The 44,580-nt window shown below is 64.7% G+C and carries 36 protein-coding genes, 3 tRNA genes and 1 rRNA gene (1 of these 40 cut by a window edge); 22 read left to right on the forward strand and 18 right to left on the reverse strand.

Going from position 1 to position 44,580, the window contains the following annotated elements; all coding sequences use genetic code 11:
• Together DUGA2_RS23620 and DUGA2_RS23625 are read right to left on the reverse strand one after the other, a co-directional pair.
• On the reverse strand, positions 1-496 hold the 5' portion of the coding sequence (locus DUGA2_RS23620; protein WP_070271860.1) for a site-2 protease family protein. 218 nt of this gene lie to the left of the window's left edge; the window shows 496 of its 714 coding nt (coding positions 1-496); its start codon is at positions 494-496; its stop codon lies beyond the left edge, outside the window.
• Between the two features lie 4 nt (positions 497-500).
• Positions 501-1,478, reverse strand: a complete 978-nt coding sequence (locus tag DUGA2_RS23625) for a DUF2167 domain-containing protein (RefSeq protein WP_070271861.1) — start codon at positions 1,476-1,478, stop codon at positions 501-503.
• Positions 1,479-1,683: 205 nt separating this feature from the next.
• Between DUGA2_RS23625 and DUGA2_RS23630 the strand changes: the two genes are divergently transcribed.
• From DUGA2_RS23630 to DUGA2_RS23655, 6 genes are all read left to right on the forward strand, one after another.
• Positions 1,684-3,330: a M28 family metallopeptidase gene (locus DUGA2_RS23630; RefSeq protein ID WP_141753362.1), complete on the forward strand. Its 1,647-nt coding sequence runs from the start codon at positions 1,684-1,686 to the stop codon at positions 3,328-3,330.
• 99 nt (positions 3,331-3,429) lie between these two features.
• The gene (locus DUGA2_RS23635; protein ID WP_083296437.1) at positions 3,430-6,204 is read left to right on the forward strand and encodes a pitrilysin family protein; all 2,775 of its coding nucleotides are present in this window, start codon (positions 3,430-3,432) and stop codon (positions 6,202-6,204) included.
• Positions 6,205-6,396: 192 nt separating this feature from the next.
• Positions 6,397-7,029 carry an FxDxF family PEP-CTERM protein gene (locus tag DUGA2_RS23640; RefSeq protein WP_070271863.1) on the forward strand — a complete coding sequence of 211 codons (633 nt, stop codon included), beginning with the start codon at positions 6,397-6,399 and terminating at the stop codon, positions 7,027-7,029.
• A 137-nt stretch (positions 7,030-7,166) separates the two neighbouring features.
• Positions 7,167-8,036, forward strand: a complete 870-nt coding sequence (locus DUGA2_RS23645; protein WP_070271864.1) for a DUF3365 domain-containing protein — start codon at positions 7,167-7,169, stop codon at positions 8,034-8,036.
• A gap of 8 nt (positions 8,037-8,044) precedes the next feature.
• A complete protein-coding gene (locus DUGA2_RS23650; RefSeq protein WP_070271866.1) occupies positions 8,045-8,695 on the forward strand; it encodes a toll/interleukin-1 receptor domain-containing protein in 651 nt (216 codons plus the stop codon).
• On the forward strand, positions 8,682-10,745 hold the full coding sequence (locus DUGA2_RS23655) for a hypothetical protein (RefSeq protein ID WP_070271868.1): 2,064 nt from the start codon (positions 8,682-8,684) through the stop codon (positions 10,743-10,745). The genes DUGA2_RS23650 and DUGA2_RS23655 overlap by 14 nt, the downstream gene beginning before the upstream one ends.
• Positions 10,746-10,815: 70 nt before the next feature.
• Here DUGA2_RS23655 and yegQ read toward each other — a convergent pair whose 3' ends face one another.
• Positions 10,816-12,174, reverse strand: a complete 1,359-nt coding sequence (gene yegQ, locus DUGA2_RS23660) for a tRNA 5-hydroxyuridine modification protein YegQ (protein WP_070271869.1) — start codon at positions 12,172-12,174, stop codon at positions 10,816-10,818.
• Between the two features lie 85 nt (positions 12,175-12,259).
• Positions 12,260-14,938, reverse strand: a complete 2,679-nt coding sequence (locus DUGA2_RS23665; RefSeq protein WP_070271871.1) for a bifunctional acetate--CoA ligase family protein/GNAT family N-acetyltransferase — start codon at positions 14,936-14,938, stop codon at positions 12,260-12,262.
• Between the two features lie 209 nt (positions 14,939-15,147).
• Here DUGA2_RS23665 and DUGA2_RS23670 point away from each other — a divergent pair, with 209 nt between their 5' ends.
• Positions 15,148-16,263, forward strand: coding sequence for a sensor histidine kinase KdpD (locus DUGA2_RS23670; protein WP_229214762.1), 1,116 nt, complete (start codon positions 15,148-15,150; stop codon positions 16,261-16,263).
• Here the strand turns inward: DUGA2_RS23670 and DUGA2_RS23675 are convergent.
• Positions 16,260-16,970 (reverse strand): DUF4386 domain-containing protein, encoded by a 711-nt coding sequence (locus DUGA2_RS23675; RefSeq protein ID WP_070271873.1) that lies wholly within the window; start codon positions 16,968-16,970, stop codon positions 16,260-16,262. The two genes, DUGA2_RS23670 and DUGA2_RS23675, sit on opposite strands and share 4 nt — an antisense overlap.
• A 94-nt stretch (positions 16,971-17,064) precedes the next feature.
• Complete coding sequence (locus DUGA2_RS23680) at positions 17,065-17,700, reverse strand: TetR/AcrR family transcriptional regulator (protein WP_070271876.1); 636 nt, start codon at positions 17,698-17,700, stop codon at positions 17,065-17,067.
• A 122-nt stretch (positions 17,701-17,822) separates the two neighbouring features.
• Here DUGA2_RS23680 and DUGA2_RS23685 point away from each other — a divergent pair, with 122 nt between their 5' ends.
• Positions 17,823-19,022: a TCR/Tet family MFS transporter gene (locus DUGA2_RS23685; protein ID WP_070271878.1), complete on the forward strand. Its 1,200-nt coding sequence runs from the start codon at positions 17,823-17,825 to the stop codon at positions 19,020-19,022.
• Positions 19,023-19,312: 290 nt separating this feature from the next.
• Here DUGA2_RS23685 and DUGA2_RS23690 read toward each other — a convergent pair.
• The 3 genes from DUGA2_RS23690 to DUGA2_RS23700 form a co-directional block, all read right to left on the reverse strand.
• Positions 19,313-19,388, reverse strand: a tRNA-Phe gene (locus DUGA2_RS23690).
• A gap of 73 nt (positions 19,389-19,461) precedes the next feature.
• Positions 19,462-20,826 carry an ATP-binding protein gene (locus tag DUGA2_RS23695; RefSeq protein ID WP_070271880.1) on the reverse strand — a complete coding sequence of 455 codons (1,365 nt, stop codon included), beginning with the start codon at positions 20,824-20,826 and terminating at the stop codon, positions 19,462-19,464.
• Positions 20,823-21,476: a response regulator transcription factor gene (locus DUGA2_RS23700; RefSeq protein WP_070271882.1), complete on the reverse strand. Its 654-nt coding sequence runs from the start codon at positions 21,474-21,476 to the stop codon at positions 20,823-20,825. Before DUGA2_RS23700 ends, DUGA2_RS23695 begins: the two co-directional genes overlap by 4 nt.
• 104 nt (positions 21,477-21,580) lie before the next feature.
• Between DUGA2_RS23700 and DUGA2_RS23705 the strand changes: the two genes are divergently transcribed.
• From DUGA2_RS23705 to DUGA2_RS23740, 8 genes are all read left to right on the forward strand, one after another.
• Positions 21,581-22,828 carry a PQQ-binding-like beta-propeller repeat protein gene (locus DUGA2_RS23705; protein WP_070271884.1) on the forward strand — a complete coding sequence of 416 codons (1,248 nt, stop codon included), beginning with the start codon at positions 21,581-21,583 and terminating at the stop codon, positions 22,826-22,828.
• A 43-nt stretch (positions 22,829-22,871) separates the two neighbouring features.
• Complete coding sequence (locus DUGA2_RS23710) at positions 22,872-24,089, forward strand: FAD-dependent monooxygenase (protein ID WP_070271887.1); 1,218 nt, start codon at positions 22,872-22,874, stop codon at positions 24,087-24,089.
• A 38-nt stretch (positions 24,090-24,127) separates the two neighbouring features.
• Positions 24,128-24,856 (forward strand): DsbC family protein, encoded by a 729-nt coding sequence (locus DUGA2_RS23715; protein WP_070271890.1) that lies wholly within the window; start codon positions 24,128-24,130, stop codon positions 24,854-24,856.
• A 33-nt stretch (positions 24,857-24,889) separates the two neighbouring features.
• Positions 24,890-25,348 (forward strand): (2Fe-2S)-binding protein, encoded by a 459-nt coding sequence (locus DUGA2_RS23720; RefSeq protein WP_070271891.1) that lies wholly within the window; start codon positions 24,890-24,892, stop codon positions 25,346-25,348.
• An 11-nt stretch (positions 25,349-25,359) separates the two neighbouring features.
• On the forward strand, positions 25,360-27,582 hold the full coding sequence (locus tag DUGA2_RS23725) for a xanthine dehydrogenase family protein molybdopterin-binding subunit (RefSeq protein ID WP_070271893.1): 2,223 nt from the start codon (positions 25,360-25,362) through the stop codon (positions 27,580-27,582).
• A gap of 10 nt (positions 27,583-27,592) precedes the next feature.
• Positions 27,593-28,159: an NTP transferase domain-containing protein gene (locus DUGA2_RS23730; RefSeq protein WP_070271894.1), complete on the forward strand. Its 567-nt coding sequence runs from the start codon at positions 27,593-27,595 to the stop codon at positions 28,157-28,159.
• Between the two features lie 13 nt (positions 28,160-28,172).
• On the forward strand, positions 28,173-29,993 hold the full coding sequence (locus tag DUGA2_RS23735; RefSeq protein ID WP_070271896.1) for a M61 family metallopeptidase: 1,821 nt from the start codon (positions 28,173-28,175) through the stop codon (positions 29,991-29,993).
• 251 nt (positions 29,994-30,244) lie between these two features.
• Positions 30,245-31,396: a GGDEF domain-containing protein gene (locus DUGA2_RS23740; RefSeq protein WP_070271920.1), complete on the forward strand. Its 1,152-nt coding sequence runs from the start codon at positions 30,245-30,247 to the stop codon at positions 31,394-31,396.
• Here the strand turns inward: DUGA2_RS23740 and trpC are convergent.
• The 7 genes from trpC to rpe all read right to left on the reverse strand — a co-directional run bounded on the left by trpC (position 31,393) and on the right by rpe (position 37,606).
• Positions 31,393-32,193, reverse strand: coding sequence for an indole-3-glycerol phosphate synthase TrpC (trpC, locus tag DUGA2_RS23745; RefSeq protein WP_070271898.1), 801 nt, complete (start codon positions 32,191-32,193; stop codon positions 31,393-31,395). The two genes, DUGA2_RS23740 and trpC, sit on opposite strands and share 4 nt — an antisense overlap.
• A gap of 7 nt (positions 32,194-32,200) precedes the next feature.
• Positions 32,201-32,866, reverse strand: a complete 666-nt coding sequence (locus DUGA2_RS23750; RefSeq protein ID WP_070271900.1) for a LysE family translocator — start codon at positions 32,864-32,866, stop codon at positions 32,201-32,203.
• A gap of 11 nt (positions 32,867-32,877) precedes the next feature.
• On the reverse strand, positions 32,878-33,915 hold the full coding sequence (trpD, locus tag DUGA2_RS23755) for an anthranilate phosphoribosyltransferase (protein WP_070271904.1): 1,038 nt from the start codon (positions 33,913-33,915) through the stop codon (positions 32,878-32,880).
• Between the two features lie 64 nt (positions 33,916-33,979).
• On the reverse strand, positions 33,980-34,543 hold the full coding sequence (locus DUGA2_RS23760) for an aminodeoxychorismate/anthranilate synthase component II (protein WP_070271905.1): 564 nt from the start codon (positions 34,541-34,543) through the stop codon (positions 33,980-33,982).
• A 1-nt stretch (position 34,544) separates the two neighbouring features.
• On the reverse strand, positions 34,545-36,041 hold the full coding sequence (gene trpE / locus DUGA2_RS23765) for an anthranilate synthase component I (protein WP_070271906.1): 1,497 nt from the start codon (positions 36,039-36,041) through the stop codon (positions 34,545-34,547).
• 213 nt (positions 36,042-36,254) lie between these two features.
• Positions 36,255-36,938 (reverse strand): phosphoglycolate phosphatase, encoded by a 684-nt coding sequence (locus DUGA2_RS23770; RefSeq protein WP_070271907.1) that lies wholly within the window; start codon positions 36,936-36,938, stop codon positions 36,255-36,257.
• 2 nt (positions 36,939-36,940) lie between these two features.
• Positions 36,941-37,606 carry a ribulose-phosphate 3-epimerase gene (gene rpe / locus DUGA2_RS23775; protein WP_070271908.1) on the reverse strand — a complete coding sequence of 222 codons (666 nt, stop codon included), beginning with the start codon at positions 37,604-37,606 and terminating at the stop codon, positions 36,941-36,943.
• A 192-nt stretch (positions 37,607-37,798) separates the two neighbouring features.
• On the opposite strand from rpe, the gene apaG reads away from it, so the two are divergent.
• A complete protein-coding gene (gene apaG, locus DUGA2_RS23780) occupies positions 37,799-38,173 on the forward strand; it encodes a Co2+/Mg2+ efflux protein ApaG (RefSeq protein WP_008444834.1) in 375 nt (124 codons plus the stop codon).
• 196 nt (positions 38,174-38,369) lie between these two features.
• Positions 38,370-39,548 (forward strand): murein transglycosylase A, encoded by a 1,179-nt coding sequence (locus tag DUGA2_RS23790; protein ID WP_070271910.1) that lies wholly within the window; start codon positions 38,370-38,372, stop codon positions 39,546-39,548.
• Here DUGA2_RS23790 and DUGA2_RS23795 read toward each other — a convergent pair.
• Both DUGA2_RS23795 and DUGA2_RS23800 read right to left on the reverse strand, forming a co-directional pair.
• Complete coding sequence (locus DUGA2_RS23795; protein ID WP_070271911.1) at positions 39,545-39,982, reverse strand: universal stress protein; 438 nt, start codon at positions 39,980-39,982, stop codon at positions 39,545-39,547. The genes DUGA2_RS23790 and DUGA2_RS23795 overlap by 4 nt on opposite strands.
• A 64-nt stretch (positions 39,983-40,046) precedes the next feature.
• Positions 40,047-41,360, reverse strand: coding sequence for an MFS transporter (locus DUGA2_RS23800; protein WP_070271912.1), 1,314 nt, complete (start codon positions 41,358-41,360; stop codon positions 40,047-40,049).
• A 73-nt stretch (positions 41,361-41,433) separates the two neighbouring features.
• Between DUGA2_RS23800 and DUGA2_RS23805 the strand changes: the two genes are divergently transcribed.
• The 4 genes from DUGA2_RS23805 to DUGA2_RS23820 all read left to right on the forward strand — a co-directional run bounded on the left by DUGA2_RS23805 (position 41,434) and on the right by DUGA2_RS23820 (position 44,335).
• The gene (locus DUGA2_RS23805; protein ID WP_070271913.1) at positions 41,434-42,210 is read left to right on the forward strand and encodes an enoyl-CoA hydratase; all 777 of its coding nucleotides are present in this window, start codon (positions 41,434-41,436) and stop codon (positions 42,208-42,210) included.
• Between the two features lie 343 nt (positions 42,211-42,553).
• A 16S ribosomal RNA gene (locus tag DUGA2_RS23810) occupies positions 42,554-44,082 on the forward strand.
• 76 nt (positions 44,083-44,158) lie between these two features.
• A tRNA-Ile gene (locus DUGA2_RS23815) sits at positions 44,159-44,235 on the forward strand.
• A 24-nt stretch (positions 44,236-44,259) separates the two neighbouring features.
• Positions 44,260-44,335, forward strand: a tRNA-Ala gene (locus tag DUGA2_RS23820).
• The last annotated feature ends 245 nt before the right edge of the window (positions 44,336-44,580 follow it).

Genomic DNA, 44,580 nt, shown 5'->3' on the forward strand with positions numbered 1-44,580 from the left:
ACAGCGCCGCCAGCAGCGGCACGCCGGCCAGCCACACCTTGGGCGAGATGATGGCCGTGATGCGGCCGCCGTCCAGCGGCGAGATCGGGATCAGGTTGAACAGGTTCAGCATGCAGCCCGAGTACGCCAGGGCCAGCAGCAGGCGGCTGTCGTGCTCGCGCGCGAGGAAGTAGCAGGCCAGCGCGGCGGCGGTGCCGGCCAGCGGCCCGGCGAAGCCGATGTAGGCTTCGGTCTCGACATCGTGCGGCACTTCCTTCAGGGCGATCCAGGCGCCGACGAAGGGGATGAAGGTGGGCGCGCCGACATCGAGGCCGCGCTGCCGCGCCGCCACGTAGTGCCCCATCTCGTGGACGAAAATCAGCAGCACGAAACCGACCGCGTAGCGCCAGCCGAACACCCAGCTGTACACCACCATCGACACCAGCATGGTGCCGCAGGTGGTCAGCAGCTTGCCCATCTTGCCGGCGGCCAGCAGCCACAGGATCAGCTTGCCCATCGCGTCAGTCCCGCTTGCCCAGGTCGACGCCCGGCGCCTCGCCGGCGGCCGGTTCGGCTGCAGCTACGCTGGCCGCTTGCTCGCTGGCGGCCGCTTGCGCTTTCCTGCGGCCGAAGGCCTTGTACAGCCAGCTGCCGACGGCGGCGATGCCGATCAGGATGATTTTCTTGAACGCCAGCAGCAGCGCGAAGATCTTGCCGAAGAAGCCCAGCTTGGCCGCGATGCCGCCGGCCACCAGCGCCGCCAGGCCGTACTCGGCGACCTTGTCGGTCTTGCTGTCGAAGTCGCCGTAGCGGTTGCCCGGCGTGAAGTCGGTGAAGGCGGTGACGTTCTTCATCTCGCTCCTGACCTGGGCGATCTGCTCCATGCCGGCCACGGCGTTGAGCACCAGCACGCCCTCGCGGCCCAGCACGCGGATGTTGTAGTTCAAGCCGTTCTCCTTGCTGCCCTCGGTATGCAGCTCCTTGGCCCAGTACAGCTTGTGCTGCGCCTTGTTGTAGCTGGGCGGCTCGGCCCAGCCGATCAGCGTCATCGCCGCATAGCCCTGCTCCTTGCGCGCGGTGTTGTGGTCGGCGATGGCTTCCTTCATCTGCGTCAGCAGCTCGGCGTAGTTGATGCTGTCGGCGTCGTCGTCCTTGACGTGGCCATCCTTGTCGTAGGTGACGATCACGCCCCAGCCGGCCGCGCTCAGCGGGTTGACGTCGGCCGGCAAGATCATGCCCAGCGTCTGCGCGCCCGGCGGATTGCCCCAGCCGTCGACCAGCACCTTGCTGGCGTCGTCTGGCGCCAGGTAGCGGAAGCTGGGCGGCAGGTCCAGCGTGGCGATGTTGCCGGGCAGGGTGATCTTGCCGGTCTGGAAGCGCAGCCCGGCCAGGAATTGCTGGTCCGTCATTTGCGGCGCCGGCGCCGGGGCCGGCTCGGGCGCGGCCAGCAACGGCGCGCTCAGGGTCAGGCTCAACAGGGTGGCGAGGATCAGGCGCATCGTTACTCCTTGGAAGAAAAGTTGTATCTTACAGGAAACTATTGCGTATTTGGTAATTACTTCCAGTGGCGGCCAGTGTGGAAAAAAGGGTACAGACGGGGAGGCGCTGCGCACGACCGTGCGATTGCTGCCGAGTTGATTTCATGTCAGTATTGCCGCGCAGTCCAATCAAAAAATAATTACGGAGACAGATTTGAAAAACACCATGCTCATTTGTGCTCTGGCCGCCGCCGCTACCGCTCAGGCAGCCACCGGGCCGGAGTTCGATGCCAAGCATTTGTCGCAAGACGTCAAAGTGCTGGCGTCGGATGAATACGAAGGCCGCGGACCGAACACGGCCGGCGAAACCAAGACGGTCAACTACCTGATCGAACAATTCAAGGCCGCCGGCCTGCAGCCCGGCGGCGACCTGCTCAAGGGCCAGAAGACCCAGCGCAGCTGGACCCAGGATGTGCCGCTGGGCCGCTTTGAAATCAAGGGCCCGGTCAAGCTGGTCGTCAACGACGGCAAGGCCAGCCAGGAACTGCGGCAGGGCGAGGACATGGCCGTGCGCGCCGCCATGAACGGCAGCAAGCAGGTCGACTTCCGCAACGCGCCGCTGGTGTTCGTCGGCTACGGCGTCAACGCGCCGGAGCGCAAGTGGGACGACTTCAAGGGCTTCGACCTGCGCGGCAAGCTGGCCGTGGTGCTGATCAACGATCCCGATTTCGAGACCGGCGTCGGCGATTTCGGCGGCAAGGCCATGACCTACTACGGCCGCTGGACCTACAAATACGAAGAGATGGCGCGCCGCGGCGCGCTGGGCACCATCATCGTGCACGAGACCGCGCCGGCTTCCTACGGCTGGGCCACGGTGAAGAATTCCAACACCAACGTCATGTACGACATCGTCCGCAAGCAGCCGGGCATGGCGCACGCGCCGATGGAGGCGTGGATACAGCGCGAGCTGGCGGCCGACCTGTTCAAGCGCGGCGGCCAGGATTTCGACGCGCTCAAGAAGCTGGCGCAAACCCGCAACTTCAAGCCGGTGCAGCTCAAGGGCGTGACCTTGACGGCCAGCTACGCGGTCGACGCCCAGACCATCGTGTCGAAGAACGTGGCCGGCCGCGTGATCGGCAGCACGCATCCGGAGCAGACCGTGATGTACAGCGCGCACTGGGACCACCTGGGCGTGGGCCTGCCCGACGCCAAGGGCGACAAGATCTACAACGGCGCGGTCGACAACGCCACCGGCATCGCCGCGCTGCTGGAGCTGGCGCGCGCCTACGGCAAGGCGCCGGCGCCGCAGCGCAGCGTGCTGTTCCTGGCGGTGACGGCGGAAGAGAAGGGCTTGCTCGGCTCCGAATACTACGCCGCCTATCCGCTGTATCCGCTGGCCGAGACGGCCGGCATGATCAATATGGATGCGCTCAGCCCCTACGGCCCGGCGCGCAACTTCACCATTTCCGGCAGCGCCAAGCTGGACTTGCTGGACCAGCTGATCGCCAAGGCCAAGCAGATGGACATGGCCTACGCGCCCGACCCGAAACCGGAAGCGGGCCACTTCTTCCGCTCCGACCACTTCCCGCTGGCCAAGCGCGGCGTGCCGGCGATTTCCTACGGCTCCGGCGACGACTGGATCGACGGCGGCCCGGCGGCCGGCCACAAGGCGGAAGAGGACTACACCACCAACAACTACCACCAGCCGTCGGACGAATGGAGCGCCGCCTGGCCGTTCACCGGCATGGCGCGCGACCTCGGCCTGCTGTACGGCCTGGGCCGCGACCTGGCCGATTCGGCGGCCTGGCCGAACTGGGCGCAGGACGCCGAATTCCGCGCCATCCGCGACGCCAGCTCGGCGAAACGCAAATAGTCGCCAATTTAACTAAAAAGCAATAGAATGCTTGCGCACCCGCTTGAATGCCGGTGCGCTTTTTTTTTTGCAGCTGCATTCCTCTCACGGAGATTTCGCATGACCCTGTCACTACGCCGCACCATCCTGGCGGCTTCGATCGCCCTGTTGTCCGCCAGCGGCGCGCTGCACGCCGCCGAGCCGGCCAAGTCCGTCAAATCCGATATCGCCATCCCTGATATCCCGTACACCAAGTTCGTGCTGAAGAACGGCCTCACCGTACTGGTCCATGAAGACCACAAGTCGCCGGTGGTGGCCGTCAACACCTGGTACCACGTCGGTTCGAAGAACGAGAAGGCCGGCAAGACCGGCTTCGCCCACCTGTTCGAACACCTGATGTTCAGCGGCAGCGACCACTTCAACCAGGGCACCTTCATCAACGCCATGGAGCGCATCGGCGCGACCAACCTGAACGGCACCACCAACTCCGACCGCACCAATTATTTCGAGAACGTGCCGACCTCGATGCTGGACTACACGCTGTTCGCCGAGAGCGACCGCATGGGCCACCTGCTCGGCGTGCTGGACCAGAAGAAGCTGGACTTGCAGCGCGGCGTGGTGCAGAACGAAAAGCGCCAGGGCGAGAACCAGCCCTACGGCGTGGCCTACCAGCTGCTGACGGAAAACACCTGGCCGGCGGGCCACCCGTATTCGTGGACCGTGATCGGCTCGATGAAGGACCTGGACGCGGCCTCGATGACGGACGTGCAGGAATGGTTCAAGACCAACTACGGCCCCAACAATGTGACCCTGGTGCTGGCCGGCGACATCACGCCGGAACAGGCGCGCGAGAAGGTCGAGAAATACTATGGCGAGATCCCGGCCGGCCCGCCGCTGGCCAAGCATGAGGCGTGGATCGCCAAGCGCAGCGGCACCCATCGCGGCACCGTGCAGGACCGCGTGCCGCAGGCGCGCATCTACCGCGTGTGGAACGTGCCGGGCGCGCACACCGCGACCGAGCCGCTGCTGGACCTGGCCGCGCACGTGCTGGGCGGCGGCAAGACCTCGCGCTTCTACAAGCGCCTGGTGTACAAGGACCAGCTGGCCACCAACGCCAGCGCCAGCAACGACTCGTCGGAAATCGCCGGCCAGTTCGACCTGACGCTGACCGCCCGTCCCGGCGCCGACACCCGCAAGCTGGAACAGGCCGCCGACGAAGAGCTGCGCGCGCTGATGAAGTCCGGCCCCACCGCGGCCGAACTGGAGATCGCCAAGACCGCGATCCTGGCGCGCTACACCCGCATCGTCGAGCGCGTGGGCGGCTTCGGCGGCAAGAGCGACCTGCTGGCGTCCTGCGCCACCTACACCGGCAACCCGGACTGCTACAAGGATTACCTGAAGGCGATCAAGGCGGCCACGCCGGCCGCCATCAAGCAGGCGATGAACGAATGGCTGGCCGACGGCGACTACGTGCTGGACGTGCAGCCTTTCCCGAGCAATCTGTCCGCCGGCGCCAAGCTGGACCGCAGCGCGCCGCCGGCGCTGGGCCAGCCTGAATCGCTGAAGCTGCCGGCCATGCAGAGCGCCACCTTGTCGAACGGCCTGAAGGTGGTGCTGGCCGAGCGCCACAGCGCGCCGGTGGTCAATCTGTCGATGATGGTCGATGCCGGCTACGCGTCCGACGCGCAGGACTTGCCCGGCCTGGCCAGCCTGTCGCTGCGCATGCTGGAAGAGGGCACGCCGACGCGCGGCTCGCTGAAGATCAGCGAAGAGTTCGAAGCGCTGGGCGCCGAGTACAGCGCCTACAGCAACCTGGACGGCGCCTTCGTCCAGCTCAACGCGCTCAAGGCCACGCTGCCGAAGGCGCTGGACATCTACGCCGACGTGCTGCTGCATCCAGCCTACGCGCAGAACGAACTGGACCGCCTGAAGAAGGACAGGCTGGCCGCCATCGCCCGCGAGAAGAGCAATCCGCAGCTGATGGCGCTGCGCGTGATGCCGGGCCTGGTCTACGGCCAGGGCCACGCCTACGGCCTGCCGCTGACCGGCTCCGGCACCGAGGCCGCCGTGGCGCGCATCGGCCGCGACGACCTGGTCAAGTACCACGCGACCTGGTTCAAGCCGAACAACGCGACCTTGCTGGTGGTGGGCGACACCACGCTGGCGGACATCACGCCGCTGCTGGAAAAAACCTTCGGCGGCTGGAAGGCCGGCGCGGTGCCGAAGAAGAACGTGGCCCAGGTCGCGCCGCCGGAACAACCGGTGGTCTACCTGATGGACAAGCCGGGCGCGCAGCAAAGCGTGATCTACGCCGCGCAACTGGCGCCGCCGCGCAATGCGCCGGAAGCCGTGCAGCTGCAGGTGGTCAACAACATCTTCGGCGGCAGCTTCAGCTCGCGCATCAATATGAACCTGCGCGAAGACAAGCACTGGTCGTATGGCGTGAACGCCGGCCTGCAGCCGGCCGTGGGCCAGCGCCTGTACCTGAGCACCTCGCCGGTGCAGACCGACAAGACCGGCGCGGCGCTGCAGGAACTGGTGCAGGAGTACGCCAACATCGCCGGCGCCAAGCCGATCACCGCGGCCGAGCTGAGCAGCGCGCAGGAAAATGAAACGCTGCGCCTGCCGGGTTCGTTCGAGACGGCGGGCCAGCTGGCCGGCGCCTACGGCACCATCCTGCAGTACCAGCTGCCGGCCGACTACTACAACAGCTTCACCGGCAAGGTGCTGGCGATGACGCCGGAGCAGGCCAACGCGCTGGCCGCGCGCACCATCACGCCGGGCAAGCTGACCTGGCTGGTGGTGGGCGACATGAGCAAGGTGGAGGCGGGCGTGCGGGCGCTGAACCTGGGCGAGGTGCGCAAGCTCGACGCCGACGGCAAGCCGGTCCGCTAAGTTTTAGATGCCTGACAGAATCCCCGCCTGGTGCGGGGATTTTTTTTGTGGCGCGGATGTAGCGGAACATTTCCCTCTGCGCAATTTTAATTGTATTTTGATAATATATGTGTACAAAAGGCATTGAACATGGTTTACTGAAATCTCTGGTCGTCATCGGTTTTTATCCCCACTTCGCAAGGAGTAGCAACTATGAACAAGAAGATCCTCGCCGCGCTTTTGGCGGCCTCGGCCGCGTTAAGTCTGGGCGGCGCCGCGCAGGCGGCCAATATGGTGGTCAACGGCAGTTTCGAGGATCCCGGCTTCAGCCTGCCGGCCGGCTCCTACTGCTACCTCGGCGGTCCTTACGATTGCGGCAGCGTCAACGGCTGGAGCGGCTACTTCCCGCTGATGCTGTCGAACAGCGGCCCCTGGGGCAATCCGAACACGCCCGCCGGCGATGTGCTGATCGGCATCCAGGGCACCAGCGTGGCCGAACAGATGCTCAACCTGGCCCCCGGCGCCTACACGCTGTCCTGGATCGACGCCGGGCGCGGCAATTACGGCGGCCCCACCGAAGTCTATGAAGTCTCCATCGGTGGCAATGTGCTCAGCGTCGAGACGGTCGGCTACGGGGCGGGCTGGATGGCCAAGTCGCTGACCTTCACCGCGGCCGGCGCCACCATGCTGCGCTTTGCCGGCCAGACCCAGTACGACGCCACCGCCTTCATCGACAATGTGGCGGTCAACGCCGTGCCGGAGCCGGGCACGTATGCGATGCTGGCCGCCGGCCTCGGCCTGCTGGGGCTGGCTGCCCGCCGGCGGCGCGCGCGGCGCGCCGACTAGCAGGACAGGTCGCAGCATAAAAAACCGCCGGCGTTGCGCCGGCGGTTTTTTTTTATGGCGGCGCCGCGCAAGGCCGGAGGGTTGTCATAATTTCATGTTAGTATTAAAGCATTCTTCCGAGCACGGGCATACGATCCATGAAGCTGCTGTACAAATTCAACCTGTTGCTGCTGCTGATATTCGGCTTGGGCTGGTTTGCCACCGCCGCCATGACGCGCGACGTGCTGCGCGATAACGCCCGGCGCGAAGTGGTGTCCCACGCCAGCCTGATGATGGACGCCGCCATGGCCGCGCGCGAATACACCACCAACGAAGTCAAGCCGCTGCTGGCCGAAGGCATGCTGAAGGCCTTCCTGCCGCAGTCGGTGCCGTCGTACGCGGCCACGCAAAGCTTCAACAAGCTGCACCAGGCGAACCCGGATTTCAGCTACAAGGAGGCGGCGCTCAACCCCACCAATCCGCGCGACCGGGTGGCCGACTGGGAGGCCGACGTGGTGCGGCAATTCCGCGACCACACCGAGCTCAAGGAAGTGATCGGCGACCGCCAGACGCCGTCCGGCCCCTCGCTCTACCTGGCGCGGCCGATCCGCATCAGCGACGGCCGCTGCCTGGCCTGCCACAGCACGCCGGACGCCGCGCCGGCCACGATGAAGGCGCTGTACGGCGTCAACAACGGCTTCGGCTGGAAGCTGGGCGAGACCATCGGCAGCCAGATCGTGTCGGTGCCGCTGGCGGTGCCGCAGCGCGAGGCCGAACGCGCCTACACGCTGATCATGGGCGGCATGGCGCTGACCTTCGGCGCGCTGCTGCTGGCGCTCAACGCCATGTTCTACCTGCTGGTGCTGCGGCCGGTGCGGCGCATCAGCCGCATCGCCGACGCCGTCAGCGCGGGCAAGATGGATGTCGAACCGTTCCCGGCCGGCGGCAGGGATGAGATCGCCGTGCTGGGCCAGGCCTTCAACCGCCTGCGCCGCAGCCTGGAAAAAGCCATGGCCTTGCTGGCCTGAGGCGCGCGATGGGTGTCGACGTTTTCCTCAGCCATTCCCACGTCGACAAGGTGTTTGCCGACGCCATCTGCCATCGGCTGGAGGCGGCCGACATCCGCTGCTGGGTGGCGCCGCGCGACATCCGTCCCGGCGACGACTGGGCCGAATCCATCATCGACGCGATGGACCAGGCCAAGATGCTGGTGCTGATCTTTTCGGCCAGCGCCAACAATTCGCCGCAGGTGCGGCGCGAGGTCGAGCGCGCGGTCAACAAGGGCTTGATGGTGCTGCCGTTCCGCATCGAGAACGTGCCGCTGTCGAAGAGCCTGGAGTACTTCATCAGCACCCAGCACTGGCTCGACGCCATCACCGGCGATCTGGAGCAACACCTGGACGAACTGTGCCACTGCGTGGCGATGCTGCTGGAACGCTTGCCGCAGGTTGCCGCTGCATCGGTACCGGCCAGCGCGCCGGCGCCGGCCGCCGCCATCGCGCCGGACGCGCTGGCGGCGATCGAGCGCGCGCTGGCGCAGGAGCTGGGGCCGATCGCCAGCCATCTGGTGCGGCGGGCGATGCTGGCCGCGCCGTCGCGCCACCAGCTGGTGGCGGCGCTGGCGCAGGAAATCGATAACGCCGCCGAACGCCAGCGCTTCCTCGCCCGCTGCCATGCCGCCGGCTGACGATGCACCGCCGTCCTACGCGCTGCCCTTCGTGGTGGCGGTCTCCGGCCACCGCGACCTGCATCCGGACGACGTGCCGGCGGTGGCCGCCCAGCTGTACCAGTCGATCGAATTGATCGCGGCGGCGCTGCCGCACACCCCCATCCATTTCCTGTCGGCGCTGGCCGACGGCGCCGACCAGCTGTTCGCCGAACAGGTGCTGGCCCTGCAGCGCGCCTGCGCCGCCCGCGAGGGCGAGGGCGGGCGCCGCATCGAGCTGGTGGTGGCGCTGCCGATGCCGTTCGATGACTACTGCCGCGAGCAGGCCGGCGGCGAGGCCGGGGCGCGGCGCGATCCGGCCGGCTTCGAGGCCGCGCGGCTGGCCTTTGCCGCGCGCTTCCAGCGCTACAGCGCCTGCGCCGGCAAGGTGTTCGTGATACCGCCGGCGCCCCCGGCCGCGCTGCTGGGCACGCCGATGACGCGGGCCGAGGCGGCGTATGCGCAGCTGACGCGCTACCTCGGCATCCATGCGCAGCTGCTGCTGGCCGTGTGGGATGGGCAGAGCGGCGGCGAGCAGTTTCCGCGCCTGCCCGGCGGCACGCTGGACCTGGTGCACGCGCTGCTGCACGGCGTCGAACGCGATCCGCACCGGCGCAGCCGCCGCCGCTTTGCCGAGCCGGCGCGCGGCAACCTGCTGCATCTGTACAGCCGCCGCGCCCAGTCGTCGTCGGACCGCTTGCCTGCCGCCTCGGCGGCGGGCGGCGCGCGGCTGCTGCGCGCCGGCGGGCGGGACGGCGAGGCCGTGGCGCACTGGATGGCGCCGCAGCCGGAGTGGCCCGGCGTGCTGGCGCCCACGCTGCGCTCCTGGCTGCGCGCGCCGATCCGCGCCTGCGAACGCTGGGCCGAGCACCGCGCCTGGTGCGACGCCGTGGCGCACACCGAAACCCGCTTGCAGCGCACGCTCGATGCGCCGGCGCTGGCCGTGCTGTACCGGACGCACGCCGCCGGCCGCGAGATCGACCTGCTCAACCGCCTGCACCGGCAGGCGCTGCTGGCGGGCGACGCCGGCGCCGCGCAGCGCTACGCCGCCAGCCTGGAGGCCAGCGGCGGCGCTTTCCTGGGCAGCCTGGGGCAGGGCGGGGCGGCGGCGTTGCCGGCCGCCCAGCGCCCCGGCCTGGCGCCGCTGCTGCAAGCGTTTCGCGTGGCCGACGTGCAGGCCGAGCGCGCCAAGCGCTGGTGGCGCTATCGCTGGCGCTTCATGGCGCTGGCGGTGATCATGGCCTCGGCCGCGCCGACGCTGCGGCTGACCAGCGGCACCCACGGCGAACTGGTGGAGTCGGTGGTGTTCACCTCGGGCGCGATGTGCGCGGTCGGCACCTATCTGTGGGTGGCGCTGTCGCGCCGGCGCAATGCCTACCTGGACTACCGCGCGCTGGCCGAAGGCTTGCGCTGCCAGATGTACTGGCTGTGCGCCGGCGAGGCCGCGCTGGTGACAGACCACTGCGCGCAGCGCGCCGGCGGCGGCATGGGCTGGGTGCGCCATGCGCTGGACGCCTGCCTGGTGGCGCCGCCGGTGCCGGGCCTGGCGGCGCGCGGCGTGCTGCGCGGCTGGATCGACGACCAGCGCGCCTACCTGAGCGGCGCCGGCAACCGCTGGCGGCGGCGCCAGCACGCGCGCGCTGTCGCGTTCGGCAACAACATGCTGCTCAGCGCGCTGATGATGTCGCTGGCGGCGCTGGCGACCACGCTGGTGTTCGGCCGCAGCCACATGCTGCCGCTGATCCTGCTGCTGGCGGGCATGAAGCTGGCGACCGGCGTCGGCGCCGCCTGGCTGTCGCTGGCCACCAAGATGGGCCACGGCGAGACGGCGGCCCAGGCCGAGCAGCTGCACAAGCTGTACGGCCGCGCCGACGCCGAGCTGCTGCGCAGCGAAGGCGCGCCCTGTTCGAACGCGGAAAAAGAGCACCACGCGCGCGACCTCGCGTTCGCCTTGGGCAAGGCCGTGCTGGACGAGAACGCCGGCTGGCTGGCGGCCTACCAGCAGCGCCGCCTGAACTGGCACGGGCGCTAGCGGGCCGCCAACGGGCCGACAAGGGCCGGCAACGGGCCGGCAAGGGGCCGGCAACGTACGGGCGGCGCCGCTACAGGTAGCGCGCCAGCAGCGCGCCGTCCAGGGCCGGATCGAGTTCGATGTGCACGAAGTGGCCGCTGCCCGGCGCCACCGCGATGTCGCTGCCGTCGTCGGCGCGCATGCGCGCCAGCGTCAGGTCGCGGTTGCCGCCGGGGTGGATCGCCTCGATGCGGTCGCCGACGGCGAAGCGGTTCTTGACCTCGACCCGCGCCCAGCCGTCCTGCACGCCCAGCACGTCGCCGACGTACTGGCTGCGCTCGGCCTCCGAGGCGCCACGCATATAGTTCTGGTGCGCCTGCGTGTGGTGGCGCTGGTAGAAGCCGTCGGTGTAGCCGCGGTTGGCCAGGCCCTGCAACTGGCCCAGCAGGCCGATGTCGAACGGCCGGCCGGCGACGGCGTCGTCGATGGCCTGGCGGTAGACCTGGGCCGTGCGCGCCGCGTAGTACAGCGATTTGGTGCGGCCCTCGACCTTGAGCGAGGTGACGCCTATCTTCACCAGCCGCTCGATGTGCTCGACGGCGCGCAAGTCCTTGGAATTCATGATGTAGGTGCCGTGCTCGTCCTCCAGGATCGGCATCAGCTGCCCCGGCCGTCCGGTCTCCTCGATCAGGTAGGGCTGGTCGGCCAGCGGGTGGCGCGGCTGCTGGTGCAGCGCCGACCATGGCTGCCCGGCCTGCTCCAGCGCCTGTTCGAAGCGCAGCGGGATGGGCTGCATCGCGCCGAGGTCGCCGCTGGCGTCTTCGCCGGCCTGCCGCACCTTGTAGTCCCAGCGGCAGGAATTGGTGCACGTGCCCTGGTTGGGATCGCGATGATTGAAGTAGCCCGACAGCAGGCAGCGGCCCGAGTAGGCGATGCACAGCGCGCCGTGCACGAACACTTCCAGTTCCATCTCCGGGCAGCGCTGGCGGATTTCCTCGATCTCGTCGAGCGACAGTTCGCGCGACAGGATCACCCGCGTCAACCCCATGCGGTGCCAGAACTTGACGTCGGCCCAGTTGACGGCGTTGGCCTGCACCGACAGGTGGACCGGCATGTCGGGCCACTGGTCGCGCACCATCATGATCAGGCCGGGATCGGCCATGATCAGCGCGTCGGGCAGCATGGCGATCACCGGCGCCATGTCGCGCAGATAGGTCTTGAGCTTGGCGTTGTGGGCGAAGATGTTGGAGGCGACGAAGAATTGCTTGCCGCGCGCGTGGGCGCCGTCTATGCCCTGCTGCAGCGTTTGCAGCGTGGAGAAGTCGTTGTTGCGCACGCGCAGGCTGTAGCGCGGCTGGCCGGCGTAGACGGCGTCGGCGCCGAAATCGAAGGCGGCGTGCATCTTGGCCAGCGAGCCGGCGGGGAGGAGGAGTTCGGGGGCGTGGAGCATGGCGGCGGGAAAAATCCAGGCAGTCTAGCCAGGACGCCGCCGCATTTCCTTGTCCTATATCAAAAAATCCCGCCTGCGCCAGCCGTCACAGCGTCTTGCTGCACAGCCGGAAGTCGGGATCGTCCTCGTAGGGGCGGATCTGGAAGCCCAGGCTGGCCATCAGCTTGAGCATGCCGCTGTTCTTGCACAGCACCAGGCCGTCGATCTCGCTCAAGCCCTTGTCGCGCGCCACGTCCATGATGCCCAGCATCAGCCGCGGGCCCAGTCCCTGGCCGCTGTAGCGGTCGTCCACCAGCAGCGAGAATTCGCAGCTGCTGCGGTCGGGGTTGGCGATATAGCGCGACACGCCGATGATGCTGTCGGTCTCGACGAACTCGCCGTCCGGCCCCGGCGCGCGCTGCGTCAGCACGGCCACCAGCGCCATCTCGCGGTCGTAGTCGATCAGCGTGTAGCGCGCCAGCATCGGCACCGACAGCTCGCGCAGCGAGGAGGCGAAGCGGTAGTAGCGCGATTTTTCCGACAGCCCGCGCACCAGCGCCTGCAGCATCGAGGCGTCGTCCGGCTGCACCGGGCGCAGCGTGTACTGGCCGCCGCCGCGCATCGGCCACTCCTGGGTGTAGCGCGACGGGTAGGGCAGGATCGCCAGGTGCTCGTAGCCGTGCGTCGACGGCGGCGCGGCGTCGACCACGATGCGGGCGTCGACCGCCAGCGCGCCGTGCTCGTCGACGATCAGCGGGTTGATGTCCATCTCGCGCAGCTGCGGCAGCGCGCACACCATCTCCGACACGCGCAGCAGCATCTGCTCGACCGCCTCGCGCTGGGCCGGCGGCGCGCCGCGCCATTCGCCCAGCGTGGCGGCCGAGCGCACCCGGCCGATCAGGCGCTGCGCCAGGAACTGGTTCAGCGGCGGCAGCTCGACCGCGCGGTCGGCGATCAGCTCGATCATGGTGCCGCCGGCGCCGAAGCTGATCGCCGGGCCGAACAGGCGGTCGGTGACGACGCCGATGTACAGCTCGCGGCCGTGGCGCTTGCCGGCCATCTTCTGCACCGTCACGCCGTTGATGCGGGCGTCCGGCAGCAGGCGGCGCACGGTGGCCATCATGTCGCCGTAGGCGTCGCGCACGGCGGCGGCGTTGGCCAGGTCGAGCACCACGCCCTGCACGTCGGACTTGTGGGCGATGTCGGGCGAGTCGATCTTCAGCGCCACCGGGTAGCCCAGCTGGCTGGCGATCAGCATCGCCTCGGCGGCGCTGCGCGCCAGGATGGTGTGCGTGATCGGAATGTGGAAGGCCGCCAGCAGCGCCTTCGATTCCATTTCGGTGAGCACCTTGCGGCGCTCGGCCAGCACGCCCTCGACCAGCAGGCGGGCGCCGTCCAGGTCGGGCTGGGCCAGCTGCGACAGCGGCGGCGGCGTCTGGTGCAGCAGCTGCTGGTTCTGGTAGAACGAGGCGATGTTGGAAAAGCCGTCGACCGCCGCTTCCGGCGTGCGGAAGGTGGCCAGGCCGGCGGCGTTGATCAGCTGGCGCGCCTCGGCCACTTGGCGGTCGCCCATCCAGCAGGTCAAGAGCGGCTTGCCGAGGCCGGCGTTGAGGGCGCTGACGGCGCGCGCCACGGCGGCCGGATCGCCGCCCAGCTTGGGCGAGTAGATCACCAGGATGCCGTCCACCTGGCTGTCGCGCCCGCAGGCCTGGACCGCCGCGCTGAAGGCCTCTGCGCCGGCTTCCTCGGACAGGTCGATCAACTGGGCCAGGCTGGCGTGCGGCGGCAGTTCGGGCGCCAGCGCCTGCGCGGCGGCGGCCGACAGCGTCGCCAGTTGCAGGCCCAGGTGGTCGATCCAGTCGGCCGCCAGCACGCCGGGGCCGCCGCCGTTGGTGACGACCGCCAGCCGCGGCCCGACCGGACGGTAGCGCGAGGCCAGGCATTTGGCCGCCGAGAACAGCTGCACGAAGGACGACACCCGCACCGCGCCGGTGCGGCGCAGCGCGGCGTCGAACACCTCGTCGCTGGCGACGATGGCGCCGGAGTGGGTCAGCGCCGCCTGCGAGGCGGCCGCCGCGTTGCCGGCCTTGAGCACCACCACCGGCTTGGTGTTGGCGGCGCCGCGCAGCGCCGACAGGAAGCGGCGGGCGTCGGTCAAGCCTTCCATGTAGATGACGATGCTGTGCGTGGCCGGATCGGTGGCCAGGAAGTCCAGCGTCTGCGCCAGGTCGACGGCGGTGTTGGCGCCCAGCGAGACCACGGTGGAAAAGCCCACCGCGTTCTGGCTGGCCCAGTCGAGGATGGCGGTGGTCAGCGCGCCCGACTGCGAGATCAGCGCCAGGCTGCCCGGCTGCGCCAGCGGGCCGGCGACGCTGGCGTTGATGTGCAGGCGCGGGCGCTGGTAGCCCAGGCAGTTGGGGCCCAGCAGGTGGATGCCGTGCTTGCGGGCGATGGCGTGCAGCTCGCCGGCCAGCGCGCCGTCGACGCCGGCCGACAGGATCAGCGCCGCCCGGCACTGGATGCGGCCGGCCACTTCCAGCGCGAAGCTCAATTCGTCGTTGGGCAGGGCGATCACCGCCAGGTCGGCGCGCGAATGGGCCAGGTCGGACAGCGTGCCGCTCATGCCGACGTCGAGGAAGGTGACAGGGCCGGGGAAGCCGCCTTGCTCCAGCTGGGCGCGGATGCCGCGGCCGTAGCAGGTCTGTTGTTCGGGCTGGTCGGCCTTGCCGGCGAAGACCACGAGGGACTGGGGCGAAAACAGCGGCGTGAGATAGTGGGTTTCCATGGGGGGCGGTCGGAGCGGGCGGTGAAGCAAATATAACGTGAATTGAGTGTACTGAGCGAGATCAATTGTTTCATTGATCCAAGTCAAGGTGCGGCCCCTGGCCGGTGAGACCGGGCTGGCGGTGCTGACTGTGTTACTGTGGGGGGCTGCGGTGGCGCGGCATTTACATGGTGCCTGGCATGAGTCTCTCCGCTTTTATACGCTCCGACATGACGGGGATCCTCGAAGAATGGACGGCGTTCGCCAATAAGGCCGCTCCGGCCGGCGGCGCGATGACCGACCTGGCTTTGACCGACCATGCCGAGGCCATCCTGTGCGCCATCGCCACCGATATCGAAACCCACCAAAGCCAGCAAGAACAGTTTGAAAAGTCGCAGGGCGACGAGGACGACGACGAAGGGCAGGAAAGCGCGGCGGCCATCCACGGCCGGCTGCGCCAGGCCAGCAATTTTTCGCTGTTGCAGCTGAGTTCGGAGTTCCGGGCGCTGCGGGCCACCGTGCTGCGCCGCTGGCTGCCGCGCGTGCAGCAGATGTCGGAAACGACGATGCAGGAAATGGTTCGCTTCAACGAGGCGATCGACCAGGCGCTGGCCGAATCGATCGTCACCTACTCGGCGCGGGCCGACCGCACGCGCGACCTGTTCCTGGCGGTGCTGGGCCACGACCTGCGGGCGCCGCTGGCCACCGTCTCGCTGGCGGGCGACCTGCTGGCGCGGCCGGACTTCCCCGTCGACCAGCTGGCGACGCTGGGCAAGCGCGTCAAGCGCAGTGCGATGATGATGGGCGCCATGGTCACGGACTTGTCGGGATTTACCAGCGTGCAGATGGGCGCCGGCATGCCGACCACGCGGGCCATGCTCGATGCGGGCGAGGTCTGCGGCGCCGCCGTGGCCGACGCGCGGGCGATGTATCCCGGCGCCACCATCGTGTTTCGCAAGGCCGGCGACCTGGTGGGCGCGTTCGACGCCGTCCGCCTGCAGCAACTCGTCACCAACTTGCTGATCAACGCCGCCCAGTACAGCGCCAGGGGCTACGACGTCACGCTGGAGGCGCAGGGCGGGCCGGAGGCGATCACCCTCGGCATCCGCAACTTCGGCGCGGTGATCCCGCCGCAATCGCTGAAGACCATCTTCCAGCCGCTGGTCCAGCTCAACCCCGACAGCGAGGCCGACGCCAGGCCGAAGACCAGCCTGGGCCTGGGCCTGTTCATCGCCCACGAGACCACGGCGGCGCACGGCGGGCAGATCACGGTGACGTCCGATGCGACCGACGGCACGGTGTTCTCCGTCAGCTTCCCGCGCCTGCGGCCGGCCGGCTTGCCTTAAGCGGCCAGCGGCATGGCCGGGGCGGCGCGCTTGCGCTGCTTCGCGCCCAGCACCAGTATCCACAGCGCGAAGGCCACCTCGCCCAGCTGGCAGGGGAAGGCCAGGCCGGCGACCAGGTCGTTGTACTCCGGACGCAGCAGGCCGGCGCCGCTCAGCGCCAGGTAGGCGACGCCGTTGATGGTCAGCCACACCGCCAGGAAGCGCGGCAGGAAACCGCTGCGGTACACCAGCACCGCCAGCGGGAACAGCCACAGGCCCCAGAAAATCTCCGACGCGAACGTCATCAGGTTGTGCATCTTCAGGAACAGCGTGGCCAGGCCGGTGCGCTGGGCCTGGTCGAAGGCGGACAGGAAGTCCGGGCCCTGCACCAGGATCAGCGTGGCCATGTCGTTGAGCGAATTGAAGAAGTACAGCGGCGTGTCCATGAAGCCGAGCATCAGCATCAGCAGGGCCCAGCTCTTGTTCACTTCCTTGAACAGCCGGTACAGCGTGAAGGTCAGCACCAGGCTGACGGCGGCGGTGATCAGGTCGCCGGCTATGCCCAGGCGGAACAGCATCTCATGCGCGGCGATGTTGTCGATCGTCGCCGCGGCATTGCCGTCGACGAATAGCTTGCTGGGGATGTAGACCAGGCGCAATGGCGCGATCAGGATCACCAGCAGGTAGAACAAACCTGCGATCCGGGCTTTTTTGCTGAGACTGTGCATGCTGTCACCTTCTTTTAAAAGTAGTGGTTGGATATCACGTGTCAACAATATCTGACATATGACAGCGACGCAAGATATATTTGCTATAAAAGTATCAGACGTAGGGCGTGCCCGCCATGGCCGCCTGCAGGCCGCGGGTGCCTTGCTCTATCAGGGCGAGAAAATCGGCCTTCGCCTGCCCGGCATCGCCGTGCTGGCGGAAAGCCTGGTGCGCCTGGTTGAAGGCCACCCGCCAGGTGGCCAGCAGCAGCGCGGCCGCCAGCCTGGCGTCGGCATCGTCGGGCGGCCGCCCCACGCTCTCGCACATTGCCGCCGCGACCGCCTGCGCCAGCTCGTCGCCGATCGCCCTGGCCCTGGCCTTGAGCGCTTCGCTGCCGGCTATCGCTTCCATGTAGGCCCGGCCCTTGGGGGTGAAGCTGAGGTAAGGACTGCGTACCGCCAGCCGGTGGGCGAGCCGGCGCAGCGTCTCGACCGGCGCGACGCCGGCTTCGCGCTGCAGCAATGCCTGCCGCAACAGCTCGCGTCCTTCTTCCTCGCGGTCGAAGAACATGTCTTCCTTGCGCGGGAAGTGGTTGAACACGGTCATCCGCCCGACGTCGGCGGCGGCGGCGATCTGGTCCACCGTCACCTGATCGAAGCCGCGCTCGAAGAACAGCAGGGTGGCGGCGTCGGAGATGCTTTGCCGGGTGGCGAGGCGTTTGCGGGTGCGAAGGTCGGTGGGCGTCGACATGGGGCCTTGGAATCATGATTTATGTACTGAGTATACCGATATTCGGCAAAAACGGTTGCTGTCCCTTGCCGTTGCAGCTACACTATATGTACTGAGTACATATTGGTTCCGAGTACAATTATATGAATAAACCGCTTTTCATCATCTTCGCCACCATCGTGCTGGACGCCGTGGGCATCGGCCTGATCTTTCCCATCCTGCCGGCGCTGCTGCGCGACGTTACCCATGCCGACAATGTGGCGTCCTACATCGGCATCCTGACCGCGCTGTACGCGCTGATGCAGTTCGTCTGCGCACCGGTGCTCGGTTCGCTGAGCGACCGGCTGGGCCGCCGGCCGGTGCTGCTGGTGTCGCTGGCCGGCGCGGCCGTCAACTATGTGTTCCTGGCGTCGGCGGACAGCCTGTGGATGCTGCTGCTGGGGCGCGCCATCGCCGGCGTGACCAGCGCCAACCTGTCGGTGGCGACCGCCTACCTCACCGATATCTCGCCCGAGGACAAACGCGCGCGCCGCTTCGGCCTGTTCAACGCCATGTTCGGCATTGGCTTCATCGTCGGCCCGGTGCTGGGCGGCGCGCTGGGCGACTACGGCTTGCGCCTGCCCTTCATCGCGGCGGCCGTGCTGAACGGCTGCAACCTGCTGCTGGCCTTCTTCCTGCTGCCGGAATCGCGCACGCCGAGCCGGGAGAAGATCGACCTGGCGTCCTTGAACCCGCTGCGGCCGCTGCGCTGGGTGTTGTCGGTCAAGAGCCTGCTGCCGATCACCGCCATCTTCTTCATCTTCAGCGCCACCGGCGAGGTCTACGGCACCTGCTGGGCGCTGTGGGGCAGCGATACGTTCCACTGGAGCGGCCTGGGGATAGGCCTGTCGCTGGGCGCGTTCGGCGTCTGCCAGACGCTGGCCCAGGCCTTTCTTCCCGGCCCGGCGGTCAGGCTGCTGGGCGAGCGCGCGACCATCCTGACGGGGGTGGCCGGCGCATGCGTCGCGCTGGTGGTGATGGCGTTCGCCACGCAGGGCTGGATGATCTTCGCCATCATGCCGGTGTTCGCGCTCGGCGGCATCGGCGCGCCGGCGTTGCAGTCGCTGGCGACGCGCCAGGTCGATGAGAGCCAGCAGGGGCAGTTCCAGGGCGTGCTGGCGTCGGCCGTGAGCCTGGCCTCGATCATCTGCCCGCTGGCGTTTTCCAGTTTCTACTTCCTCGTCAGGGAGCAGTGGCCGGGCGCGATCTGGCTGTCGACCGTGGTGGTCTACGCGATCATGGTGCCGCTGGTGCTGGGCTTGCGGTTCGATACGCCGGCAACGGCGCTCCGAAAGCCGGCATGATTATTTGGCCGGGTAACTGGGGAGTGTGCACATGGGGTAGGTGGCGCAGCTCCTTGTAGCAAAACCCCTATTTCCGGCCCTATTTTCTTCGATTTTTCCCACTTTGAGCCAATTTCGGATTTCCCCGGCCTAAATATGGTAAAGCCGAAGAAAATAGGGGTGAAAATAGGATGGTTGCCACAATGACCGCGCAGGGTGTGCCGACCCTCTGCTCCAGCTGACAGAAAAGCTGTGCGCAAAAACAAAAACGCCAACCTGCATGGGTTGGCGTTCTGTTTTGACACTGTTCTTGGTGGCCCGGGGCGGAATCGAACCACCGACACAAGGATTTTCAATCCTCTGCTCTACCAACTGAGCTACCAGGCCAAGGAGCAGAATTATAGCAGGCTTGAGCGGAATTGCAAGGCCCGGATTTCAACCCTGTTTTGCCGCCGCGCCGTCACGGCCCGGAAAACCTCACGATCACGCGCAATCCGCGCCCTGCGCGGACGTCTTCCAGCGCGATGCGCGCGCCGTTGCGGGCCGCCGCGCGTTCGGCGATCGCCAGCCCCAGGCCGCTGCCGGCCTGCTTCTGTCCGGGGATGCGGTAAAAGCGTTCGAACACTTTGCCGCGCAGCTCCGGTGCGACGCCCGGCCCCTGGTCGGCGATTTCCAGCCGAGGCCCGCCGTCCGCATCGGCCAGCGTCACCGCGATCCTCCCGCCGTCCGGGGAATACTTGATGGCGTTGTCGATCAGGTTATCCAGCATCGCGACGATGCTCTCGCGGTGCAGCGGCATGACGCAAGGCGCCTCCGCATCCAGCTCGATCTCCACCGCCCGCTGGATCGCCAGCGGCGCCGCATGGGCGAGGCGCTCGCGCAGCAGCTGACTCAGGTCGATCGGCCGGGCCTCGCCGTTGGCGGCGTCGCTGCGGGCCCGTTCCAGCGCGAGCAGCTGATGCACCGTGTGCGTGGCGCGGGCCACGCCCTGGCGCAGGCCCTGGTCCGCGTCCTCCAGCCGGTCGGGATGGTGGCGATGATTGAGCAGCAGGTGGGCATTGGCGCGGATGACGGCCAGCGGCGTTTTCAGTTCGTGCGCCGCATCGGACAGGAACTCGCGGTCGCGCTCCAGGCGCTGCGTCAGGCGCTGCATCAAGCCGTTGACGGAGGCGGCCAATGGCGCCAGTTCGCGGTAGCCGGAAGGCGGCAGCGGCTGCAGATCGCTGCCGGAACGCCGTTCGATGTCCGCCACCATCGCCTTCACGGGCCGCAGGCCGCGCCGCACCATGATCCACGCAGGCAGCACCAGGAAGGGCAGGCTGTATAGCAAGGGAGTCAGGTAGTAGGCGGCGCCGGAGCTGGTCAGCAGCCAGTTCGTATCGTGCATGGCGTCGCGCCGCACCACGACGCCGCTGGCCGCATCCGTCGCGGTGGCGGTCGACCAGTCCGTGCCCGGCGCCGGATCGCCCGGCGCCGGCAACGGCCGCCCGCCCGGCAGCTCCGGAGCGGAGCGGTAGACGCGCTGTCCATGCAGCCAAACCTGCAGCATCACCGGCTTGGGCCAGTAGTCCACCTCGCGCAGCATGTCGGCGCGCAGCGCTTCCACCTGCGTGGCCACGCGCGCCACTTCGGCCGGATCGTGCGCCACCGAGCGCAGGTTGAGCAGGATCTGGCGCGTCCAGCCGCGGTTCTCCGCCGCCGTGTGGCGCGCCTGCAGCACCGTGTTCTCGTAGATCGCCATGCCGACGACGGCCAGCCAGACCGGCATGATCACGGCGAGGAAGCCGCCCAGCAGGCGGCGGAACAGCGACCGCTGCGCCGTCATGGCGCGAGCATGTAGCCGACGCCGCGCACCGTGCGCACGCGGTGCTCGCCGATCTTCTTGCGCAGGTTGGACATGTGCACGTCCAGCGTCACGCTGGCGCTGCCCGCCAGTGCGCGGTCTTCCAGCTCGCCGCGCGTCACCACGCGGTCGGCGTCCTGCATCAGCGCCAGCAGCAGGTTGAATTCGGTGGGGGAGAGCGCCAGCGGGAAGCCGTCGCAGCTGGCGGCCTGGCGCCGTTCGTCGAGCGACAGGCCGGCGCGCGACCACAGCCCCCGGCCGGCCGCCTCCGGGTGGGCGCGGCGCAGCACGGCGCGCAGGCGGGCCAGCAGTTCCGCCATGTCGAAAGGTTTGACGAGATAGTCGTCGGCGCCGCCGGCAAAGCCGGACAGGCGGTCGTCCAGGCTGTCGCGCGCCGTGATCAGCACCACGGGCAGCTGCCTGCCGGCGCCGCGCAGGCCGCCCATCAGCGCCATGCCGTCGCCGTCGGGCAGGTTCAGGTCCAGCACGATGCCGGCGAAAGCGCCGCCATCCAGCTGGCGCCGGGCGTCGGCCGCCAGCCGCACCCAGATGGTCGTATAGCCGTCGTCCTGCAGCACGGCGCGCAGGGCGCGGCCCAGCTCCAGGTCATCTTCTACGAGCAGGATATTCATTTGGCAAGTATAGCAGCGGCGTCCGGCGCCGGCCTATAGAAAGCCTGAAGCCTGGCCCGGCGCCGCGCCGCTACAATCGCCGCTGGCCCACCTGGAGGAGATGAATGATGCGATTTCTGATGTCGATGTTTGCCCTGCTGGCCGCACTGCATGCGATGGCCGCCGAGCCGCCGCCGCTGCATCTGCGGGCGACGATAGAGCTGCGCGCGCAAACCGTGTCCACCCCGGCGATCGCGCAGGGGCGCTTGTTCATCGGCGCGGAGGACGGCAACCTGTACGCCTTCGACCTGGCCAGCCGCAAGCTCGCATGGCTGCACCACGCTGGCGCCGGCATCGCCTCCACCCCGGCGGTCGCCGACGGCATCGTCTACTTCCTGGCGCGCGACGGCAAATTGTATGCGGTCGACGCCCAGACCGGCGTGCGCCGCTGGACCTTCGCCACCCAGGGCGAGGCGCGCTTTTCGGCATACGGTTTATACGGTATGGCGAAAAGCGCGGCGGCGACTGCCGACCCGTGGGACTTCTGGCTGTCATCGCCGCTGGTCCACGACGGCAAGGTGTACTTCGGCAGCAGCGACGAGCGCCTGTATGCGCTGGACGCCAAGACCGGCGCCGTCGCCTGGGCCTTCAAGAGCGGCGGCATGATCCACGCACGTCCCGCCGTGGCGGGCAAGGCCATCGTGTTCGGCAGCTGGGACGGCGCGGTCTACGCGCTGGACGCCGCCACCGGCGGCCCGCTGTGGCGCTACCAGACCGACACAGAGCAAAAGACCAGCACCAACTTCGGCGTGCAGGCGCCGCCGCTGATCGACGGCGACACGGTCTTCATCGGCTCGCGCGACGCCTGGTTCTACGCGCTGGACCTGGCCAGCGGCAAGCTGAAATGGCGCTATCCGGGCCGGGGCTCGTGGATTATCTCGGGGGCCGTGGCGGACGCCCGGCGGGTGTACTTCGGCACCTCGGACACCAATCTGCTGGTCGCCCTCGACAAGCGCACGGGCCAGGTCGCATATGAACACGACACCAAGGTGTGGACCTATGCGACGCCGGTGCTGGCCGGGGATGCCGTCATCGGCGCCACCATGCGCGGCGAACTGTTCGCGCTGGACGCGGCCGGCGGCAAGCCCGCATGGTCGTGGCGCACGCCCGAAAGCCTGGCCGACGAATTCCGTCTGCTCGACGGCGCCACCGGCAAATTCGACGCCAGGCGCTTGTACGAGGGCCCCCAGACGGCGATGGAGTCGCTCGAACACGTGAAGCGGCTGGGCGCATTCGTCGCCACGCCGCTGTGGCACGACGGCCAGCTGATCGCCACCACCGCCGATGGCAGGCTGCTATTCTTTTCGAAGTAAGCGCCGAAGCAACGGCTGGCGGGGAGGGCGCTATAATGATCGGATGACTATTCCATCCTCCCCCGCCGCACTGCGCGTTATTGAGAGTGATATCTGCATCGTTGGCGATGGCGCTATCGCCAAGACTGCCGCGCTGGGCCTGACCCAGGCCGGTTTCAGCGTTACCCTGCTTGCTCCGCCGTCGCGCCCATCGGCGCCGGCCGCCGATCCCGGCTGGGATGCGCGGGTCTATGCGCTGAACCATACCGCCCACCATCTACTGTCCTCGCTGAAGGTCTGGCATGCGCTGGATCAAGCCCGCGTGGCGCCGGTCGACGCCATGATCGTCCACGGCGACGGCCCCCACGCCGGCGGCCTGGCCTTCGACGCCTTCGGCGCCCACACCGGCACGCTGGCCTGGATCATGGAAGACTGCAACCTCGGGCAGGCGCTGGACGCCGCCCTCAAGTTCGCACAGAACGTGCGCGTGGTCGAAGGCCGCGCCACCGGCTTGCTGCGCGACGACGACAGCGCCACCGTGCACCTGGACGACGGCTCCAGCATCAAGGCCGCGCTGGTGGTCGGCGCCGACGGCGCCCAGTCCTGGGTGCGGGGCCAGTGCGACATCGGCCTCGATTACCGCAGCTACGGCCAGCGCGCCGTGGTCTCCAACTTCGCCTGCGAGAAATCGCACCACGGCGCCGCCTGCCAGTGGTTCACCGGCGCCGAGGGCATCGTCGCGCTGCTGCCGCTGCCGGGCAAACAGGTTTCGCTGGTGTGGTCCGCGCCGGAAGCGCTGGCCGACACGCTGCGCGCCGAATCGGCGCAGCAGATCGCCGACCGCCTGGCCGTCTACGCCGCAGAGAGGCTGGGCGCGCTGACGCCGCTGCAGCCGGAGCTGGTGCGCGATTTCCCGCTGCGCCTGATCCGCCCGCACGCCATGAGCGCGCCGCGCGTGGCGCTGGTGGGCGACGCAGCCCACGTGGTGCATCCGCTGGCCGGCCATGGCATGAACCTCGGCTTCGCCGACGTCGCCCAGCTGGTCAAGACCCTGGGCGAGTGCGAAGAACACCGCGGCATCGGCGACACGCGCGTGCTGGCCCGCTACGAGCGCGCCCGCAAGGAAGACGTGCTGCTGATGCAGATCGCCACCGACGGGCTGGAACGCCTGTTCGGAACCGATCTGGAGCCGCTGCGCGTGGTTCGCAATTTGGGATTAAACTTGCTGGATAAATTACCTGTGCTGAAGCGCCGCCTGATCTCCCACGCGATGGGCAAGTGAGCGCGCCAGTGGGTTCGAATGTAGTCATCGGAGATGTCATGAGAAAGAGTAAGACCGTTTTGCTGTTGTTGTCGGCGCTGATGGCGTCCTGCGTGGGCGCGGAAACCCCGCCGACCACGGATGCGATCAAGAAGCTGGTCGAGCCGCGCCTGGGTTCCAACGTCAAAGTCGATTCGGTGCGCGAAACGCCGTATGGCGGCCTGTATGAAATCCGCATCGGCAGCGAGATTCTCTACACCGACAAAACCGGGACCTACCTGTTCTCCGGCCACGTGTTCAACCTGACCACCAGCACCGACCTGACCAAGGAACGCCTGGAAGAGATCAACAAGATCAAGTTTTCCGATCTGCCGCTGGACAAGGCCATCAAGACCGTCAAGGGCGACGGCAGCCGCGTGATCGCGGTGTTCGAGGATCCGAACTGCGGCTACTGCAAGCGCTTCCGCCAGACCACGCTGAAGGAAACCGACAACATCACGGTCTATACCTTCATGTACAACATCCTGGCCGACGATTCCTTCGTCAAATCGAAGAACATCTGGTGCTCGCCGGACCGCAGCAAGGCCTGGGATGACTGGATGCTCAACAACAAAGCGGCCCCTGTCGCGGCGGCGAACTGCGAATCGCCGAACGAGCAGGTGGTGGAACTGGGCCACAAGCTGGGCGTCTCCGGCACCCCGGCCATCTTCTTCGCCGACGGCACTCGCGTGCCGGGCGCGATCGACACCAAGGCGCTTGAAGAAAAACTCGCCAAGATCAAGCAGTAGCCGTCCCACACCACCGCCCCACAGGAGAGTCGAATGATCACATTGAATATCAACGGTAAAGACATGCAGGTTGACGCCGATCCTTCAACGCCCATCCTGTGGACTTTGCGCGATAACCTGAACATGACCGGCACCAAGTTCGGTTGCGGCGCCGCCCTGTGCGGCGCTTGCACCGTCCACCTGGGCGGCCAGCCTGTCCGCTCGTGCGTCACGCCGATTTCGGCGGCCGTTGGCCAGAAGATCACCACCATCGAAGCGATGGAGAACGATAAAGTCGGCAAGGCCGTGCAGGCGGCCTGGGTCAAGCTGGACGTGCCCCAGTGCGGCTACTGCCAGAGTGGCCAGATCATGAGTGCGACGGCTCTGCTGCGCACCAACAAGGCGCCCTCCGACGCCGACATCGACAACGCCATGAGCGGCAATATCTGTCGATGCGGGACGTACCAGCGCATCCGCGCAGCCATTAAAGACGCAGCCAAAACCATCGCCTAAAGGAGAACGTCATGCGTATCGAATGGCTTAATCAGGAAGCGATGGCGGCGGGTGTGAATGCGGCCAACGGCGTGTCGCGCCGTGGATTCATGAAGGCCGGCGCGGTGGCGGGCGGCGGCCTGGTGCTGGGCTTCTTCATGCCGGGCGCGGGGCGTTTCGCCAATGCGCAGCAGCCTCCCGCCAAGGTGTATGAACCGAACGCCTTCCTGCATATCGCGCCGGACAACAGCGTGACGGTGCAGGTCAACCGGCTGGAATTCGGCCAGGGTGTGCAGACCTCGCTGCCGATGCTGATCGCGGAAGAGCTGGACGCCGACTGGTCCAAGGTCAACGGCGCGCTGGCGCCGGCCGGCGACCAATACAAGGATCCGGCGTTCGGCATCCAGATCACCGGCGGCTCGGGCAGCATCGCCCACTCGTACACCCAGTACCGCGAAATCGGCGCCAAGGCGCGCGCGATGCTGATCGGCGCTGCGGCCCAGGAGTGGAAGGTGGCGCCGGACCAGGTCAAGACATCGAAGGGCACGCTGATCGGCCCCGCAGGCCAGAAAGCCACTTACGGCGCGATGGCCGATGCGGCGATGAAGCAGCCGGTGCCCGCCACCGTCAAGCTGAAAGACCCGAAAGACTTCAACTTCATCGGCAAGCCGATGAAGCGGCTGGACGCCAAGCTGAAATCGACCGGCAAGCAGCAGTTCGGCATGGACTTCAAGGCGCCGAACAGCAAGGTCGCGGTGGTGGCGCGGCCGCCGGTGTTCGGCGCCAAGGTCGCCAAGTTCGACGCGTCGAAAGCCAAGGCGATCAAGGGCGTGATCGAAGTCATGGAAGTGAAGACCGATCGCGGCGGCAGCGGCGTGGTGGTGGTGGCCGACGGCTACTGGCCCGCCAAGATGGGCCGCGAAGCGCTGGTCATCGACTGGGACACCAGCGGCGTTGAAAAAGTCAGCAGCGACAAGCAACTGGCCGAGTACAAGGCGCTGTCGCAGAAGCCCGGCCTGCCGGTGCGCAAGGCGGACACCTCCAAGCTGGCCGGCGCGGCGAAGAAGATCTCCGCCGTGTATGAATTCCCTTACCTGGCGCACGCGCCGATGGAACCGCTGAACTGCGTGGTCGACCTGCGCGCGGATGGCTGCACGGTGTGGGCCGGCTCGCAGTTCCAGACGATGGACCAGGGCGCCATCGCCGCCACCGCCGGCCTGAAGCCGGAGCAGGTGGTGTTGAACACGATGATGGCGGGCGGCGGTTTCGGCCGCCGCGCCGTGCCTACGTCGGACTACCTGGTCGAAGCGGTCCATATCGCCAAGGCCTGGAAGGCCGCCGGCAAGACGGAGCCGATCAAGGTGATCTGGAGCCGCGAGGACGACATCAAGGGCGGCTACTATCGCCCATCGCATGTGCACCGCGCCGATATCGGCGTGGACGACAAGGGCAACATCGTGGCGTGGGAACACGTCATCGTCGGCCAGTCCATCATCGCCGGCACGCCGTTCGAGCCGATGATGATCAAGGACGGCATCGATTCGACCATGGTCGAAGGCATGGGCGATCCGTACGACGTGCCGTTGAACCTGAGCGCGCACAGCGTCAAGGCCAACGTGCCTGTGCTGTGGTGGCGCTCAGTCGGTTCCACCCACACCGCCTTCGTGATGGAGACGCTGATCGACGAAGCCGCGCATGCGGCCAAGATGGATCCTGTCGCCTACCGCAAGAAGCTGCTGGGCGAGAAGGGCAAGCGCCACATCGCCGCGCTGGACCTCGCGGTCGCCAAATCCGGCTACGGCAAGAAGGCTTTACCTAAAGGTCAGGCGTGGGGCGTGGCGGTGCATGAATCGTTCAATACCGTGATCGCCTATGTGGTGGTGGCGTCCGTGAAGAACGGCACGCCCAAGCTGCACAAGGTCACGGCTGGCGTGCATTGCAACCAGCCGGTCAATCCGCTGACAATCGAAGCGCAGATCCAGGGCGCGGCGCTGATGGGGCTCGGCATGACCTTGCCGGGCGCCGCCATCACGCTGAAGGACGGCGTGGTGGATCAGCAGAACTTCAGCGACTACACGGTGGCGCGCATGACGGACATGCCGGTGGTCGACGTGCATATCGTGCCGTCGAACGACCCGCCGACCGGCATGGGCGAACCGGGCCTGCCGCCGTTGGCGCCGGCCTTCGCCAACGCGTTGTTCAAATTGACCGGCAAGCGTTTGCGTAAGCTGCCGTTCGATCTGGCCAGCGCCTGAGCCGGACTGCATGGCACTGGTAGGGATATTGTTGGCAGCCGGGCGGGGTAGGCGGTTCGACCCGTCCGGCGTACAAAACAAATTGCTGCAACCATTAAGCAGTGGCGACGCCGTGGTCGCCGCCAGTGCGAAGAATATGCTGGCCGTGGTGCCGCGCGTGGTGGCCGTGGTTCGCCCCGGCGACGACCAGGTGGCTGCGCTGCTGGGCAAGCTGGGATGCGAGGTGCGCGTCTGCGCCGATGCCGATCTGGGCATCGCCTCGTCGCTGACGGCGGCCGTCGAATACACGAAAGGTGCGGAGGGCTGGCTGGTTGGCCTGGGCGACATGCCCCATGTGCGGCCGGAGACCATGCAGGCGCTAGTCGCCACGATCACACGGGGTGCACGCATCGCGGCGCCCGTCTTTGAAGGGCGGCGCGGCAATCCGGTCGCCTTCAGCAGTTATCATTTGCCGTTGCTGCTGGCGCTGGAAGGCGACCAGGGCGCGCGCGACATATTAAAAAGCCATGCGGTGAGCGAGCTGATAGTCGACGATGTCGGCGTGGTGCGCGATATCGATACGCCTGGCGATTTGTAAAACAAGGACAGAGATGAAAAAAACGAGCAAGAACAATCCAGCGATCGCCTACAGCATCGTCGGCCACGACCTGGCCGCCCACCTGTTCCACGTCACGCTGACGGTGGATGCGCCGGCCGAAGGCGGCCAGATATTCGCGCTGCCGGCGTGGATACCGGGCAGTTACATGATCCGCGAATTCTCGCGCAACATCGTGCGCATCCGCGCCGAGTCGAACGGCCAGCCGGTGGCGTTGACCAAATTGGACAAGCACTCGTGGCAGGCCACGCCGCTGAAGGACCATGCGGCGGCGCTGACGCTGCATTACGAGGTGTATGCCTGGGATTTGTCGGTGCGCGCCGCGCATCTGGACCAGAATCACGCCTTCTACAACGGCACCAGCGTGTTCCTGCGCGTGCTGGGGCAGGAAGACCAGCCGCACGTGGTGGATATCCAGCGTCCGGCCGATGAAGCGGCCAAGACCTGGCGCGTGGCGACCTCTCTGCCGGAGCTGAAAGCGAAACGTTATGGTTTTGGCACTTACATCGCGTCCAACTACGACGAGTTGATCGACCACCCGGTGGAGCAGGGCGACTTCGCCCTGGCCACTTTCAAGGCGCACGGCATCCCGCACGACATCGTCATCAGCGGCCGCGTGCCGAACCTGGACTTGCCGCGCCTGAGCGCCGACTTGAAAAAGATCTGCGAAACCCAGATCTCCTTCTTCGAGCCGAAGTCCAGGAAAGCGCCGATGGACCGCTATGTGTTCATGACGCTGGCCGTCGGCGACGGTTACGGTGGGCTGGAGCACCGCGCATCGACGGCGCTGATCTGCGCCCGCGCCGACCTGCCGAGCACGGCGTCGGTCAGCAAAGAGATCAGCGACGGCTACCTGCAATACCTCGGCCTGTGCAGCCACGAGTATTTCCACACGTGGAATGTGAAGCGCATCAAGCCGGCGGCATTCGCGCCGTATAACCTGCAGGTCGAGAATTATTCGCCGTTGCTGTGGCTGTTCGAAGGCTTCACCAGTTATTACGACGATTTGATGCTGGTGCGCGCCGGCGTGATCGCCGAACCGGCTTATTTCAAACTGCTGGGTAAGACCATAGGTAGCGTATTGCGCGGCAGTGGCCGGACCAAGCAAAGCGTGGCGGATTCCAGTTTCGACGCCTGGGGTAAATATTATCGCCAGGATGAAAATGCGCCGAATTCCATCGTCAATTATTACACCAAGGGCTCTTTAATCGGTTTGGCGCTGGATTTGAGCATTCGCGCTAAAACCGGCGGCAAGAAATCGCTGGATGATGTGATGCGTGTTTTATGGCAGCGTTATGGCCGCGATTTCTATCAAGGCGAAGCGCGCGGCGTAACGCCGGCCGAAGTGGAGGCCATATTCGACGAAATCAGCGGCGGCCGATTCAAACCATTCTTCGATAAGTATATACGCGGCACCGAAGATTTACCGTTGGCTAAAATGCTGGCGCCATTCGGCGTTAAATACAGCGACGAGCGTAAAACCGCCAAGCCCAGCCTGGATGCCAATCTTGGAAAAGACGGCAACGATTGCAAGCTGTCCAGCGTCCATGAAAATGGCGCGGCTCATCAAGCCGGATTATCGGCCGGCGATATATTGATGGCGATCGACGGCGTGCGCGTTACTGCCGCCAATCTGGAGACGCTGCTGTCGCGTTACGGCGTTGGTTCGGAAATCGAAGTCCACGCATTCCGGCGCGACGAATTAATGACCTTCAGCGTGACATTACAAGGCGACCGGGTTCCCGGCATCAGCCTGACGCTGGACCCGGCCGGCAAGAAATCCACCGGCCCATTGCGCCCCAGCGCCGCCCGCTAAAACTCCGGGGTCAAGTCTGACATTTGGACACGAACTCAGCTGCTAAAAGCCGAGCTCGTGTCCGAATGTCAGACTTGACCCCATTTTTTTGCCGATTGCATGCTAAATATTGGCATGTACTAGCTAGATTCCGGCGCGTGTTGGTTTAATTCTACGCTGTGGTCTTGTTCTGGTTTAGAATTTGGCTGAGCTTTTTGCCAACCAGGATAGACCCGCCAGTGATACTGCTTGATCCCACCACGATTATCTTGATGTCGACGCTGATGGCTGGTGCGATGAGCGTTGTCCTCTATTCCGCCCATCTGAGCTTCCCCAGGGAGATTAAAGGTCTGGATTATTGGGCTGCGGGATTGATATTGCTGGCGCTCGGCGCTGTCTTGTTCAGCCTGCGGAACAGCACTTCGGGTCAGGCTATTATCTTGCTTTGCGCCAATTCGACGCTGATTTGGGGTGTGGGGCTGGCGATGATCGGCACCCAGAAGTTCTACGACCGCAAGCCTGCGTGGTGGTTATTCCATCTGGTTTGGGCCAGCGCGATGCTCGGTGTGGGGTATTGGCTGGTTATTCAAGCGCATTTTGCCGCACGGGTCGCTGTATTTTCTTTCCTGATCTCGATTTTCTATCTTAACCAGGTCGCCATGATATGGCGTTATGGTGAGCGTCATTTTTCGACCATATTCTTCGGCATATTAATGTTGCTGCAAACATTGGTCGTTTTAACTCGCGGCTTATTGGCGGTATTTTATGGCGGCGCCCAGGTTAATCTGACCAGCATCGGGCCATTCCAGAGTATTTACCTGGCTGCCGGCCATTTCATGGTATTGCTGCTGGCGGTGAGTTTTAAAGCTGTCGCCACACGCCGTTTGCAAACCATATTGGAGCGCCGCTCCACGCTGGATCCTCTGACCCAGGTATTAAACCGACGTGGTTTCGCCGATATTTATGCGAAGGAACACGCTTTATTAAGGCGTGAATCCACCGCGATGACGATGCTCAGCATCGATCTCGATTATTTTAAGAAGATTAATGATTGCCACGGCCACGCCACCGGCGACCGGGTGTTAGTCGATGTGGCGGCGGTGATCGGCAAGGCGCTGCGCATATCCGACCACGTGGCGCGTTTCGGCGGCGAGGAGTTTATCGTGTTGCTGCCGACCACAGGATTGGATCGCGCCCACCACATCGCCGAGCGCATCCTGCTGGCCGTGCGCGAACCCGGCCGCGATGGATTGCCCACCTACACGGTCAGCATCGGTATTGCTTGCCAGACAAGTGCCGACGAGGATCTGGACGGCATCCTGATGCGGGCGGACGAGGCGCTTTACTCAGCCAAAGAGCGCGGACGCAACCGAATCGAGATCGCGTCCATGCCGCTACCGCCGCTGCGGGCGGTGCTGGCCTAGTTGAACAGGCGCGCCAGTTCGGCGCCCGGATCCGGCGCGCGCATGAAGGCCTCGCCGACCAGGAAGGCGTGTACATTCGCCTCGCGCATGCGCTGCACGTCCGCCTGAACCATGATGCCGGACTCGGTAATCACCAGCTTTTCCGCCGGAATGCGGTCCAGCAGGCCGAGCGTGTTCTCCAGCGACACCTCGAAAGTGCGCAAATTGCGGTTATTGATGCCCAGCAGGGCGGTTTTCAGGCGCAGCGCAGCGGTCAGTTCGTCGCCGTCGTGCGTTTCCACCAGCACATCCATGCCCAGTTCGTGGGCGCAGGCTTCCATTTCCGCCATCAAGCCGTGGTCCAGCGCCGAGACGATCAGCAGGATCGCATCGGCGCCCATCGCACGCGCTTCGTAGATCTGATACATGTCGATCATGAAATCTTTCCGCAGCACCGGCAGCGTGCAGGCCGCGCGCGCCTGCTGCAGGTAAGTCACCGAACCCTGGAAGAACTGCTCGTCCGTCAGCACCGACAGGCACGAGGCGCCGTTGGCGGCGTAGCTGGCGGCAATATCGGCAGGGCGGAAGTCGGCCCGCAGCACGCCTTTCGACGGCGAAGCCTTTTTCACTTCGGTGATCACGCCGGCATGGCCTGCGGCGATTTTCGAGCGCAGGCTGGCCTCGAAGCCGCGCAGGCCGGCGCGCAGTTCGGCGTTGCTTTCCACATCGGCGCGCAGGCTGGCGAGGCTGCGGTATTTTTTAGCGGCGGCGACTTCGTCGGCTTTGACTGCGAGGATTTTGTTCAGAATGTCGGACATGATAAGCCTAAGATGAATGTTGTTCCGCCAGCGCCAGGCGCAGGCCGAGAGCCAGGAACAGGCCGCCCGTCACGCGGTTCAGCCACAGCGCCACCAGCGGCTTGACCTTCAGGCGAGCGCTGGCGAAAGCGGTGAAGACGGCCAGGCCGTTACACCACAACATACCGTTGAAATTGAAAATGCAGCCCAGGACGATGAACGCCAGCGGCTTGCTGCTGGAGTCTGCCGAAATAAACTGCGGCACGAACGCCAGGAAGAACAAGGCCACTTTCGGGTTCAGCACATTGGTCAGGAAACCCTGGAAGAAGATTTTACGATACGCCAGCGGCTGGGCCGCAACGCGTGCGGCCGTTTCGGCGGCCGCCGCGTCGTCGGCATCCGCCCGCAGCTTCGCGCGCAGCATGCCGATGCCGACATAGACGATGTACGCAGCACCGATCCACTTGACCACCGTGAACGCGGCGGCGGACGTAGCCAGCAGCGCCGACAAGCCCAGCGCCGCAGCGAAAATGTGGATCATGGTGCCGGCGCCGATGCCCAGCGCGGCGGCCGAACCTGCGCGCCAGCCCTGGGTGGCGCTGCGCGTCATGATCAGCAGCGAGTCGGGACCGGGCATGATGTTGAGCAGCAGCCCGGAGATTACAAACAGCGTCAGATCGTGGATGCCGAACATGCTGGCCTCCCTTAATTGCTGTTGCCGAGGCTTTGCGTGACCTGCACGAACTGCTCGACCTTGCGCATCGCACCGCCGGAGGTGATGGCCGCGCGCGCGCGCGCCAGGCCGTCCTCGATCGAGCTGGCCACGCCGGCCGCGTACAGCGCCGTGCCCGCGTTGAGCGCCACGATATCGTAGGCCGCGCCGGGTTCGCCGCGCAGCGCTTCCATCATCTTGGCTTTCGATTCGACCGAGTCGGCCACCTTCAGGTTGCGGCTGGCGATCATCTGCAGGCCGAAGTCTTCCGGATGGATTTCGTATTCGCGGATTTCGCCGTTCACCAGTTCGCCGACCAGGGTGGCGGCGCCGAGCGAGACTTCATCCATATTGTCGCGGCCATAGACCACGATGGCATGCTGTGCGCCCAGGCGCTGCAGCACGCGCACCTGGATACCCACCAGGTCGGCGTGGAACACGCCCATCAAAATATTCGGTGCGCCGGCCGGATTGGTCAGCGGTCCCAGGATGTTGAAGATGGTGCGTACGCCCAGCTCGCGGCGCACAGGCGCCGCATGCTTCATCGCCGCGTGGTGGTTGGGCGCGAACATGAAGCCGATGCCGGTCTGCGCGATCGACTGCGCGATCTGCTCGGGCTTCAGGTTGATGTTGGCGCCCAGCGATTCGATCACGTCGGCGCTGCCGGACGACGACGACACACTGCGGCCGCCGTGCTTGGCCACGCGCGCGCCGGCCGCCGCGGCGACGAACATCGAAGCGGTGGAGATGTTGAAGGTATGCGCGCCGTCGCCGCCGGTGCCGACGATGTCGAGCAGGCCGGTGGTGTCGGCCATCGGCACCTTGGTGGAGAACTCGCGCATCACTTGCGCGGCGGCGGCGATTTCGCCGATGGTTTCTTTTTTCACGCGCAGGCCCATGGTCAGGGCGGCGATCATGGTCGGCGACATTTCGCCGGACATGATCTGGCGGAACAGGTGCAGCATCTCGTCGTGGAAAATCTCGCGGTGTTCGATGCAGCGCAGCAGTGCTTCTTGATGGGTGATAGGCATGGCTATTCCTTCTCTGAATTTTGGCATGGGCGCGCGCGGTGCGCGCCGGGACGAACAGCGCTGGTCAGCGGACCAGGAAGTTCTTCAACAGTGCGTGACCGTGTTCCGACAGGATGGACTCGGGGTGGAACTGCACGCCCTCGATGTCGTATTCCTTGTGGCGCACGCCCATGATTTCACCGTCGTCGGTCCATGCCGTCACTTCCAGGCAGGACGGCAGCGAGCTGCGCTCGATGGCCAACGAGTGATAACGGATCACTGTGAAAGGCGAGGGGAGGTTTTTGAAAACGCCCACGCCCGTATGCGCAATTAAAGAAGTTTTGCCATGCATGACCTGCTTTGCGCGTATGACCTTGCCGCCGAACGCTTCGCCGATGGCCTGGTGGCCCAGGCACACGCCCAGTATCGGCTTCTTGCCGGCGAAGTGCTTGAGCACTTCGACCGAGATGCCGGCTTGCGCCGGATCTTTCGGACCTGGCGATATGCAGATGTGGTCCGGGTTCAGCGCTTCGATTTCCGCGATCGTGATTTCGTCGTTGCGGAACACGCGCACATCTTCACCCAGCTCGCCGAAGTACTGCACGATGTTGTAGGTGAAGGAGTCGTAGTTGTCGATCATTAGCAGCATCTCAGAACTCCCCATCCAGGCCATCTTGCACTTGTTCGGCGGCGCGCAGCACGGCGCGCGCCTTGTTTTCGGTTTCCTGCCATTCCATCTCGGCGACCGAGTCGGCGACGATGCCGGCGGCGGCCTGCACGTACAGCATGCCGTCCTTGATCACGCCGGTGCGGATCGCGATCGCCACGTCCATCTCGCCGCCGAAGGACAGATAGCCGCAGGCGCCGCCGTAGATGCCGCGCTTGGAGATTTCCAGTTCGTCGATCACTTCCATCGCCCGTACTTTCGGCGCGCCGGTCAGCGTGCCGGCCGGGAAGGTGGCGCGCAGCACGTCCAGGTTGGACAGGCCCGATTTCAGCTTGCCTTCCACATTCGAGACGATGTGCTGCACATGCGAGTATTTTTCGATGACCAGGCGGTCGGTGACTTTGACGCTGCCGGTTTCGGAGATGCGGCCCAGGTCATTGCGCGCCAGGTCGATCAGCATCACGTGTTCGGCGATCTCTTTCGGATCGGCCAGCAGTTCCTTGGCCAGTTCGGCGTCGCGCTCCGGCGTCGAGCCGCGCGGGCGGGTGCCGGCGATAGGACGCAGCGTGACTTTTTTCTCGCCGTCGGGCAGCGTCTCGTTGCGGACCAGGATCTCCGGCGAGGCGCCGATGATCTGCATGTCGCCGAAATTGTAGAAGTACATATACGGCGACGGATTGAGCGAACGCAGCGCGCGGTACAGCGTCAGCGGCGAATCGACATACGGCTTGCGCAGGCGCTGGCCGATCTGCACCTGCATCAAGTCGCCGGCCATCACATATTCATGCGCCTTGGCGACGGCCTTCAGGTATTGCTCTTTCGGGAAGTCGCGCGTGATCTCGGTGCGCACCGAGGCGCTGGTTACAGGCGCATCGACGCCGCGGCGCAACAGCATGCGCAGGTCTTTCAGGCGCTGGCGCGCTTTGGAATACGATTCCGGCTGCGTGGTGTCGGCGTAGACGATCAGGTACAGCTTGCCGGAGAGGTTGTCGATGACGGCCAGTTCCTCCGTCACCATCAGCTGGATGTCGGGCAGGCCCAGGTCGTCCTTCGGCTGGGTGTGGGCCAGCGTTTTTTCGATGTGGCGCACGGTGTCGTAGCCGAAGTAGCCGGCCAGGCCGCCGCAGAAGCGCGGCATGCCGGGACGCAGCGCGACCTTGAAACGCTTCTGGTAAGTCTCGATGAATTCGAGCGGATTGCCTTCGTGGGTCTCGATCACTTCGCCGTTCTTGACGATTTCGGTGCGCGTGCCGAAGTTGCGCAGCACGGTCGTCGCCGGCAGGCCGATGAAGGAGAAGCGGCCGAAACGCTCGCCGCCCACCACCGATTCAAGCAGGAAGGTGTTCTTGCCGCCGTTCTGGGCCTGGGCCAGTTTCAGATATAGCGTGAGCGGGGTTTCGAGATCGGCGAAAGCTTCGGCGATCAGTGGAACGCGGTTATAGCCGTCGGTGGCCAACGATTTGAATTCGAATTCGGTCATGTCTTCTCTCCATGCCGCCAAGGGAGTGGGTGTGGGTTTGGCGGTGGTTTGTCAAAAAACCTGTCGGGTGCGCGTGCACGAACGACAGCAATCAGTTTGGCTGAGTTTGCCAGGATTGCCAGCGTCGCCAAAGCCAGGCCTCAATCGAGCCGGTTTGGGAGACAGTGTGTTTTTTGGTGAGGGACATTTTGGGCAGGTTAGTTCAGCTAAGGGTTAGTTTTGCGAACGAATCAAGCGAGATACTTCTAACAATGTGGCTACTATACCATCGGAATCGGTTTTGTGTATAGCTTCTCCGTGATTATATCCGTAAGGGACCATCAACACCGGGCAACCCGCTGCCCGTGCGGCTTGCGCGTCGTTCGAGGAGTCGCCGACAGCCACCACCTGGGCCGGCGCCAGGCCGAAATCGGCGCACACCGTTTGCAGCGGCAGCGGGTCGGGTTTCTTGCGCGGCAGCGAGTCGCCGCCGTAGACCACGTCGAAAAAACCGTCCAGGCCTTTCAGCTTGAGCAGCGGCGTGGTGAAGGCGATCGGCTTGTTGGTCACGCAGGCCAGGCGCAGGCCTTGCGCCTTCAGCGCCGTCAGGCCTTCGATCACGTCCGGATACAGGGCGCTGAAGTTGCCGTTGATGCTCAGGTAGTGGCGCTGGTAGGCGTCCATCGCGGCCTCGAAGTGCGCTTCGACGCGGGCCGCGTCCCAGTCCAGCCCCAGTACGGAGCGGATCAGGTTTTCGGAGCCTTTGCCGACCATCAGCGCGATCTGGTGTTGCGTGATCGGCGCCAGGCCCAGCTCCGCGCGCATGCCGTTGATCGCGACATGGAAGTCGGGAATCGTGTCCAGCATGGTGCCGTCGAGGTCGATGATTGCGGCGCGTACGCCTGCCAGCACGCCCATGCTTACACCGTCGCCAGCTGGGTGCGCATGGCGTCGATGACGGCCTTGTAGTCCGGTTTGCCGAAGATGGCGGAGCCGGCCACGAAGGTGTCCGCGCCTGCCGCCGCTGCGGCGGCGATGTTGTCGATCTTGATGCCGCCGTCCACTTCCAGCAGGATGTCGCGGCCGGATTCGTCGATCAGGCGGCGCGCTTCGGCGATCTTCTTCAGCGCTTGCGGGATGAAGGACTGGCCGCCGAAGCCCGGGTTGACGGACATGATCAGGATCATGTCGATCTTGTCCATCACGTGTTCCAGGTAGCTCAGCGGCGTGCCCGGGTTGAACACCAGGCCGGCCTTGCAGCCGTGGTCGCGGATCAGCTGCAGCGAACGGTCGATGTGGTCCGACGCTTCCGGGTGGAAGGTGATGATGTTGGCGCCAGCCTTGGCGAAGTCGGGGATGATGCGGTCGACCGGCTTGACCATCAGGTGCACGTCGATCGGCACTTGCACATGCGGGCGGATCGCTTCGCACACCAGCGGGCCGATGGTCAGGTTGGGAACGTAATGGTTGTCCATCACGTCAAAGTGGATGATGTCCGCGCCGGCGGTGACGACGTTGCGGACCTCTTCACCCAGGCGGGCGAAATCGGCGGACAGGATGCTGGGAGCGATGCGGAATGTGGTCATGGCGGTGGGCTGGCTGTAAAAAAGATGCGCTATTTTACGCTGCCCGGCGCGACTGTACCGATTTTGCGCCTGTTTTCAGCCGCGCCGTCCTTGCATACGGGGCGGATTTGCGGTGCAATGGGGGCCTGACGATATACAATCGCCAATTTTGTCCAGAGCGATGACGTTTTTACTAAGCCTTAAGGAATTTTGATGGCCACTTACGAATTTACTGTGTCGGTCAGAACTCAGTACCTGCCAGATCAGTCGGACCCGGAACGCACCAACTTCGTGTTCACCTACTCGATCACGATCAAGAACACCGGCACGGTGGCTGCGCAGCTGATCTCACGCCACTGGGTCATCACCGACGCCAACAATCACGTCGAAGAAGTGCGCGGGCTGGGCGTGGTCGGCCATCAGCCGCTGCTGCAACCCGGCGAGCATTTCGAATACACCAGCGGCACCGCGCTGCAAACCCAGCAAGGCTCGATGGTCGGCGAATACTTCTGCGTGGCCGAGGACGGCCATCAGTTCGAAGCGAAGATACCGGAGTTCGTGCTGTCGCTGCCGCGCACGCTGCATTGATTACTCGGGCTCGTTTTCCCTGGATGGCGGGGGCAGCTTTTTAGCCTTGCCTTTGCCTTGGTACATGGTCCACCAGACGATGAACACCAGCAGGAAAAACGCCACGCATGCTTCTATCATTAATACCCACATAGCTATCCTTATGTCATTAACACGCCGTAGTCTACTCGTTCCGTTGAGCGTCGTCGCGCTTTCCATGGCCGCCTGCACCACCACGCCGCTGCCGCCGGACAAGGCGCCAGCGCCCACGGTGACGCCGCAACCTGTGCCGGTCGTGCCGCCGGTGCACCCTGTGCCGCCGACGCCGGCGCCTGTGCCGCCCAAGCCAGCCGCGCTGCAAATGGTGCCGACCACCTTCGCATCGTTGCCGGGCTGGGACAAGGACGATGTGCGCGCGGCCTGGCCGGCGTTCATGTCCTCGTGCTCGGTACTTGTCAAGCAGCCGAACTGGAAGGAGTCGTGCACCATCGCGCGCAGCGTCAACGGCAGCGACGACAAGGCCATCCGCACCTTCTTCGAAGCCTTCATGGAGCCTAACCAGGTGATCGCGCCGGATGGCGCCACCGACGGCCTCGTCACCGGCTACTACGAGCCGCTGCTGCGCGGCGCGCGCAAAAAGGGCGGGCCGTATCAGACACCGCTATATAAGGTGCCGGAAGATATGCTGACCGTCGACCTGGCCAGCGTGTATCCGGAACTGAAGGGCATGCGCCTGCGCGGCAAGCTGGTCGGCAAGAAGGTGGTGCCGTATGCGACCCGCGCCGATATCGAGAAGGCCGACTTCAGCGGCAAGGAGCTGCTGTGGGTGGACGATCCGGTGGAATCCTTCTTCCTGCAGGTGCAAGGCTCGGGCCGGGTGCAGCTGACCGACAGCCAGGAAACCGTGCGCGTGGCTTATGCTGACCAGAACGGCCATCCGTATAAATCCATCGGCAAATATCTGGTGGAGAAGGGCGAGCTGACGCTGGAACAGGCATCGGCGCAGGGCATCAAGGCGTGGATCGCCGGCCACCCTACGCGCATACAGGAGCTGTTCAATGTGAATCCGAGCTACGTGTTCTTCAAGGAGGAGCGCCTGCCGGATCCGAAGGTGGGGCCCAAGGGCGCGCTGGGCGTGCCGTTGACGCCTTCGCGTTCGGTGGCGATCGACGCGTCGCAGCTGCCGCTGGGCGCGCCGGTATTCCTGTCGACCAGCATGCCGAACAGCGATATCCCGCTGCAGCGGCTGGTGATGGCGCAGGATACGGGCGGCGCCATCCGTGGCGCGATCCGTGTCGACTACTTCTTCGGCTTCGGCACGGAGGCGTCGGAGAATGCGGGGCGCATGAAGCAGCGCGGCAATGTCTGGGTGCTGCTGCCGAAGCAGCCGCTTTAACGCAAGACCATCACGGGCAGCGTGGTGTGGGCGAGTACCTTCTGCGTCTCGCTGCCCAGGAACAGCCGGTTCAGGCCGCGCCGTCCGTGCGACGCCATCATGATGATGTCGCATTCATACTTCTTCGCCGCCTCGACGATTTCCTCGTAGGGGCTGGGCGACATCGTAATCACTCCCTCGAATGGAATATCGGCCGCGCGCGCGGCGACGGCCACCTTTTCAATGTGGTGCTTGGCCGCGTTCTGCATCTGCGCGGCGAACTGGCCGGAATCGATGACCGCGCCGCTGTCGCCCATGGACGCAAACGCTAGCGGTGTAATCACCGTGACGGCGACGATGCGGGCATGATGGAGCTGGGCGAACTGCACCGCCATCGCGGTCGCTTTGTCGGATAGCTCCGAGCCGTCGGTGGGCAGCAGGATGGATTTGAACATGGCGCACTCCAATGAATGGGACACTGAATCCAGCCTAATGTTTTAGGCGGATAAGCGGCGCACGTTAGGAAGCGGCCGGCGCCGCCTGTTGCGGCATGCTGCGCATCGATGCCCACATCGCCGCCGTCAACACGATGCCGCCCACCGCCACACAGGCCATGCCGGTGCGGATGCTGAAGTGTTCGCCGATGTAGCCGGCCGCCAGCGCGCCGACGGGCGCCGTCGCCACCGTCAGGAAGCGCATCGTCGAGACCATGCGGCCCAGGTAGGCGTCCGGCGTGACTTTCTGGCGCATCGTCATGTAGGGCATAAAGAACAGCATCACGCCGCAATCGAGGAACAGCGACAGGCTGCCGCAGGCCACCGCGCTGGCGGTGGGGCTGCCGAACAGATTGGCGGGTATCATCGGCATGGCCGCGAACGCGAACGCTGTCAGGCCTATGCCGATCAGCATGGTGACGCTGGCGCCGAAGCGGGTGGTCAGGGGTTTGAGCAGCAGGGAGCTGAGCAGCACGCCGATGCCGCCTATCATCTGCGCCGCACCCAGCATGCCGGCCGTCATGCCGAGCTCGCGCGTGGCGAACAGCACGCTGAGCGCGGCAAAGCCATAGAACAGCATGTGCCACACGCCAGCGCCCCAGGCCAGCGTGCGCAGCAGCGGCTGGCCCCAGATGAACAGCAGGCCATCGTGTATGTCGCGCAGCGGGTGCTTGTTGGATGGCGCGGGCTTGGGATCGGTGGCTTTCAGGTTGCGCAGCAGCAGGATCGAGACCACGAAGCCGATGGCGTTGAGCAGCACCGCGAACGGCGCGGTCAGCCATTGGATCAGCACGCCGGCCACGCCGGGGGCGATCAGCCGCGCGGCCGAATCGGTGGCGGCGAACTTCGATTGCGCATCGGTCAGGCGGTCGCGCCCGATCAGGTTGGTGAGGAAGATCTGCTCCGCGCCGCCGCCCACCACCGAACAGGCGCCGCTGATAAAGGAGACGACATACATCCATTCGATGGACAGCAAGCCCAGCCAGTAAGCCAGCGGGATGCTGCCCAGCGTCAGCGCCATGACGGCCTTGCTGCCTAATAGTACGGGCAGTTTGCGATTGCGGTCGAGGAAGACGCCGGCGGGCAGGGCCAGCAGCGCGAAAGGAATCGCGGCCGACGCGCCCAGCATGCCCATTTGCGACGGCGTCGCGTGCAGCAGCAGCACCGAGCATAGCGGCAGGGCCAGCGCGCTGATGTAACTGCCGAAGCCATTGAGGATGGCGCTGGACCAGTAACGCATGAAGTCGCCGTTGCGCAGCAGGGCGTCGTTGTCCAGCTTGTTGCTCAGGTGGCGGCGGAAGGCGGTAAAAATAGGAAGCTCTTTAAAGCAGGTTGCCAAGTTTCAATGATACCAGCGCGGGAGTTAGGCGCTACAATCCTCACGGAATATTCCACCGTGAAGGAGACACCTTATGCAATATGAAGATCTGATCGTTGAAGTGCACGACAAAGTTGCCCTGATCCGCTTGAACCGTCCGAAGGCGCTGAACGCGCTGAACGACCGCATGATGAACGAGCTGGGCGATGCCTTATATAAGTTCGACGCCGATCCAGCCATCGGCTGCATCGTGCTGACCGGCAGCGAGAAGGCCTTCGCCGCCGGCGCGGATATCGCCGCCATGGCGGACTACACTTATGTGGATACTTATCGCGACAACTACATCACCCGCAACTGGGAGCACATCCTGCGCATCCGCAAGCCGGTGGTGGGCGCCGTGGCCGGCTACGTGCTGGGCGGCGGCTGCGAGCTGGCGATGATGTGCGATTTCCTGATCGCCGCGGATACGGCCAAGTTCGGCCAGCCGGAAATCAAGGTTGGCGTCACGCCTGGCGCCGGCGGCACGCAGCGTCTGCCGCGCACCATAGGCAAGGCCAAGGCCATGGATATGTTGCTGACCGCCCGCACCATCGATGCGGTGGAGGCGGAACGCATCGGCCTGGTGTCGCGCGTGGTGCCTGCCGATAAGCTGATCGAAGAAGTGCTGACCGCGGCGAAGCAGATCGCGTCGATGCCGACGTCGGTGGCAATGATGATCAAGGACTCCGTCAACCGCGCCTTCGAAACCACGCTGACGGAAGGTGTCAATTATGAACGCCGCCTGTTCCAGTCTGCCTTTGGTACGCCTGCGCAAAAAGAAGGCATGCACGCTTTCCTCGAAAAGCGCTTGCCAAACTTCGACGGCCTTTGATATAGTTCGCCTCCCCGCAAAACGGCACACGCAAATGTGAAGTGAGCGGGGAAAAAAGAAGGGGTTGACGAAACGATCTAAACGCTTCATACTCTTTCTTCTTCGCTGACGGACACAACGCTCCGCAGCAAGCAGTACCGAATAAAGTTCTTTAAAAATTAACAGTCGATAAGTGTGGACGTTTGATGGAAGTGCACAGCAGGCTAGTCCTGCTGATACTTAAAATATCAAATGTTCACAAGAAGTAATGAAATAGGCGCTACGAAAGTAGTGGCCTGTCAGTATTTTGAGTGAGCGACCCGTGAGCAATCACGGTGCCAGAAATGGCAAATAAACAGAGATTAAACTGAAGAGTTTGATCCTGGCTCAGATTGAACGCTGGCGGCATGCCTTACACATGCAAGTCGAACGGCAGCGCGGGGCAACCTGGCGGCGAGTGGCGAACGGGTGAGTAATATATCGGAACGTACCCTGGAGTGGGGGATAACGTAGCGAAAGTTACGCTAATACCGCATACGATCTAAGGATGAAAGTGGGGGATCGCAAGACCTCATGCTCCTGGAGCGGCCGATATCTGATTAGCTAGTTGGTAGGGTAAAAGCCTACCAAGGCATCGATCAGTAGCTGGTCTGAGAGGACGACCAGCCACACTGGAACTGAGACACGGTCCAGACTCCTACGGGAGGCAGCAGTGGGGAATTTTGGACAATGGGCGCAAGCCTGATCCAGCAATGCCGCGTGAGTGAAGAAGGCCTTCGGGTTGTAAAGCTCTTTTGTCAGGGAAGAAACGGTGAGCTCTAATACAGTTTGCTAATGACGGTACCTGAAGAATAAGCACCGGCTAACTACGTGCCAGCAGCCGCGGTAATACGTAGGGTGCAAGCGTTAATCGGAATTACTGGGCGTAAAGCGTGCGCAGGCGGTTTTGTAAGTCTGTCGTGAAATCCCCGGGCTCAACCTGGGAATGGCGATGGAGACTGCAAGGCTAGAGTTTGGCAGAGGGGGGTAGAATTCCACGTGTAGCAGTGAAATGCGTAGATATGTGGAGGAACACCGATGGCGAAGGCAGCCCCCTGGGTCAAAACTGACGCTCATGCACGAAAGCGTGGGGAGCAAACAGGATTAGATACCCTGGTAGTCCACGCCCTAAACGATGTCTACTAGTTGTCGGGTCTTAATTGACTTGGTAACGCAGCTAACGCGTGAAGTAGACCGCCTGGGGAGTACGGTCGCAAGATTAAAACTCAAAGGAATTGACGGGGACCCGCACAAGCGGTGGATGATGTGGATTAATTCGATGCAACGCGAAAAACCTTACCTACCCTTGACATGGCTGGAATCCCTGAGAGATTGGGGAGTGCTCGAAAGAGAACCAGTACACAGGTGCTGCATGGCTGTCGTCAGCTCGTGTCGTGAGATGTTGGGTTAAGTCCCGCAACGAGCGCAACCCTTGTCATTAGTTGCTACGAAAGAGCACTCTAATGAGACTGCCGGTGACAAACCGGAGGAAGGTGGGGATGACGTCAAGTCCTCATGGCCCTTATGGGTAGGGCTTCACACGTCATACAATGGTACATACAGAGGGCCGCCAACCCGCGAGGGGGAGCTAATCCCAGAAAGTGTATCGTAGTCCGGATTGTAGTCTGCAACTCGACTGCATGAAGTTGGAATCGCTAGTAATCGCGGATCAGCATGTCGCGGTGAATACGTTCCCGGGTCTTGTACACACCGCCCGTCACACCATGGGAGCGGGTTTTACCAGAAGTAGGTAGCTTAACCGTAAGGAGGGCGCTTACCACGGTAGGATTCGTGACTGGGGTGAAGTCGTAACAAGGTAGCCGTATCGGAAGGTGCGGCTGGATCACCTCCTTTCTAGAGTAGCACTGGTCTTCGGACTACTCATCAAGCGTTCACACTTATCGACTGTCAATATTAAAGAACAGCATTTGGGGCTGTAGCTCAGCTGGTTAGAGCACCGTGTTGATAACGCGGGGGTCGTTGGTTCGAGTCCAACCAGCCCTACCAGTTTCTGCCTTGTAGTAAATCTCAGGGGGATTAGCTCAGCTGGGAGAGCACCTGCTTTGCAAGCAGGGGGTCGTCGGTTCGATCCCGTCATCCTCCACCAAAAGTTCAAACGTAAGTCAGCCAATAAGTGGTTGCGATTTAGGTTTGATCTTTTAGAGATCAAGTGCTGTACGTTCTTTAACAATCTGGAAGAAGTAAGTAAATTTTTATTGATCGTTTTGCGGTAAAACGCAAGACGATGGGTAATGATTGTATGTATCAACAAACGCAACAACGTAGTACTTCTTATTCCTATAAACGCTCCTTGTTTAGTCGCAGGGGCTAACGTTATAGGGACAAGTGAAT

Origin of the sequence: Duganella sp. HH101, assembly GCF_001758795.1 — a bacterium.
GTDB lineage: Bacteria > Pseudomonadota > Gammaproteobacteria > Burkholderiales > Burkholderiaceae_D > Rugamonas > Rugamonas rivuli.

Excerpts from the sequence above, each read along its gene's own strand:
- DUGA2_RS23625 (WP_070271861.1), bottom strand. The coding sequence starts at position 1,478 with ATGCGCCTGATCCTCGCCACCCTGTTGAGCCTGACCCTGAGCGCGCCG.
- DUGA2_RS23630 (WP_141753362.1), top strand. The coding sequence starts at position 1,684 with ATGCTCATTTGTGCTCTGGCCGCCGCCGCTACCGCTCAGGCAGCCACC.
- DUGA2_RS23635 (WP_083296437.1), top strand. The coding sequence starts at position 3,430 with ATGACCCTGTCACTACGCCGCACCATCCTGGCGGCTTCGATCGCCCTG.
- DUGA2_RS23640 (WP_070271863.1), top strand. The coding sequence starts at position 6,397 with ATGAACAAGAAGATCCTCGCCGCGCTTTTGGCGGCCTCGGCCGCGTTA.
- DUGA2_RS23645 (WP_070271864.1), top strand. The coding sequence starts at position 7,167 with ATGAAGCTGCTGTACAAATTCAACCTGTTGCTGCTGCTGATATTCGGC.
- DUGA2_RS23650 (WP_070271866.1), top strand. The coding sequence starts at position 8,045 with ATGGGTGTCGACGTTTTCCTCAGCCATTCCCACGTCGACAAGGTGTTT.
- DUGA2_RS23655 (WP_070271868.1), top strand. The coding sequence starts at position 8,682 with ATGCCGCCGGCTGACGATGCACCGCCGTCCTACGCGCTGCCCTTCGTG.
- yegQ (WP_070271869.1), bottom strand. The coding sequence starts at position 12,174 with ATGCTCCACGCCCCCGAACTCCTCCTCCCCGCCGGCTCGCTGGCCAAG.
- DUGA2_RS23665 (WP_070271871.1), bottom strand. The coding sequence starts at position 14,938 with ATGGAAACCCACTATCTCACGCCGCTGTTTTCGCCCCAGTCCCTCGTG.
- DUGA2_RS23670 (WP_229214762.1), top strand. The coding sequence starts at position 15,148 with ATGACGGGGATCCTCGAAGAATGGACGGCGTTCGCCAATAAGGCCGCT.
- DUGA2_RS23675 (WP_070271873.1), bottom strand. The coding sequence starts at position 16,970 with ATGCACAGTCTCAGCAAAAAAGCCCGGATCGCAGGTTTGTTCTACCTG.
- DUGA2_RS23680 (WP_070271876.1), bottom strand. The coding sequence starts at position 17,700 with ATGTCGACGCCCACCGACCTTCGCACCCGCAAACGCCTCGCCACCCGG.
- DUGA2_RS23685 (WP_070271878.1), top strand. The coding sequence starts at position 17,823 with ATGAATAAACCGCTTTTCATCATCTTCGCCACCATCGTGCTGGACGCC.
- DUGA2_RS23695 (WP_070271880.1), bottom strand. The coding sequence starts at position 20,826 with ATGACGGCGCAGCGGTCGCTGTTCCGCCGCCTGCTGGGCGGCTTCCTC.
- DUGA2_RS23700 (WP_070271882.1), bottom strand. The coding sequence starts at position 21,476 with ATGAATATCCTGCTCGTAGAAGATGACCTGGAGCTGGGCCGCGCCCTG.
- DUGA2_RS23705 (WP_070271884.1), top strand. The coding sequence starts at position 21,581 with ATGATGCGATTTCTGATGTCGATGTTTGCCCTGCTGGCCGCACTGCAT.
- DUGA2_RS23710 (WP_070271887.1), top strand. The coding sequence starts at position 22,872 with ATGACTATTCCATCCTCCCCCGCCGCACTGCGCGTTATTGAGAGTGAT.
- DUGA2_RS23715 (WP_070271890.1), top strand. The coding sequence starts at position 24,128 with ATGAGAAAGAGTAAGACCGTTTTGCTGTTGTTGTCGGCGCTGATGGCG.
- DUGA2_RS23720 (WP_070271891.1), top strand. The coding sequence starts at position 24,890 with ATGATCACATTGAATATCAACGGTAAAGACATGCAGGTTGACGCCGAT.
- DUGA2_RS23725 (WP_070271893.1), top strand. The coding sequence starts at position 25,360 with ATGCGTATCGAATGGCTTAATCAGGAAGCGATGGCGGCGGGTGTGAAT.
- DUGA2_RS23730 (WP_070271894.1), top strand. The coding sequence starts at position 27,593 with ATGGCACTGGTAGGGATATTGTTGGCAGCCGGGCGGGGTAGGCGGTTC.
- DUGA2_RS23735 (WP_070271896.1), top strand. The coding sequence starts at position 28,173 with ATGAAAAAAACGAGCAAGAACAATCCAGCGATCGCCTACAGCATCGTC.
- DUGA2_RS23740 (WP_070271920.1), top strand. The coding sequence starts at position 30,245 with ATGTCGACGCTGATGGCTGGTGCGATGAGCGTTGTCCTCTATTCCGCC.
- trpC (WP_070271898.1), bottom strand. The coding sequence starts at position 32,193 with ATGTCCGACATTCTGAACAAAATCCTCGCAGTCAAAGCCGACGAAGTC.
- DUGA2_RS23750 (WP_070271900.1), bottom strand. The coding sequence starts at position 32,866 with ATGTTCGGCATCCACGATCTGACGCTGTTTGTAATCTCCGGGCTGCTG.
- trpD (WP_070271904.1), bottom strand. The coding sequence starts at position 33,915 with ATGCCTATCACCCATCAAGAAGCACTGCTGCGCTGCATCGAACACCGC.
- DUGA2_RS23760 (WP_070271905.1), bottom strand. The coding sequence starts at position 34,543 with ATGCTGCTAATGATCGACAACTACGACTCCTTCACCTACAACATCGTG.
- trpE (WP_070271906.1), bottom strand. The coding sequence starts at position 36,041 with ATGACCGAATTCGAATTCAAATCGTTGGCCACCGACGGCTATAACCGC.
- DUGA2_RS23770 (WP_070271907.1), bottom strand. The coding sequence starts at position 36,938 with ATGGGCGTGCTGGCAGGCGTACGCGCCGCAATCATCGACCTCGACGGC.
- rpe (WP_070271908.1), bottom strand. The coding sequence starts at position 37,606 with ATGACCACATTCCGCATCGCTCCCAGCATCCTGTCCGCCGATTTCGCC.
- apaG (WP_008444834.1), top strand. The coding sequence starts at position 37,799 with ATGGCCACTTACGAATTTACTGTGTCGGTCAGAACTCAGTACCTGCCA.
- DUGA2_RS23790 (WP_070271910.1), top strand. The coding sequence starts at position 38,370 with ATGGCCGCCTGCACCACCACGCCGCTGCCGCCGGACAAGGCGCCAGCG.
- DUGA2_RS23795 (WP_070271911.1), bottom strand. The coding sequence starts at position 39,982 with ATGTTCAAATCCATCCTGCTGCCCACCGACGGCTCGGAGCTATCCGAC.
- DUGA2_RS23805 (WP_070271913.1), top strand. The coding sequence starts at position 41,434 with ATGCAATATGAAGATCTGATCGTTGAAGTGCACGACAAAGTTGCCCTG.